Genomic DNA, 51,049 nt, shown 5'->3' with positions numbered 1-51,049 from the left:
GTGGAAAGCCTTTGGCCATTCGCGTGGACAATGGCCCTGAATACGTCAGTGGTCGATTGCAGACTTGGGCCGAGAACGCCGGGATCGGCCTAATCTACATCCAACCCGGAAAGCCGCAGCAGAACGCCTATGTCGAACGCTACAATAGGACAGTCCGGACAGAATGGCTGGGGCGGTATCACTTCAACAGCATCGAGGAGGTGCAAGACCACGCCACTCACTGGCTCTGGACATACAACAACGAAAGACCAAACATGGGGATCGGTGGCGTGACGCAGATACAGAAATTGAAAGCAGCTTAGATTCTACTGACGCGCCCCTCTAAAAATGGGGGGATTACCCCTAGTGTGCCCATATTTGAGAGATTTTGCACTTAGGCGAGCGGACGAGGGGCGTCGCTTTAGTTTTTGGTCTTGGGATCGCTTGGGGACACGGCCAGTATGGACACTTTGTCTCGATGTACCTCGGACAAGGTCGCCCGTTTGGTGGCAGGGAATCTAGACGAAGCTGTCGTTGCAATCATGAAATTGGATGAATGGGGCTGTGACAGGCGAAGCGAAGGTTGTCTGGCGCAGGCGTCGTGGTGCGGTCTGGGCAAATTTAATTACTGTCATCATTGACAATTTATCTTCCTGCATTATTTGTCATTTGTGACAATTTAGGAAAGCCAATGCCACGTCCAAGCTTGAAAGACCAAAGATCAGAACAGATTCTGGATGCCTACCTCACGTGTGTTGCGCAGTTTGGTCTTGAGGGCGCCACTCAAGAGAGAGTTGCGGCTCAGGCGGGGGTCAAGCGGCCGCTGTTGCGTCACTACCTTGGTAACCGCGATCAAATGATCTCGGCTCTTTGTGCGCATGTGGTGCAGGTCTTTGATGGCATGAGTGATGAGGCGGCTCTCGGGCTGGCCTATGCTGGGTCGGGCAAAGATATCGTGGAGCTTTTGTTTCAGGAAGAAGCCGACCATGACCCGCGTTTGTTGCTTGCGTGGCAGGCCCTATCGGTTGCTGTCGGTGATCAGCCCGACAAGCGCGACGCTCTTTTAAACAGTCTTGAGAGATTTTTGGGAGTGTTGACGGGGACTTTGCAACGGCTGTTTCCAAAGGCCTCCAGCGCGAAGGCGCGCGCCGTGGCCCAAGGGGTCACGTCAATACTCGTCAATCTGGATTCCCTGTCCATGCTGGCGCCCCCGCAATCCTGGCGCGATGAACTGCGAGACGGGGCTTTGCTCCTGCTGACATCAATGGAGGCCCAATAAATGAACCGACAGCGGATATTGAACCACATCGCTTTTCCGGTGCTCGTCGTTGCGGCGGCTCTGGGGATTTATTGGGTATGGGGCTTGTTGTTCCTTTGGTGGCTCGTGCCGGCGGTGCGCAGCGGTCAGGCGCATTTCGTTTTCGAAGTGGATCGGGACGAAGATCCCGTTCTGTTCTGGGCTGTCGTGTTCCTTTGGGCCTTGTTTGGCGCCATGATGGTGGCCGCAAGCCTATTTCCGCAATACGCTGTCTGGTTGGTCTGAGGAGGCTGCAATGACCCGAATGTATCACAAACTTCCCGTTGATGCTTACACATCCAAAGATTGGTTTGATCGTGAGCAGAGGCTCATTTTTTCAAGGTCATGGCGCTATGCAGGTCTTGTAGAGGATGTGCCTGAACCCGGTCATTATGTCTCGGTGCAAGCGGGGTTGAACAACATCTTTATCGTGATGGGGCGCGATTTCCGCCTGCGCGCGTTTCACAACATTTGCCGCCACCGCGGGACACAGTTGATCCGCGCAGTGGGTAAAACTCAAAAAGCGCTGACCTGTCCTTACCATGACTGGACCTATGACCTGGAGGGCAATTTGGTTTCAGTGCCGGACGAGGCAAGGGAGTATCCTGAAGGGATCGACAAAAGTTGCCTTGGGCTCAAGCCAGCTGCGGTGGACGTTTGGCGGGGCATGTTGTTTGTCCATCCGGACCCCAATCCGCCCTCTTTGGCGGCATTCTTGGGGGACGTAGATCCCTTCCTCGGTCCCCACAAACCTGAAGAGTTGGTGGAGTTTGACGAGGCGCGCCGAACCTATGAGATCAAGGCGAACTGGAAAATCGTCGTTGAGAATTACATCGATGTTTATCACCTCAGCCATTTGCACTCCAACACACTGCATATGTACGATCACGCCAAGGCCGAATTTGGCTGGAAAGGGCCGCACTACCATTTTTGGGAGCCACCTTCAGAGGCCTATGGCAAATCTCTGGAAAGCAACCTGCCAACGCCGCGGGTGATACCTGAGCCGCACCGTGGTGCTTGGGTGCCTATGTTGTTCCCTGGTCTTGGGCTCGGAGCCAGCGAGGACAGTTGGAATGTTTTTGTCATTACGCCCTTGGCGCCGGATCTGACGAGGATTGAAAACCGCACAAAGCTCGCCAATGTGTCTAGCTGGGAATACAGCAAACAATCCTGGAGCAGCGCGGGGTTTTGGAAGTCCTTTGGCGGCCCGAAATACAGCGGTGATGATGCCGCCGGCGAGGACGATCCGATGGCCTCCGGCGATTTCACGACCGAGGACATCTATGCCTGCGAACAGCAACAAAAATCGCTCTCCAGCCCGTACCTTGAGATAGGTCCAGCGAGCACCGGTGAAAGCCCAATCACCAAGCACCAGAAAGCCATTCTTGACTTTATGGTGGCGCAAGAGGAACGCGCGTCATGAAAGCTGCTTTGGCGCGGCGGTCGGGCTTGCTTCAAGGCAAACCTCTGACGCTCCGCGAACTGATGTTGGCATTTTGGCCGCAAATCACCGTGACTTGGGTGATGACATTCCTTGAGGTCGCATTGTTTGCGGTTGTTCCGCTTTTGATCGGCTTTGCCATCGATGGCCTGATGCAAGGCGACTACGCGGCCTTTTACCAACTGGGCTTCGTGTTCCTGGCCCTGATCATCATCGCAACTTTGCGCCGGCTGTATGACACGCGCGCTTATGGCATCATGCGGGTTGAGCTGGGCAAGGCCTTGGTGACGAGGTCGGCCAAGATGCCCGTGTCACGCCTGAACGCGCGGCTCACCATGGGACGGGAACTGGTGGATTTTCTGGAAAAGGAAGCGCCCGAAAGCGTGACATCTATTGTTCGCGCCACAGCAGCGATCGCCATTCTTGCGAGTTTTCACGCCAATCTCGCGTTGGCCGCGCTTGCCTCGTTGATCATCACGGCCCTTCTTTATGCCTTTGTTCATCAGAGGTTTTTCAAACTCAATCGCGCCCTGAATGCCCAATCCGAAAAGCAGGTCGGCGTCCTTGAAAGCAGATCATTGCCTCGACTGGGAGCCCATTTGCTTGCGTTGCGAAAATCCGAGGTTCGGATCTCGGATACGGAAGGCATCATTTATGGGCTGATTTTCGTCGCTCTTTTGGGGTTGCAGATGTTCAACCTGTGGTTCGCGACGCAGGGATTGGGAGCATCGGCCGGACAGGTTTTTTCGATTGTCACCTATAGTTGGGATTTCGTCGAAAGCGCGCTTGTGCTGCCGCTTACCCTACAAACCTTTTCCCGGCTTTCAGAAATAACCGGGCGCATCAACCAAACGGAGGCCCCAATATGAAACGCATAACAGCAACAGCCATCGGATTGGTTTTGGCAGCGGGCCTTGCCTATGCCACACCAACGGGCAAAGCCGAAGATCTGGTCGATCGCTATCACACGGCCACAACAGAGGCCGGCATTTCCGCCAATTGGCGGGATTGGCATCCTGATGCGTCCCATCAGGTGCATGTTCTGACCGGCCTCGCGGGGCAGGATTTTTCCTTTAGCTATGCCATATCGGAATGGGAAACTTTGCCAGACTGGCAAAATAATCCTGAAGTAGTGGAGGCGATGGAGGGTTATTCTGAGGTGGGTCGTTCTGAGCGCCAGCAAACACTTGAGACCCAAGAGGGCATGGCCGTGATCACCACCACGGTCAAAGTCCAATACGATTGGGACGGCTACAAAGGCACGATGACCGAAACCGACCGGTTCGAAATCACAACTCTTGCGGGGCGGTCGGTCATCCGTCGCCTAACCTCAACATACGACTATCGCTAGGGCATCACATGATCCTGTTTTTACTTTCCAATATCGCGTTTCTGGCCTCTTTCGTCTGGTTGATGCTGGGTGCAACCAGTTTGACCGTCTGGGGGATTTGGATTTTTGCGTGGGTTGCAGCGGATTATGCCGTTATGTGGCTCACAGGGTATGAACCGCCTGCGTGGATGTGGGGCGCGACCATCACCGCCCTTGGCGTGATCTGGGTCGTTTTGAACTCCACAGAATTGGGACTTTGATATGGCCCGACAGTTTTATCCACTGGTGGTTTCGGATGTTGAGCCCATCATTTCTGGTCGCGCAACCAGCGTTTCCTTTGCTGTGCCGGAATATTTGCGCGAAACCTTCCGATGGCTTGCCGGACAACACCTGACGGTGCGGGTGATCCTCAATGGGGAGGAACACCGAAGGTGCTATACGATTTCCAACCCGCCGGAGGAGGCCCTTCGGATCACAGTGAAACGCGTTGCCGGCGGCTTGGTGTCGAACCACTTTGCCGATCACCTGAGCGCTGGCGACACGTTGGAAATTATGCCGCCGTTTGGGGGATTTACTCTGATGCCGGGCGCAACCGCGCGGCGCACGCACTATTTCTTTGGCGCCGGCAGCGGGATCACCCCGCTTTATGCGATGGTCTGCTCGCTTCTTGTCAATGAACCTTACTCAGTGGCGCATCTGGTGTTGGGCAACGCGAGGGAAAAAGAGATTATTTTCCGTAACGAGCTTGACGCCTTGCAAGCGGCCTATCCCGATCGCTTGACCGTCCGGCACACGCTGTCGTCACAATCCATGTGGAGCGGGTTTTCACCTTGGCGCAGAGGGCGGGTTGACGAGGCTGCGATTCAGGCTGCGATCGCTCAAACGCCGCCTGTGGCTCAAGATGCCCAGTATTGGATCTGCGGCCCTGGTGGCATGAATGCTGATGTCGCGCGGGCGCTCGCCAATATGGATGTTCCTAAAGACCGCATTCATATGGAAAGTTTTGGTGGCGAAAGGGCGGCCGATGATGGCGTTACGGGTGTGGCGGCAACGGCTCAAGTGCGGCTGGATGGGAAAACAACCGAGGTGGCCGTTGGCGCGGATCAAACTGTGCTTGAGGCTGTTTTGGCAGCCGGACTTTCACCGTCCTTCAGTTGCCAATCCGGCGTGTGCGGTGCTTGTCGCGCGAAATTGACGTCAGGCGATGTTCACATGCGCGCGCATATGGCTTTGGAGGACAAAGAAGTCTTGTCCGGCGAGATTTTGACCTGCCAATCCGTTGCGACGAGCAAGCACTTGAAGGTGAATTTTCCGGAGTAGCGGGGAGTTTTTTGCTATTGAGCCTTGTGAAAATTAGGTTGTTTTCGGGCGGAGATCCGAACTGACGCGAAATGGCGAAAGGCCACATCCCGCCCCGACACCCCAAACAGGGCTAGTAGGAGGTTAGAAAAGCTGAACTTCGCCTGCGTGGTCTTTTTGATTGCCAGCGCGGCGACGGGCGGAGGCTTGGGCGGTTTCTTCGAGCACAATTTTGGCGTCATTCATGAAGCGACGTTGAATGCGGCCGCCGACCGGCCAGAAACGGATGTTGCGGCCGCGTTGACCGCCGAGGCAGCAATCAATCAGGTCAAACCCTTCGTTGCGTACGAACCACATGGCAAATTCTGCATTCTTGGCTCCAACATCGATGCGGCTGTCAAACATTTTAGAGCCGCCCAACAATTTCACCTTCATCCGGTCGCGGCTGGCACCGGACTGGATCAAGCCGTTCACGAGCAATTCCATTGCATGAACCCCCTCCTTCACGGCCCCGCGTGAGTTGGGATCGTTGCCGGGCAACAAGAAATGGTTCATGCCCCCGATTCCGGCGACCTCGTCCCACATACAGGCCGCAACACAGCTGCCGAGCATGGTGGTGATCACCAAATCCGGGTCGGCAGAAACCTGGACGTCCCCTTGAAGGAGAGCTTGTGTGCGGAAGCCGACGACGGCGTGGGAAGTATTCTGGCTCATGTTGGCTTTCGTCTTTTTGGTTGGTGGGGTGCCGGGAATGACCCGCATCCCACCATTGTTTTGGTCCGGGCGCCCGGGCCTCAGAAGTCAGCCCAGGCGTCGGCGTCATTGACCGCTTGTGCAGGGCGGTATGTGGAAGCATCTTCCTGTACGGTCGGCTTGATTTCCGCGACAGGGGCTTGGGCTTTGGGGCGCGTTTCCTCAGTGACCTGTACCGGTAGAGTTGTTTCGTCCGCTTCCTCTGCGATGTCGTCTTCCCACGTTTGCAAGACCTCTGCATCGGCTCCTTCGGTCAAGGTAAAAACCTGAAGCGTGGTGCTTAGGCGACGCGCCTCGTCCGAGAGGCTGCGGCTGGCCGCGGAGCTTTCCTCAATCATGGCGGCGTTGCGCTGGGTTACTCGATCCAGGTCACGAACGCTTTCTTTGATTTCGGCGAGGTTGTCGGCTTGTGCGCGCGAACTCGTTGCGATTTGGGACACCAAATCAGAGGCATGATTGATGCCGTCAATGATGTCATGCAAAGCGCCGCCGGCTTCGTTCACGAGTCGGCTGCCGCTGGTGACTTGTTCGCCGGACCGAGTGATCAGGTCCTTGATTTCATTGGCGCTGGAAGAGGCGCGTTGAGCCAGTGCACGAACTTCGGAGGCCACCACTGCGAACCCGCGGCCTGCTTCGCCGGCGCGGGCGGCTTCTACACCCGCATTGAGCGCCAACAGGTTGGTCTGGAAGGCGATGTCGTCGATGACACCAATGATCGCTGTGATCTGGTTGGAGGAGGTTTCGATGTTTTTCATTGCCTGAACGGTTTGTTCCACCACATCGCCACCGGATTGAGCTTGCTCGCGGTTTTCCAGAATGCGTTTCTTGGCGTCCGCAGCATTGGCGGCGGTTTGTTCGACAGACCCAAAGAGCGTTTCTATGGCCGCGGCGGACTCTTCCAGGGTCACGGCTTGTGCCTCGGAGCGTTTGGATTGATCGATGACGACTTCCGCGATTTCTTCAGAGCTGTTGCGCACGCTTTCCGCAGTACGGGTGGCAGTTGACAGGATTTGCCGCAGGTTGAGGACTACTTTATTAAAATCATTGATGATTTCGATGCCTTCAATGCCTGCTTCGAATTGTTGAATATCAATGGAGCGATCGACGCGCCCGTCCGCAAGATCAGCGAGACCCTGTCCCAGTTGATGCACAAGATCGCGGCGTTTGACGTCTTCTTCCTCGCGCATTTCGCGCAGTTTCTCTTCTTCGTCGAGCTGATCTCGGAAAAAGGCAAGGCGCTGAGCCATTTGACCGATTTCATCGCCACGGTTCACGCAGGGAATTTCGGCCTCATAGTCGTGCTCAGCAATCCGGTCCATTGCAGTACCTACGGCCAGCACGGGTTTGGAGATGGTTCGTCCGATCATCCACAAAAGTACAATCATGGCCACCAATCCCGCTGTGGCGCTTTTGAGAGAACTTAGGGCTTGATCCTTGCGGACGTCTGAAATTGCGGGGGCGATGTCGCGCAGGAGCGTCACCGAACCCAGATATTCGCCATTTTCCACAGCCACAATTGGGGTCTTGAAAACGAACAGATGATCAACTACCCGACCACCGTCTTGCGCGGCAGCAAGCATGTCACGTTGGGACATAGAAAGGCTATGAACCGCAGAGCCGGCGGTGCCGGATTTTGCTGTGGCTTCCGCAACAACACCTTCGGTGACGTGCTTGATGCTGACCGCAAGAATGTCTGAGTGTTTTGCAACAGTTTCCGACAGAACGGACTGAACCTCGAAGAACTCCGAAGCTTGAAGGGACTGCGACGCCTTAGCCGAGATGATTTCCGCCACAAGTTCAGCGGTTTGTGTTTGCCTCTCTTCGAGGATTTGAAGCCTCTGTAGATACTGAGGGTAACATGCCGATCCAATCGCCAAAACCACGGCGAAAATGATAGCGGAGGCCACTTTGGCCTGTATCCCCATTTGGGAGAAACGTTCGCGGATTATTGAAATGGCGGACATAGCAGTTTCCGTTTGTCTTGCTGCCCTGACGGATCAGTGTGAGCGCAGGGGCGTGAGGAGTGTTCGGCTCTTTGGTATCGAATGCGGGTTAAACGATGGTGTCGTTTACCTCAGAAGGCGTTGATTTTCTGTTGAATTTGAGAAGCTTTGGAGGAGAGTTCCGCAAGGCCCTTGTCGGTCCCGTCATGGAATGCCTGAAGTCGGTCGATGATGCCGTCGAGGCCGCTGTCCACGTCGCGCATACGGCCGCTTTCGACCTTGCAAAGCAGCTTCACTACGTCCAGCCCGTTGATCCGGCGGCGCAGAGAGCGACAAATGTCCGGAATTGGTTTGCCTGTATGGGAGATTTCCCGAATGCACTGGGTAGTCACGGCATTCAAGTGATCCTGTTGGCGTCGCAGTGCAACGCATTGCTCTCCGTCGTTGAGGAACTGCTCTTCACGCGCGATGCTTTGGTCCAGTAGGCGGCCACATTGTTCATTGGCGCGGGCGTGAGACACTGCAAAGAACATATCGTGCAGGGCGCCGCTGTTTTGTGCATGCAGGCGGCCGAGTAACTCATACATTTCCTGCGCCATGGCATCGTAATTTTGGGAAATTGTGCCCAGCGCGGCACCGGCGCCTTCGAGGCGCCCAGCAAGAATGCGCAAGTTGACAGGTTCACCGCGAACGCGTTTGAAACCTCCCTCGATCCCTTCTGCGAGTTCTCGCATTTCTTCGACCAGTTGAAGGATTTCATCCATGATCCGGAAGCTGGTTTCAAATTGAGGGTCGCAGTCGCCGCGGGCTTTGAATTCGCTGTTCAGGGCGTCGGACCCGAGATGCAGAAGGTCAGTATATCCCATGCTTTGAATTTGACTGATAAACCATGCGGCGCTCTCTTCGGGGGACGCGCCGCCGGCTTCAGTGTTGAGCATCTCGGAATATATGTCCTTCACCTTTTCAAAAAGCGACGAGGAGGGACGGATGCGTGCGGACATGAAACCATTGTCGGTGATCGTGTGGGTGGCCAACGACCAATAGGCATCGCCGGCCGCAGTCTGGTTTTTGACATAGAGGTAGACGGCTTGCCCTGATTTCAGGCTGTCCCAAAGCAGATGAAAAATGCCGCGCGGCGTATCGGGATGCCGAACGACTTTGTGGGGCGACCCGATCAGGTGGTCGACGTCAAACCCCGAAAGATCGGCGAAGTCCTTGCTGACAAATGTCAGCATGCTGCGTGGGTCGGTGGCCGTAGTCAAAACCGCTTCGCGCGGCAATGTCACGTCCTGAGAGTTTGTGGCAGGGGAAATTTGAGTGATCGCGTTCATGGCAGCCTCCGGCGGCGCGTGGTCAAAACAGGTTTACGTCGCCCGCCACCGGCGGTGTTGCAGCGTCGACGTGCGTTGCGTTGGTTAGGCGGGTTTTCAGGTAGTCCAAGCGAACGGCCGCGCAGAGATCACGGGTGTCCAGCGTAGGTCCGGTGCCGATCATGTCCGACATTTTGCGCAACAGCGCGGCGATGTCGTCCAGATGCTGGAACAGGGCGTCTATCTTCTGGAGGTCACGAATTTTCGATTGATCTGCCTTGCTAAGATCAAGCTCGCTTGTCAGTGCGTCGAGTGCATGTGCTACGGCGGCCATCTCTGAGATGTCCTCTGCAACGGTGGTCAGTAAATCGGCGGTCGTTCGTGTTGTCATTGGTATTCCGTGAAGGCGCTGGTCAAAGCGCACCCACGACTTTCTCGATGCAGGCCTTGAGTTGGGCTGTCTGAAAGGGCTTCTTGATGAAGTTGTTCATGCCTAGCTTGACGCCGGCGTTGATGGTTTCAGGATCAGCACGTCCGGTAACGAGAATGAATCCGGTGCGGGCGATCGGTTTGTGGGAGCGGATCGCATGGAGCAATTGCAATCCGTCCATCTCCGGCATGTTGTAATCTGACAGCACAAGATGCACGGGCTTTGCTGCGAGGCTGCGCCATGCGGATTGACCGTTGTTTTCCGTTCGGTAATTGACGATTCCGAGTTCATCAAGCGCCTGTGTGATCAGGCCGCGGCTGGTGGACATGTCGTCAACCACGAGAATATGCAGTTTGTCTTTCAGACTCATTTTGGGGTCCCCATATTTAGGAGGTGCCTTTCACGGCAGTTGTTTTGTTGTCGGGGTTTTTTCGGAACACGCTGCGTCCGGCGATTTGGAAAAGGTGGCTATTGTCGGGATCAATGCCCTCGGAATGTCCGATGTAGAGCACACCGGTTTCGGTCAATGCTTCGCCAAAGCGGCGCCAAAGACTGCTTTGTGTAGGCAGATCGAAGTAGATCGCCACGTTGCGGCAAATGATGACGTCAAACTTGCCGCCAAAAGGCCATTCTGCATGCAGGTTCAACTGACGGAACGCGATGAGGTCGCGGGCCTGCTGATTTACGGACAGCTGATCAGGGGTGCCGGGCAGCGGGTCGAAATAGGTTTGAACCTGCTCACCGGGCAAGTTGTCTGCGTCGCTTTTTGGGTAGTGCCCGGTTTCGGCACGTTCGAGGATGTCCAAATCAATGTCGGAAGCAAGGATTTTGATATCCAGTTGTCGCGCTTCGGGGCAGAGATCCAACACCGAGAAAGCAATACCATAGGCTTCTTCACCGCTGGAACAACCGGCGGACCAAATCCGCACACGCCCGCCACGACGGGCATTTTCGATCAGGGGCGGCAACGTATCTGAGGCAAGGTGTTCGAAGTGGTGGTGCTCGCGGTAGAAGCGGGTCATGTTGGTGGTGTAGGCGTTGATAAAGTGGCTGACTTCATCATCTGCCGTGCCGCGTTCTAGGCGGGTGCAATACTCTGAGATTGAGCCGATTCCCGTGGCGCTTAGCCGTTTGGCAAGGCGTGCCGCCACCATAGCGCGCTTGTGCGGCTGCAAGTCGATGCCTGTCATGGAGCGCACAAGGCCGGCGATGCGGACAAAATCCGCGTCGCTGATGGTCACTTCGTCCAATATTTGCCCCGGATTGTGCATCATGCCGCAGCCATGTTTTCCTGTGGCATGATTTGATGCACGTCGATCGCCCGCACAATCGTGTCTTCTTGCATGTAGACACCTTTGATGAACGCCGCAGTCTTGGCTGAGGAGACATCTGGAGTGGGCTGCATGTCTGCCGGATTTACCGTCAGAATGTTGGACACGGCATCAACGAGAAAACCGACGCTTTTCTTGTCGATGTGGGCGATGATGATCACCGAGCGGCTTTCGGGAACGGTTTTGCCCAATCCCAGACGCATCGATAGATCCATCACAGGCAGAACCGCACCTCGCAGATTCATCATGCCAACCACATATTCGGGCGCGTGTGGCAAGGTCGTGGTACTGGTCCAGCCGCGGATTTCCAGAACGTGCCCGATGTCGAGGCAAAAAGCTTGTTCACCAATGGTGAAAGAGACAATTTCGACGCGGTCTGCGGTTTGTTCTTCGGGTGTTTGCTCGGTCATATCAGGCTACCTCTGCATGTTCTTGACCCGTGAGCAGGCTCAGTTGGCTTTGGCCTGCGGTGGGGATCATTTGATCGGTGTCGACGATCAGGGCAATTTTGCCGTTGCCCAAAATGGTCGCGGCGGCAATTCCGGGGATGGATTGATAATTCTGTTCCAGCCCTTTGATCACGACCTCACGTTGTTCGATGATGGTATCAACAGCGAGTGCGGAGCGGCGGCCGCTTTCCCCTTCGATCAGCAGGAGCGCCTGATTTTCTAGGGTGCTGAGTTTGGTCCGGAATCCGAGGGCCTCGCCAAGGTCTACGATCGGGAGAATTTCGCCATTCATGGACAGGCCACGGTCGCCGTCGCAGAAGTCGTGGACATTGGCCTGACCTGGCTGGAGGGTTTCGCGCAGCGCGACGGTCGGCACCACAAGGCTCTCGCCTTCGATGGTGACAAGCATACCCTCCATGACCGCAAGTGTGAGTGGCAGTGAGATCGTGATGGTGGTGCCTTTACCCGGGTCAGACTGAAGGTTGATGCGGCCGCCAAGGGCTTGAATCTCGCTGCGGACGACATCCAGACCGACACCGCGGCCAGAGAGTTCGGACACGGTATCCGCGGTGGAAAAACCCGGCCGGAACAAGAGATTGTCGACGTCGGAGTCGGTCAGGTCGTCTTCGGCGCGCACCAGTCCGCGGGCTTCGGCTATGGCGCGCACTTTTTCGCGGTTGATGCCTGCGCCGTCGTCCGTGAGAGAGATCACCACGCGACCAGATCTGTGCGCGGCCTCCAGCTTGATTGTTCCTTGCGCGGGTTTGCCCGCCTGGATCCGGTCTTCCGCGGTTTCGAGGCCATGATCGACCGAATTCCGGATCATGTGTGTAAGAGGTTCAACAAGCCGCTCGGTGACGGTCTTGTCGACCTCGGTGCTGTCGCCGACCACCAGCATACGGGCGTCCTTGCCTGCGGTTCGTGAGCTTTCCCGCATGATGCGCGACATGCGCTGAAAGAGACCGCGCACCGGTTGCGCGCGAATGGCCATGACGCTTTCCTGTAGAACGCCAGACAGGGTTTTTAGCTGTCCAATAGCTTCGCTAACTGAGCTGTTGGCGGAGACGGGAAGCTCGTTCATGGATTGACGCAACATGGCCTCGCTGATGACCAGTTCGCCAACGAGGTTGATCAAACGATCCACGCGATCGAGATCGACGCGGATTGTGCTGTTGCGCGGCTCAGACTTTTTTCCGGTGTCCGGTTTGACCTCCGCAGGTTTCCCACCTTTTGAGGGCTTGGAGGTCGGAATTGGCGTTGTGGGGGTGTCGCCGGCGGTTCCGCCGTCTGGTTCGTCGGGCAGTCCAGCCAAGGCGGGCAACTCGGCCAAAGGTGTGTCGTCTTCATGCAGAAAGGTCGTTGCAATTTCCAGCACGCATTGGCTTTCGACGAATTCAAAAACTTCGCGTATGTCATCTTCTTCGACGCCTGCGGCGGGCAGAAGATTCAGGTGCCACGTCAACGCCGAAAAATGATCCCCAACTTCGTTCAGGGGTAAGACTTCGGTGGTGTCGACACGGGCCGTCAATGTGCCCAATTCGGAAAGCGCGCGAAACAACAGCGCGGGGTCATGACCACGAGAGTAAAGGCCGGGGTCGGCGGAGAACTCGATGGCGAAAGCTGGGGTGCCTGAAGTGTCCTCGGCAGGTGCAGAAAGATCAAAATTCAGATCAGGCAGTGGGATGCTGGCGCCGTCTTCTCCGCCAATATCCAGTGTCAGCGGTACGAAGTCGGCAACATCAACTTCAGCAGAATCTGAAGTGGTGCCACCTTCGGGCGCAGAGACCTGATGCAAATCCGCAAGAATGGATGCACCGGCATGTTCGGCAATTTCAAGGTCGTCGCGTGCTGCGTCGACCAGATCACTAAGGTGATCAAAGGCCGAAAACATCAGTGCAATGAGACCATGATCTGCCTCGATCCTTTCCGACCGAAGGTCTTCGAGCACGTTTTCGAACGCATGGGCAAAATTGATCAGCCGATCCAATCCGAAAGCGCCGCCACCGCCCTTGATCGAATGCACGGAGCGGAACATTGCGTTGATGGTTTCAGCGTCACCATTGCCGTTCTGGAGGTCATCCAGACCTGAGGATAGAACCTCCATCAGGTCATCGCATTCCTCAAAGAACATGTCACGAAGATCGGACATACCGGGGTTCCTTTCAGACAACCAGGCGGTTGATCACCGCCACGAGTTTTTCGGCATCAAAGGGCTTCACAATCCAGCCGGTCGCTCCGGCATCCCGAGCCCGCTGTTTCAGGGCGTCGCCGTTTTCGGTCGTGAGCACCAGAATGGGCAAAGAGGCGTTTTCAGGGTTGGAACGCACCCCTTCTATCAGGCCGAAGCCGTCAAGGCGGGGCATGTTGATGTCGGTGATCACCAGATCTGGCGCGGAGTCTGGCAGAATTTCCAATCCCTCTACGCCGTCTTCTGCCAGATCGACATCCATGCCTGCCTCGCTCAGGGCGGTTTCGAGCATTGCCCGCATGGTGCGGGAATCATCGATGGCCAAAATCTTTGTCATTCTTCGGATACCTCTTGAAAGGGCGCGGTGTTTTGCAGACCAAGGCAGGTCACTCCGGCTGCAAATTTCTCGGACATTGAGTGAATGGTGAAAGCGTTGCCCGTGTCGGTCCATTCTGCATGGGCCGCAAGCAACAGCTCGACCCCCGCGCCGCCCAGAAAGTCACAGGCGTTGGCGTTCAGTGAGACGGCCATGCCCCGGTGGGCCTCGATCTGCGTGCGCAAAGCTGTCGCGTGGGCATGGTCTAGGGTTTTGGGCAGGTCAATTTGGCCTGCATCTGTCATTTGATCGGAGGGGCACATTTTGAGTTGGGTCGCTTGCAATTTAATGGCTTGTTTTGCGGACCCTAGGATCTCTCTCTTAATACGGGGTTACTGCTGCTCGGCGCCGGCGCTCATACTTGTTTAGATACTGAATTATTTTGAGAATTCGTCGGTTGGGGATCTTTGAATTGATGAGGAGTGAGAGGGAGGCGCACACCAGCCCGCGCAAATTTATTCCGCCAACTCTGGCTTGACGGGATTCGTAATTCAGTTTTTGCGTAGGACATGCCCGAAGGCCCGTGACGATGAGGCTGAAGTGGCCACGTCTCAGAGGGAAGTAATTGGCGCACTTCCTTGGGCGACATGCAACGTGCCGCCCGCTAGGTCGTCACAATGACAAAGGGCGCGGTGTTGTCTCTGGCTTTAGGCGCTGTCAGGTCGCGCAACTTGAAAGGTCTGCCGGAAAGGGCAGCTTGCTGGAAAGCGTAGGTTGCTCGAGGGATTTACCTTTCAGCCGGAACTTTGCGGGGTTGTTGGGCCATGTGTTGCAAAACCTTGGAAAATACATCCACTCCCTGCGCCCCGGAAGTGGCCTGTTGTGCATCAAAAATCATTGTCGGCACTCCAGAGACGCCACGCGACGTCCAGAAAGTTTCCTTTTCGCGTACGGTGTCGGCATAGCGGCCGTCAGCCAGAACCGCGCGGGCTTCTCCTGGGTTCAGATCAAGTGCTCCGGCGACGTCGATCAGAACGTCAACATCGCTCACATCGCGGCCTTGCGAAAAATATGCGTCAAACAGCGCGAGTTTGAGGTCTTGTGCCTTGCCGGATTCACCAGCCCAATGGATCAATTGGTGCGCTGCGAACGTGTTGTAGATGCGGCTGTCGTCCGACCAGTTGAATGCAAAGTCGAGTTCCTCGCCCAAATCCGAAAGGCGCTTGCGAGCCTGCGCGGATTGGTCCGCGGTTGAGCCGTATTTGCGCATAATATGCTCGCGGATGTTTTCACCCTCAGACACCATGTCGGGGTTTAGCTCAAATGGGTGCCAATAGGTTTCGACTGCGATGCCGGTTGCCTCTGACGCTTTGAGAAGTTGGCGGTAGCCGATGATGCACCACGGACAGACAACATCAGAGACAATATCAACGCGGATGGGCTCAGTGGTCATGGTGCGGGCTCCTGTGTTTGCGGCCTCAAGATGGGGCGCTGTGCGTGGCGGTGCAAGTCACGGTGCCGCGAGGTTACTTAGGGCAATGCGCCCAGCCACAACCAGACCGTGGCCACCGAAAGCGCGGTGCCAATCAGCACGGTGGAGGCTGCGACGCGCATTGCGCGGCCATACATATTTGCAAAAAGATAGGCGTTGATCCCAGGTGCCATAGATGCGGTGACAATGGCAGAGCGCATATTGTCGACGGAAATTGCAGACCATGAGCCAAACGCGAAGACAAGCGCAGGATGTAGGCCAAGTGAGACCGCACAGCAAAACAGGATTGTGCGCATGTCGCCTTCGGGGCGGTAGCGGTAGAGTACGCCGCCCATGCCAAAAAGCGCTGCGGGCAGGGCGGAGGAGGCCAAAAGATTGACTGCGTGCGTCACATAGCCGGGCACCGGGACATTGCCGAGATTGACGATAAACCCCAATCCGATCCCGAGGATCAGAGCGTTGGAAAACATCGCTTTGAGAACAGTGGGCACGATCTTGGCTTTGGAGGTGTGGCGGGCGCGCATGACTTCCATGACGGCGATGCCAAGCCCATAACAGAAAGGCGCGTGGATCGAAATGATAGCGTAGTTGCCGGTGAGGCTGTCGGCGCCATAGGCGCGCTCCATGATGGCGAGGCCCAGCAGGAGCGAGTTGGAGAAAAGGCAGACAAATCCGATTGCGGTGGCGTCTTCCCAATCGCGGCCAAAGAGGTATTTCGCGCCGAGCATACCGGTGAGGAAACACAGAAAGGCGGCGGCGTAGTAACTGCCCAAGAGGCCAATGTTGTATTCCGCCGCGAGGTCGAGGTTACTGATGGCGCGGAAGAGCAGGACAGGCACCGCGAAGTTGGTCGCGTAGCGCATCAATCCATCGACGTTGGATTGTGTGAACCAGCCCCGCCAAGAGGCGAAATAGCCAAAGCCGATGATAATAAAGACCGGCAGAATCACAGAGATCAGCGTTTGCATTTGTCGCGCTTTCGCACCTCTGGCTGCGAATTGGTGAGGCTCAGAGGTCGTAGGTGATTTTCATCCCGTCAAAGGCGGGCGTGATATGCTCGGGCGTTTCGGCCTCAAGCGTTTCGTAGTCCAGATCGATGTGCATGTTGGTCAAAACCGCGCGCTCAGGTTTGAGGCGGTCGATCCAGTCCAGTGTTTTGTCCAAATGTGCGTGGGTTGGATGTGGCGAGCGGCGCAGGGCGTCGACGATGAAACACTTCATGCCGGCCAGCTTGGGCCAAGCGTCGTCGTAGATGTCGACCACATCGGGCATATAGACCACGTCGTTCACGCGGAACGCCAATGCGTCGATGCTGCCGTGATCCACTTTGATCGGTGTGAAGCAAATGTCGCCGCCTGGACCGGAGATCACAAAATCGCGTGTCTCGTCAATGGTCAGCATCTCGAGTATCGGCGGGTATGGGCTGTCTTTGGGTTGCACAAAGGCATAGCCGAAGCGGCTCATCAGATCGTTTTGCGTCGGCCCATCCGCCCAGACCGGAATGCGGGCGCGCATGTTGAAAACGATCATTCGCAAGTCGTCAATGCCGTGGATGTGGTCGGCGTGGTTGTGGGTGTAGACCACCGCGTCGAGCCGTCCTGTGCCTTCGCCTAAAAGCTGGTCGCGCATGTCTGGCGAGGTGTCCACAAGAACGGTTGTGGTGCCATCGTCGGTGGTGCGCTCGATCAGCATCGAGCAGCGGCGGCGGCGGTTTTTCGGGTTTTCGGGGTCGCAGTCACCCCAATGGCCGCCAAGTCGGGGAACGCCGCCGGAGCTGCCGCAGCCAAGGATCGTGAAGGTCAGCTTTGCGCTCATGCGGCGGCTGCCTTCAGTTGGGCTTTGGTAAACAGCCGGTCAAAGTTGGCCTGCGTTTGCGCGGCGAAATCGACATAATCCATGCCAAAGACTTCGGCGCCCACGCGGGCGGTTTTTTCGACATAGGAAGGCTCATTGCGTTTGCCGCGATAGGGCGGGGGGGCGAGGTAAGGCGCGTCGGTTTCCACAAGCACGCGATCCACCGGCGCGGCGGCAAAGATGTCGCGGACTTCTTGGCTGCGCGGGAAGGCGGCGATGCCGGACATTGAGAGATAAAAACCTAGATCAAGCATCTTGCGCGCCAGTTCGGGACCCGAGCTGTAACAGTGCATGACGCAGGAATATGCGCCCTTGTTGAACTCGTCCGTCAGGATCGCGGTCATGTCTTCGTCGGCATCGCGGCTGTGAATGATCAGCGGCAGGCCGGTTTCGCGGGCTGCTTCACAATGGATGCGCAGCGAGGTCTGTTGGATGTTTTTGCTTTCGGCGGTGTAGTGGTAGTCCAGTCCGGTTTCGCCAATGCCGACAAATTTGGGGTGCTGCGCCAATGCGACCAGTTGGTCCACAGTCGCGAGTGGTTCTTCAGCCGCGCTCATCGGATGGGTGCCGGCGGCGTAGAACACCGGATCATAAGCCTCGGCTATGGCGCGCACGGTGGGTTCGTTTTTCAGACGCGTGCAGATCGTGACCATGCGGGTGACGCCGACGTCCGCGGCGCGGGCGATGAAGTCGTCAAGCTGGCCGTCAAAGTCGGGGAAGTCGAGGTGACAATGGCTGTCGGTAATCTGCGGGTAGTCGGTCATAGAGGCCCTCAGTGCGCCTTTCAGGCGCTGGCGGTTTTCTGAATCTTGAAAACCGTATCAAGCACCAAGGCGGCAGGGTCAAGGTTGACCGCCTTACCATGTCGTGTGCGGTCTGTGATTTCCTGTGCAAGATCCGCCCAGGCGCGCGCTTTGTGGGCGTTCGGGGCAAGTCGCATCAGGAGGTCGGCTTCCCCTGGAACAATCTCGGAAGTCGGCGGCTGGCCCAAAGCGCCTGTGCGGGCGATGCGGGAGACAAAGACATCCAGAAGCGTGAGCAGCAAGTCGAATTGTTGATCGGCACCACGTGCCGCTGCGGCGTCTGCGAGTTTGAGCGCGCGTTGCCGGTCAAACTGCGGCATTGATGCAAAGAGCGCAGCGAGCTCCTGATAGATGGCGAGGCCGCCAAGCTGGGTGACTCGCATGGCTTCGCCCACTGAACCCGCGGAGAGTTCTGCCAGAGCAGGCGTATCATCGGCTGCATGGCCTGCTTGTGCCATTGCGGCGTGCATATCGTCTGGTGACAGGGGCGAGAAGCGGAGTTCCCGACAGCGAGACCGGATCGTTGGCAACAGTCGGCTGGGTTGGTGCGAGATCAACATCAATGTGGTGCGCTCGGGCGGTTCTTCGAGCATTTTCAGAAGGGCGTTGGCGGCGTTGACGTTCATTTCGTCCGCACTGTCTACGATGACGACACGGCGGCCGCCGTCAGCGGCAGACATGTGCAGAAATGACGCCATCTCGCGGACTTCGTTGACGCGGATGTCAGCGGCGAATTTGCCGTCCTGACGGGATTTTTCGCGCGCACTGTCGGTGCTGCCGGCAAAGCCGCGGCGCAGTAGGAACAGGCCGGGTTCAGAGAGAGCATGAATGCGATGGCAGACGGGGTGGTCGGGGTCGACTGACAGCGACGAGTAGGGCTGCGGTTCGCCAAACAGGCCGCCATCATCCTCGGGGGGCATAGTCAGTAGAAATCGCGCGATGCGCCAAGCCATTGTTGCCTTGCCCACACCTTGTGGACCGGTCAGCAACCAACCGTGGTGCAAACGACCGGAGTTCACAGCGGTGAGAAAGCTCTCTTCGGCTTGGGTTTGCCCAAAAATCTGAAGGGTTTCGCGAGGGTGCGGCGCACCAGGAACGCGATCCGGTTCTGGCGTGACATCCTCGCTCACGACAGATGTGCCTTGACTGTTGAGGTGACGCGCTGGGCAACTTCTTCCAGCGTACCTTTGCCGTCGATTACTTGAAAGCGGTCCGAATACTCGTTGGCAAGCGCCAGAAAGCCCGCGCGCATTTGGTCCTGTAGCGCCTGTCCGAAATCTTCGAAACGCTCCTCGGCCGTCTGGCGGGATTTAGCGCGGGTCAGCCCCTCGGTGGGGTCCATATCAATCAGAATGGTCAGGTCCGGTTCACGCCCGATCATCAGTTCGTGCAGCTGGTCCACAACCCCTCGCAGGTCGCCACGCGACAAGCCCTGATACATTCGGGTGCTGTCCGCAAAACGGTCACAGATCACCACTTTGCCCGCTGCCAAAGCTGGTAGGATGGTGCGCTCAAGGTGATCCCGCCGCGCCGCCGTAAAGAGCAAGATCTCTGTTTCAGCCGACCAGCGATCGGGCTCGCCCTCAAGGACCAATGCGCGAATTTCCTCGGCGCCCTTTGACCCTCCAGGTTCGCGGGTCAACACAACCTCATAGCCTTCTGCCATCAGATGATCGGCAAGCATGCGTGCCTGTGTCGATTTGCCAGAGCCGTCGATGCCCTCAAACGTGATGAAACGACCGCCGGTCACAGAATTTGAAGTCACTGGGTTGCCACGCTTTCAGAGGCGGAAAACTGGGTGAAAAGGGTGCTCATTGCGGTGCTGATGCGGACCCCAAAGCCGCCTTCAGCGACATCGGCTTCTGCCACCAGCGGGAAGCGCATTTCCGGCAGGTCTTCCGGCTTTAGTAAAAGTTCGGCGATCTGCGTTCCCTTGGCGATCGGGGCCTGAATTGGGCCGTTGTAGATCACCTCGCCTTCAACTTTGCCTCGGGCGAGCACTGGCAAAAGGATGTTGATGTCGCCGGCTGGCACCAGACCAACACGCTGGTCTTTGCCCATCCAAACGTCTGCTTCGGCAACGCGTTGTCCTTGGCGGGCAATAGCGGTTTCCGAGAATTGGCGGAACGCCCAACTTACAATTTGTTCCGAGACCTCGGCGCGTTCGCGTTCACTGCCCAAACCACTTATAGCAAAGATCACACGGCGATTGCCTTGCTTGGCAGAGCCGACCAAGCCATAGCCAGCTTCGGATGTGTGGCCGGTTTTGAGACCGTCCGCACCGATGTCCAGACGGAGCAAGGGGTTGCGGTTGCGGGTATTGGAAGGCGCGCGACCGTCAAAGGCAAACTCGGTTTCCGAAAACATCGGATAGAACTCGGGAAAGTCAGTGATCAGATGGTTCGCTAGAAGGGCAAGATCCCGCATCGACATGCGGTGGCCGGGCATCGGCCAGCCGTTGGAATTTGCGAACGTCGAGTTGGTCATGCCGAGCTGTCGTGCGCGGCGTGTCATCAACCGCGCGAACCCCGCCTCGGTGCCGTCGGGGCTCAGGGTTTCGGCAATCACCGCGCAGGCATCGTTGCCGGACAGCACGATGATGCCACGCAGCAGGTCAGCGACAGTGACGCGGTCTGTGGTGTCCAGAAACATGGTGGATCCGCCATAGCTCATGGCGAATTCAGAAACAGGCAGTTTTTCCTGCATTGTCAGACGGCCATCGCGTACGGCCTCAAATGCCATAAACAAGGTCATCAGCTTGGACATCGACGCCGGTGGGATCGCTTCGTCGGCATTTTTCGCCAGCAGCACGGTGCCGGTGGTCTGGTCCATCACAAATGCCGCCTTGGCGCTGGTTTCAAACGCGTGCGCTTGTGTGACAGAGAGAAGAAAAGTCAGGCCAAGAGCAAACAGGTGGGGCAAGGGCAGGCGCATAAGCACTCTCCGTTAGTTGGTCACAGCATAGGCGTCGGTAAAGCCGGTGCCGTGGACTTTCTTGGTCATGGACTTGAGGCCGGATTTGCTGGTGGCGGGGCCGACAATGACTCTCCAGAAGGTTTTCGAGCCAGATGTGGTTTTCTTGATCAACGGGGAAAGACCGGCCGTTTCCATTTGTTTGGCGGCGTTCTTGGCGTTGGCCTCGACCGAGAAGATTCCGATCTGAACATATGGCTTGGCAAGCGAAGACGTGGCGGGCGTAGGGGCAACTTCGGATTGCGCCGCAGGGGGCGCGGCAGGAGCCGGAGTATCACTTGCCTCAGCAGCGGCGATGGCTGCTGTCGCGGCGGCGATGGGTTCCAGAGGGGCTTCTTCCACTTCGGCCACATCAGCAACCGCGTCGGCGTCACTTGGATCTGGATCCGGCGCGACTTCTTCGCGACGCAAGGCAGTCACATTAAGTTCCACGGGTTGGCCCGCGAGCATACCAAGTGCCTCTGCCGCGTCAGACGAAATCTGGATTCGCGGACCGGGAATTTCGCGTTCGCGGCGGAAAAGGGCGCCGATGACAAACTTGCCGTTGGATTGATTGCGGATGATCACCCGTTCCGGATCTCCGACATCAGGGTGCGCAGCCCAGACGCCGCCCAAAGAAGGGCGACCGTCCCAGAGGCCGGCCTCGGAGACCGAAAACACCTCAGGTGCTTCAACATCGCGCTCGACCAGTTTGGTTGTGCTGTTGGTGTTCGCGGCAGAGGCGGCAGTGTCGGTAGACGTGCCGTTGCCGAACGAAATTCCCTCGCCTTCAGCGCAGGCGGTCAAGGTCAGGGCGAGCGCCAGCGCCGCCGTGCCTGATGTCAACGCGCTACGTGCGTTGGTCTTTTGTTTATGGTGCGCCATGAAGTGCCTCTCGCCTGCAATCGCATTCTGCTCAGTTTTTCGTTTTAGCCGCAGTTGGTGCCGCAGATGCGGTGCTGTCAGCGGACGTTTGCGCGAAGTTTAGCCGTATGCGCAGTTTATGGAAAGTGCGCGTATCAGTGTGAGCGGATTTTTGAGGGAAAACGGGTTGCGTCGGATTTGTGACGCGATTAGGGATGTCTCGTCGGAGGAGTGGCAGAGTGGTTGAATGCACCGGTCTTGAAAACCGACGAGGGTTAACGCCCTCCGTGGGTTCGAATCCCACCTCCTCCGCCACAAACCAATCGCAAACCCGAGACGAGGCCCCAGCGTGGGCCTTTTTTCTTTTTGGTTCAAAGGGGTTTAGCGAAGCCATCCGACTTTCGGAGACTGGCCGCTGGTCCGAAATCGGTCTCCGAACGCCCCGCGTCTCTTTCCATCCGCCCTTCACCCAAATCGAGACGCATTCAAAACTGTTCGCCTTTTCAATAACTTGCTGAAAATGGATTGCGCCGTAGTTGAGGCACGTCAGACCGCTACCAAAGCGGACAGAGACACCCGAAGGCGGCGTGGTAGTGCGGGCTGGTGCGTAAAGAAGCGAGCCAACCGAGAGGTGACTATTGGCGGCAGGCACTATAGATTGACCTTGCTAAGCTTGTCATAAAATAAATGTCAGGTGCATTCATTTGAGCCAAAGTGGAGAAGAAACCTATGCCAAGTATCCGCTTAGGTGGTTATGAAAGCGCTCCTGATTTCTTGGCTAAGGCTCGCCGCGAATTGAAGCGTTTCAAAAATGCGGATGCACAGCAAGATCGGGCTGATCACGCGCTCAACGTCGCCGTAACGCTCCACCATTTGGGAGATTGGACGTATCGCCATGGAATGCAACTTGGTCTGGCGATGGGTGATCGCCGCAACTTCTTGGGCAATGCTAGAAATGCAAATGTCTCGGTAAAGCTTTTACACAAGATTGCCGACACGACGAAACACCATACTTTAGACAACCTGAATGTGTTGAAAATCGAAGTTGACGAGCTTGGTGACGGCCGCATCACGCATCATCAAGATTTTGTCGGCATCAATGTCCAGCCTCCGAGAACAGATCTACCGGGCGGTCGTCCGTTAAACGTACGCACTGTCATCGATGACGATGAAATCGTCGGGTATGAAACTGTTTACGAAGGTACAGTTGTTTCAAATGGCGGTGTTGGTCAATTCTTCGACCCTATCTGTGAAAACGCGATATCATTTTGGAGTGCTGTAATCCAAACTTTGGATAATGGTCAGCTACCAGACTGGATGCGGCCGGCCCAAGACTGATTGTTGTCTCGGAGCCGCCAATATCGTTCGGGTCACGGCTGACCTAATGCCCTAGAACGCCCGCTCGACTTGCTCACCCCAAGCCTCTCCAGCGAGAAAACACAGATCGTACAAGCTGACCGCCGAGGCCGCCCGCCCACAGGTCAACCGCTTCAGAACCTCGGGTGCCAGATAGGCCAACCGCAACTGGCGGCTGACGTGCCGTTCCGCCAAACCAACAGCCTCGGCCAGTTCCTGGATAGTGGCGAACTCACCGGCATCCATGCGCCGCCGCCATCCCCATGCGCGGCCGATAGCGCGCAGGACATGTGGATCCTGCGTCTGGTCCTCGCTCGGCAGATAGTTGGCGGGCGGCAGGATTTTCGGCCGACCGTTCTTCTTGCGCACCTTCAACGGGATCAGCACGCGGATCGTGTCATTAGGCTTGGTCATTCCGCCGCCTCCATCTGGCGCGGTGTGGCCATTTCGCGGATCACGCCTGCGATCCCTTCGCGCCTGATATCGACCTCAAGCCCCGCGGCGGTGACGGTAACGCGCCGCACCAGAAGCTGGAGGTGCGGGCCTGCTCTGCTGGGAAGAGTTGCGACCAGAGTGCCTTGAACTCGTGAAGGTCTGCGATGGCGTCGGCTTCCGAAACTGCGCCCTGTGCCTTTTTCAAGGCCACGAGCACCTGCGATACCACCTCCGGCGTCTGTAGAATGCGCCGAACCTCGCTCACGACCGCATCCTCGACCATTCCTGCCGCCAGCCGCATCGGGGCGGTCTCTTCGCCGGTCTCGCGGTTCCGGATCACGTCCATCGACACATAGTAGCGATAAAGCTTCGCGCCTTTCTTCGTGCTGGTGGGCGTCATGGCAGCGCCGGTGTCGCTGAAGATCAGCCCTTTCAGGAGTGCGGGTGTCCGTAATCTGCTGTTGTTGGCCCGTTTGCGCGGACTTTCCTTGAGGATTGCGTGGACTTGATCCCAAAGCGCCTCGTTGATGATGGCGTCATGCTCGCCGGGATAGGCTTGGCCCTTGTGGACGGCCTCACCGCGATAAACACGGTTGTTCAGGAGCCGGTAGAGGTAGCCTTTGTCGATCAGCGTTCCCTGCTTGTTGCGGAAGCCGTCGCGGCGAAGTTCGCGGGCCAATACCGGGGCGGAGCCAAGTTCGACAAACCGTTCAAAGATGCGTCGGACCGATGCGGCCTCGGCGTCGTTCACCAGCAGCTTGCGATCCTGCACTTCGTAGCCGAGCGGCACATAGCCCCCCATCCAGATCCCGCGCTTGCGCGATGCTGCCACCTTATCGCGGATGCGCTCACCGATGACCTCACGTTCGAACTGGGCGAAGCTGAGCAGGATGTTCAGTGTGAGCCGCCCCATCGAGGTTGTGGTGTTGAACGACTGCGTGACCGACACGAAGGTGACGCCATTGCGGTCGAAAACCTCGACCAGCTTGGAGAAATCCATCAGCGAGCGCGACAGCCGGTCGATTTTGTAAACGACCACGACATCGATCAGACCATCGTCGATGTCGGCTAGCAATTGCTTCAGGCCGGGGCGTTCAAGGTTGCCGCCAGAAAACCCACCATCGTCATAGCGGTCGCGGGTGGCCACCCATCCCTCGGACTTCTGACTGGCGATATAGGCCTCGCAGGCCTCTCGCTGGGCGTCGAGGGTATTGAACTCCATGTCGAGCCCTTCTTCCGTCGACTTACGGGTGTAGATCGCGCAGCGCAGGCGACGGTTTGGGCGGGCGTTAATGTCCATCATGCTTCCTCCTGCTTGCGTTCACGCAGCCCGAAAAAGCGATAGCCATTCCAGCGCGTTCCGGTGATGGCGCGGGCCACCGCCGAGAGTGATTTGTATTTGCTGCCCTGCCAGTCGAAGCCGTCCTTCAGCACTGTGACCGTATGCTCGGCGCCGTCCCATTCGCGGATGAGTTTGGTGCCTGTGACGGGATTTCGGGGATCCGCGATCCGGTGCTTGCGCCGCGCATGTCCCTCGACCTCATCAGCCAGCAGATCCAGCATGCGGCGTGTTTCCCTATCGGGGCCGCCGTAGGTCAGCTCCTGGATCCGATATGCGATCCGAAGTTCAAGGAATGCCCGGCTGTTGTTCGGCGCCGAGGTGCCGATGAGTTTTTCCCATTCAGTTTTGAGTTCCTTGACCGACATCGCCTTCAGGGCGGCCAGGCGCGACAGCACCGTCTGGTCCAGGTTTGGATCGCTTCCTGGTAATGCTGGGGTTATCTTATTGTGATGTTTCATCAATTCCTCCGATGCGGATACGTTTTGCACGACGACCACCGCTCTTTCGGGGCGAGAAGTCCACGAAACTGTCTCCGTTCTCAGAAGATAAATCGCTGGACTGTTCGGCGGTAAGCCGAACCACAGCTGCAGCGAGGATGCGGCCAATTTCTTCGAGGCGCGCGTCCGCTGACATGCGCTCAGGACATAGGGGATTGGGACCCGAAATCGGGCCTGATGTGTTTTTGGGCATGGCGACTTTTCGCGATTGAGATGATGCCCAAAAGGTATCTCAAAACATCAAAAATACAAGTAAATCAATATTTTACGGACAGGGTCGACGTGCGCGTAGAGCCACGTATTTCTGCGTAGTGAATATGCGAGTACGCGGAACGCTGATCGTCATTGCTGGGCCGAATCACCCCGTGCGACCATCCATGAATTTGTCGAACGTATCGACGGTCTGCTCTTCTTCCAGCTCGGCCATCTCCCAGCGGGATGGTGCGCGGTCAGGATATAGCAGCAGCGAGATCGTCATTTGGTCGTTGCTGGGGGAGAACACCGTCATTTCATGGACGGGCTCAGACCCCAACCAGACACCTGCGGGTTGGAGGTGACCATGGCGACCAGTATCCCAGTCCACGTCCTGCGCGGCCAAGGAGGCGGCTGGCAGTTCAGTTACTGTTTGGCGTGCCCGGTAAAAGATACCGGATTTCAGCAACGGCTCGCTGGACCATGCCCAGTCGATGAAGCCTTCTTTGCCAACCACGATCATCGCCCGCTTGTCGGTGATGGTCATCCATTTCAGGATCGCTGCCGTCAGTGACACGGCGTAGCGGTCGGCCAAATCAGTCATCAGATCGATATCAATGGCCCGGCCTTTGATCTGCTCACGAAAATCATCCAGCGGCATCAAAAGGTAGGAGGCGAAGGTATTGGCCTCCGCCTCGATACCGTTCCGGACCTCATCCCAATCAGCCATATTGCGGTTGGTGCATTTGAGGCCGTTTGGATTGGTCTGCCGGTGCAGCAGGTAGTGGCCCAGCTCATGGGCCAACGTGAAATTCCGCCGTCCTGCCGAATGGATTGTGTCGTTGTAAATGATGCCCCACTCGCCGGAACCATCAGGGTTCGGCATGAGCATGCCTTCGACGCCCTTGGAGAGGTCCAGGCCGCCGACCATAGTTATCGGTGCATCTGGAAATACCTGTCGAGAGACATCCTGCGCCAGCGCTGCCACATCGATTGGAAACCGCGGTAGCCCATGGGCTGCCTGATGCAGCGACAGGATTTGGGTTAGGCGAATTGCCCAACCCTGTGGCGTCGTGGGCAGACTCAATCCTTCTTTCCCCACGCATCAATCATCTGATTGATTTTCGCTTGGTCATCCGGGTCGAGCTTGCTGAATTTGCGGAAGAAGGCCTCCTTCAGTACTGCGTCTCCGGGCTCCTCACTTTCATCTAGCAGATAATCGGTTGTGACCTCGAGGGCCCGAGCAATTCGGGTCAATTTTTCGCCCGACGGTTTTCGTGCATCGCGGTTTTCCAATTCCCAAATGTAGCTCTTGCTCGAGTCGGTCAATTCCGCGAGCTTGTCGAGGGAGTATCCCTTCTCCTGGCGGTGGCGCTTGATCTTGGCGCCGAGGGACGTGGTCATCGTATCATCCTTGTTTTCCTTCGTTGCAGGAAGCTTGTTCGGTATGCCGAACAAAATCGTGCCGCGCAAGTAGACGAGGCGGTTTGTTCGGTGTAGATCGAACGTTATCGTATCGCTTTGCGCCGATTCCCTCCTCCTCCTGGCCAGAAAGGGCTCCTATGACTGCTATCGCCTCCTTCCTTCGCAAGACCCCCGTCACACGGTTGCATGACTATTTTACCGGCTCCGGGTTCACATCCCTTCCACCGGTCGATTGGACCAAGCCCGAGGCGGAGCTCGTCGAGCCGCTGATCAAAGCTGTCGACGACATGGACGACCGTGAAAAACAACGCGTTGTCATGAATGCCAGTCAGGTCGCTGCTCTCGCGGACGAACCGGGCCAGAATGCGCTGCAGAATGTCGTCATCAACCGGCAGGTGTTCGACACGCTGGAGGGGGCTAATAATCGTTCGCTGTGGGTGTTTTTGAATGAACCAGACCAGTTTCGTAAGGCTGAAGAGGTCCGCTACAATGATGAACGGCGCCGTGGCCGATCATGGAGTGGCTTTGAAGTAGAAAAGGACCGTGTGGTCCGCCGGGATGCTGTATCGGTAGCTGACTTCACAAAGGCAATCCGCGAGCGTTTCGACACGCCGCATGTTCATGTCGATGTTTTCGACCGGCACCGCGTCATCCTCGATGATCAGGAATGCGATCTCGTGCAGGTCGCTGTCTATCGCGAAGGGCGGCCGGAGGACATGCTTGGGTTCGACGCGAACAGCACATTGTCCCGCCGCATCGTGAAGCCGGTTTTTGAGGCTGCGCTGACTTACGAGGCGGATACCGGCGTCATAGAGGTGGTGGCCAATACAGTTGCAGACCGGAGGGATCTCACTGCCTACATGGCGCGGGACCTGCTTGGGATCGACTTCGAAGAAAAGCATATACCGCTGCGGGAATACGATCTTGGGGTGCTGTTGAAGCCCTTTGACTTCCCGACTGACGTTGATGACGGCATCGCGGACGTCACCGTGAAAGAATTGCGTCTTATGGAGGTTGGCCAGCCTAACGAACGGATCATCCTCGAATCCATGTCGGGTGCCGACCGCACGGTGTGGGAAATGGCAGAAGAGAGAATTGGGCTCGACATTGGCAGTTCGGGGCATGTCCTGTCCGTTGCATCTGAAGCGCCTGAATGGATCGTCACGCGCGCGCGGTTCACAATCAAGTTTCAGCCCGGCCCGAGCGGCGGGCGGGGCAAATCGTTGACGCTGACGGTGACGATGCCACATGGCTGCAACTTGAAGGACATGACCCCGCATGAGCGCCTGATCGGCGACAAGTATCTGCGCCGTTGGGGCATTCTGACCGACAGCTCCGACATCGGTGACCTCATTGACTAAGCGGGCGGTCGATATGCTGCTGCAGGTCGTTGAAACCCGCACGGCCAAGGTGCAGGCATCGGTCCTGCGGCAAGGTTCACCTCGGGCGACGGATCAGTTGCTCGAGGCCAAGTTGATGGTCGCGTCCGGACATATCCCGGTCGTCACCGCTATGGATGACTATGAAGACGAGCCCATCCCTGCAGAGTGGTGCGCCGAGCGCAGGCAGTATGGATACAACAACAGCATCGGTCGGTGGGTTGCGGTCGATGCCAAGGAGATCGCAGCTCTTGCAGTTGATTACCCGCTGCTCTTCGCGAAGATGTTGGTAGATTTCGAGCGCGCTGCCCCGGCGCGCCCGATCTCGTTGATCGACAGTGTCGCCTGGGACATTGGCACCATCCAGCTCAAGGGCGCGAAATCCTCCGTGCCGGTCTGGTTTGCGCGACGGCTTTCAGATCCTGCGGTGTGGAAAAAGGTTGGTGCTCTGCTGGAACGCAGGCCGCCTGACGAGGTTCGCGTCATCCTGACGTCCACACCGGGCGATCGCCTTCCTATTGCTGGGAGTAAGAAGGACATCGTCATCAGCGTGACCGATGTGGCCAAAGCATCTGGAAAGCTGGCCATCTCACCGCAGGCCGTTGGCGCAAGGGTCTTCCCGGGTGAGGCGCAGCATCGGTTCCCGATCGATCATTCGGATGATTGCGGGATCGTCTGGTATCGGGGCGAAACTCTCACCTTCCGCGGGGACAAGCAGCGTCGGTTCTTGGAAATTCTGTTTTCGGCCTATTGGTCAAAGTCACAAGTTCTGCGTCTTGCCACTGTTTTGGAAGAGGCTGGCTATGGTGGTCAGGTTAACACCCTGAAAAAGGCTTTTGGCCGCGGCATCGACAAATGGCGTTTCGTCAAGGTCGAGAACGGAAACTGCTGAATCGATCCCTGATCCTGCCCCTCGTGTTTCGATGAAAAGGCCGTCCTTCGGGGCGGCTTTTTTCATTTTAAGGCATCTAACTTCGCTGCCTCCCAGTTTGCCTCCCGGTTGCCTCCACGGTGCCTCCCAGCCCCTCGGTCATGGTGGTCCCGCAAGTGTTCGCAAAAACCACAAGGAGGTTCACATGGCGCTAATCATTCGCGATTGGGCTGCCTCGTGGAAGGAAGCAAGTGCGGTATTGCTGCGGTATTTCAATCCTGTCGGAGCGGATGCTTCGGGCCGCATCGGTGAAGATCCCAATGGCATTCCGAACAATCTCGTTCCGTACATCTCGCAGGTCGCAGTTGGGCGTTTGAAGCACCTGAATGTTTTTGGCACGGATTATAAGACTCGAGATGGAACTGGAGAGCGCGATTACATCCATGTCGAAGATCTGGCGCGGGCCCATTTGGCCGCTATTCAGTTTTCTGGAACCTCCAAGGGGTGCGAGGCCATAAATGTTGGCACGGGCCAGGGCGCCACGGTGCTTGAGATGGTGAAAGCGTTTGAGCATGCCTCCGGGCGCGCGGTGCCCTATAAGATTGGGCCGCGCCGCGATGGCGATGTGGCGCGCAGCCTGGCGGCGGTTGACAAAGCCGAGCGCCTTCTCGGGTGGAAAGCCAACCTGGACGTTGCCGACATGTGCAGGACCACCTGGAACTGGCAATCCACCAATCCCAATGGCTATGCGCAAGATTGACTGAGGGGCAGTGTTCGTTCCCAGAGCCGTTTGACTCGGATGATTTGCAAACTCATTCCTGCATCAATGATTACAATAACTTAGGGGGTGGATAGGGTTGGCCACCAGACCCATTCCCTCCGCCACTTTGGCTTCAAAAAGTCTTTGCGCCCACCCCCAAAAGCTCACCCAAAACCCTGCATACGCAAGGTACTTGGATTTCGGGGGCGATAGCACCATTTTCGAAATGGTCCGACTTCCTGGAATGGACAGTTGTTCCCTCAGTGGTCGGTTCGAACGCACCTGTCCTTTTTGTCGATTTGCACCAACCGCCGGCAGTTCGTCAAGCTTCTGAAACCATGACTGTCAGTGAGCCAAATTTGGAGTTTGCGGCTAGCAATCGTTTGCTTGTCGTCGTTGGCGCGGGGGCTCGCTTGCGGCTACGGTGTCCCGCAAAAGCTGCGTTTCTTGCTGGATAAACCTCAATCTGCGTATTTGCTGCGCCGTGAGGAACTTTGCAGTTTGGGCCCACCACCTTGGCATTGCGCACACTTTGAAGCGCAAGGGAATGATCTGCGTCGATGATCCCGATGGGAACATCTGACTAGGCTACGATTAAATCCGGCGCAGCGGGAGAGGATTGCGTTGCCTTGAGCGTAGGAAAACTACCTGAAAACTGTGCTTTGGGTAAGGGTGACGCTCTGTTTGAATCGCCTAAAAAATGACCGGCATGATCGATCCCACTGAACAGATCATGCGAATTTCTTCCTGTGCTTCGAATGGCTTTGTTTCACGATGGGGTGACTCATTGAAGGCGTTTCAAGATGGCATCTTGTCTGGGAATAGATGCAACGGCTCCCACGGTTTCCACCGAGAGTGAAGCAGCGGCGCATGCAAATCTTGCTGCCTGATGCGGGTCCGAGGATCGTGCGAATTCTGCAAGGAAGGCGCCGTCAAACGTATCGCCGGCACCGGTGGCGTCTCGTAGATTGGCCGGGAAGGCTCTTATAAATTTCTGGTCGCTTGCGTCCGCAACAATCGCGCCGTGCTCTCCGAGGGTAAGGACAACCATCTCGACGCCTCTTTCCAAAAACCAACTGCAGATTTTGCCAGCATCATCGATGCCGAATAAAGCTTCTGCGTCTTCGATGCTTGGAAAGACAACATCGACAAGCGGTAGAATTTTTTCCAGCGCGCCGAGGGCGTCGTCTGCGGACCACAGGTTGAGGCGCAAATTGGTGTCAAACGCCACACGCGCGCCCGCCGCGCGGGCCAGTTCGGCCGCACGGATTGAGGCGGCGCAGGATGTTTCCGAAATCGCCTGCGTGATGCCGCTCAGGTGAAGGACCCCGACGTTCTCAAACATATCCTGAGACAGGTCGGAGGGGGTGATGTGGCTTGCGGCCGATCCGGCGCGACGATAGGAAAACCGGTGCCCATCCTGACCATATTCTATGAAATACAAACCGGTCGGCGCAGTATCGGTCCTCTTGACGCGCGATGCATCAATTCCTTCATCAGCATAGAGCTGCAAGATGTGATCCCCGAAACCGTCTCTTCCCAGATGCGTAAGTATACCGGCTTTGGCGCCAGCACGATTGGCGGCCACTGCCGTGTTGGAGACATCTCCGCCAATGCCGGGACGAATGGTATTGGTTTCTATCCACGAGAATTCGAACATCGGCTCGCCAAAGCAAAGAACGTCCAGTGCAATAGGGGTTTCACGGGTCATTATTTTGGTCCTGTTGATGATGAGACAAGGCAAGCCCCGCAGCAGAAAAATGGGCTTGCATGGCTTCGGCTGCGGCCTTTGAATCTCCTCGGAAAATTGCAGATTGAATGGCCCGGTGATCCCTGAGAATCCGTGTCTGGTCCGCATCTGATGACTGTGCCAGGCGCCCGACGGTTATCGAATGTTTGATGATTTCACGGAGTGGTTTGACAATGTAGACATAAAGCGGATTTCCGGTTGCCTCAGCGATGGCAAGGTGGAACCGATAATCCAGATCTGCAAACGCTTGGGGGGCACCCACCTCCCTTTCCATTTGGTCGCATAACGAAATCAGTTGGTCCGCTTGTGCTTCGGTCCTGTTTTCGGCCGCCAGGGCAGCGGTGCTGGTTTCGATGCCTTGACGTACCTCCAACACTTTGCTCACCGAGAACTGCGATGTCGCCAATCCATGGCTGAAAGTGTTCGTCAGCACGTCGGGATTGATCTCCTTGACCTGCGCCTTGCGGCCGTTCGAAATCATGATGTGACCTGCTCCGGCAAGATGCGCTAAGGCGCCGCGTACAACGACCCGGCTGACGTCCGCGCGAGAGCATAGGTCCGCTTCGGATGGAAGTTCGTCACCTGGTCGTAATCCTTGGTCAGAGACCATTTTCAAAATGCCATCAGCCACACGCGCATAGAGCGGGCGGCGATCTAGCGCTTCGAAGTCGTCGACCATAGTGATCCTCTCGGCTACGCAAAGCCATAGATTGCATACCTATATACCTATAATACAGGTTGACTAAAACCGGCAAGTGGCAAAACAGATAGTCGCGGTTGGTTAGGGCGGGCTAAACCCATAAAGGCGCGCGGGGTTGGACACGAAAATTTTCTGGATGTTTTCGCTTGATCCAGCCCAATCCATGACCAGATCCAGTAAATGAACGTCGTCAGGGTACGTAGCCCGTGATGTCGCCATGTTGTGGGGCCAGTTGGTCCCCCAAATGATCCTGTCTGGCGCGTGCTTGATCAGGTGTTTGGACAGCGCGGCCAGATCGTCGTAGCCAGGCGGTCCAATTATCGAGGTTTCATAGCATCCTGACAATTTAACGTAGCAATTTCCTCGATCTATCAGGCGCAAGAGCGCCTGAAATTCGGCGCTGTCCGGCGCCACGGGTTTTAGAAACTTTCCCGTATGGTCGATGACATAGTTTCCCTGGACTTGCTCCAGCGTGCGAATATGATTCAGAAGTTCCCGGCCGTCGAACTGCACAATAAGCGACCAACCAAAAGAATGAACACAGGCGTTGATCGCAAGCAGATCGTCCATTCCAACGGCGCCTTGCTGAATGTCCATAATCCGTGCTCCTCGAACTCCGCGAGAGGTCATTTCATCCAGTTCTTTGTCGCTGATGTCCGTGTTGACCGCAGCTATGCCGCGCGCAGCTTCACCAAAATGGTCGAGTCCTTCTAGAATGCAGCGATTGTCCATTTGGTAGGCGTTGCCTTGCACGATCACGACTCTCTCAAGCCCAAGCCATGACTGGACAGATTCGTAGTGCGCAATCAACGCATCCTCGGGCGCGGCGGGTCCGTTAGGCTGGGATTGAAACTTTGAGCTGTCAAACAGGTGGATATGGCAATCGGTGGCGAGGGCTGGCAATGCGGTCTGGGGCGGTCGGCCGGTAAGGGTCCTGAACATTTGTGGCCTCCGGCGGGTCGTTAAGTGGTGCCATATTTGGCAAGAGTTTCCCGGTTTATTGAGATGCCAAGACTAGTGCGGCGGCAGAAATCACGGCAGCTGGTGGCCGGGCCTTCGCAATGCAAGGCGATATGACTAGCGAGGATGATGTTGCAGCCTTGGTTGCAAAGACCGTCGAAACCTTTGGCGGAGTCGACATGCTGCTTCACGTAACTGGTGGCATTCTTGCCCGCGTACCGATGGCAGAGATGACGCTGGATCATTTGCGCGCCGTAATGGATGTGAATCTGACTTCTTTTGTGCTGGCTGTGCGTGAATGCCTGCCGCACATGTCGGAAGGCTCCTCTATTGTAGGTCTCGCTTCACAGGCAGGTCGTGATGGGGGTGGCTCGGGAGCTTCTGCTTATGGCGCATCAAAAGGGGCGCTCATGACTTTGACACGTGGTCTGGCCAAGGAGTTGGGTCCGAAAATTCGGGTCAATTCGCTGTGCCCGGGCATGATCGATACGGACTTCCACAACATTTTCACCAAGCCTGAGGTGAGAAAACATGTCGCTGGTATCACGCCGCTCAAGCGCGAAGGCACGTCCGAAGATGTTGCTAAGTTGGCGGTTTTCCTCGCGTCGGATGAGGCTGCATTCATCACTGGAGCCAACGTAGATATCAACGGCGGAATGCTGTTCTCATAACAATTCGCTTGCCCCTTTGGACAAGGTAACGCCGAGGGGCGAGCGACAATTTAAGCGCGCAAGGAAGATCGGATGGAACCGCATGGTAAGCACCTGATTGCAGGTGAATGGATCGGCACAGATACGCAATTTTTGTCCGATCCGGTGCAGGGGGCCGCAAGTTCATTTTCAGTTGGAACGGTCGCGTTGGTCGATCAAGCCGTGACAGCCGCTGAAGACGCCTTTTGGTCATTTGGTTACAGCAGTCAAGACGATCGCGCCCGATTCTTGAATGCTATTGCGGATGAAATCGAAGCGCGTGCAGATGACATAACCGCGATAGGCAGCTCCGAAACCGGGTTGCCGGAGGGGCGACTACAAGGGGAGCGCGGGCGCACTGTTGGTCAACTTCGTCTGTTCGCTTCACACATTCTGGACGGTGCTTACCTAGATCGGCAACACGATCGGGCGTTGCCTGATCGCACACCTTTGCCGCGACCTGACATTCAGCTTACCAAACGCCCTGTAGGTCCGGTGGCTGTATTCGGCGCTTCAAACTTCCCTCTGGCTTTCTCAACTGCCGGCGGCGACACAGCATCGGCATTTGCTGCGGGGTGCCCAGTTGTCGTGCGCGGGCATTCTTCCCACCCAGGTACAGGCGAAATCATCGCCGAAGCGGTTCATGCGGCGGTAAAGTCTTGCGAGCTGCATCCTGGGGTTTTCTCCTTGATCCAGGGCGGTGACTTCGATGTTGGGCAGGCGTTGGTGCAGCATCCGCTGATCAAGGCTGTTGGATTCACGGGGTCTTTCCGGGGCGGGCGTGCGCTGTTCGACCTGTGCGCACAGCGTAGCGAACCTATCCCATTTTTAGGAGAGCTTGGATCGATCAATCCGATGTTTCTGATGCCCGCCGCTGTTGCCGCGCGCGGACCCGAAATCGCGAAAGGCTGGGCAGCCTCATTGACGATGGGAGCAGGTCAGTTTTGCACCAATCCGGGAGTCGTAGTTCTGATTGACGGTCCAGAGGTCGATTCGTTCGAGGCGACAGTAATCGATGCCCTGAAAGATCATGGTTCACAAACCATGCTGACTAAAGACATTGCCTCTGCGTATGCCAAAGGGCGCTCAATTGTCGCCGGTGTGGATGGGGTCAGAGAATTGCTGGCAGCGAAAGAAAGTGACGATCGATCCGTCACACCCAGTGTTTTTGCCACCACTGGCGAAAACTGGTTAAGCAACGACGCCCTAACGGAAGAAGTGTTTGGTCCTCTCGGAATCGTTGTTCGCGTCAAAAACATGACGCAATTGCAGGAGGTCGCGCTAGGGCTTGAGGGGCAGCTGACTTGCACTGTTCTTTGTGACGTCGAGGATAGTGCAGAAACCAAGGCGCTTCTCCCAATTCTGGAGCGAAAGGCCGGCCGACTTCTGGCGAATGGCTTTCCGACAGGTGTCGAAGTCTGTGATGCCATGATGCACGGCGGACCCTATCCTGCTTCAACGACTTTCGGGGCGACGTCGGTAGGTACGATGGCTATCCAGCGTTGGTTACGATTGGTTAGTTACCAAAACCTTCAGGACTTTATTGCCTAAAGGCACCGATGCCGTGGACATTGCGAGCTGGTTGTCAGGCGTGTGGCCAAAGGACACTGATTGGTGGTGGGCTTGGTGGCTTCTTGGCACGCTGCCATGAAACGTTCCAACTCTTTTTGAGAAACCGATTTGGACCATTGTTTGCATCTGCAATTCGCCGAAGGCGGATCAAACAGTTGTGCCGTTGCTCGAATTGGGCTTACGGCACCGCAATATTCCCTATCCGAGATGAATTCGCCCTCTCGCCCTTTCGGACATCGCGCATTGGGACCGCCGTGCAGTTCAAATTTTCCGTCCCGATTGGGGATTGAACGTGCATTTTTTGACGCCGGCGGTGTGGAAGACGCAAATTCCGGATTGATCTGCACTTGCCCTAGCCGCTTGCGGATAGGATACATCATTATGTTTCGGGGAAATCTGTCATATACAACAATGATGTAAGCAAAGCGCTTCGGTAGTTTGTTCACATTCTGTGCCCACGATGCGCAAGACGTCGGGGTGTTATTACGCAAAGCGGTCTGCAACTTGGAATGGGCCGTTCGCAAAGCCATGAAAGGTCGCACCGGCCGGACGTGGGGCCAAAAGGAGGAAATAATGGGATTACACAAATTTGCATTGGCAGCCAGTGCCGCGCTTTTTGCGGCAGGTGCGCAGGCTGAGGGGCTAAAGGTCGGTATGATCACTACGCTTTCGGGCGGGGGCGCCGGACTGGGTATTGATGTGCGTGACGGCTTTATGTTGGCTGTGGAACAATCTGGCCGGAGCGATCTGGAAGTCGTGATCGAGGACGATCAACGCAAGCCTGATGTGGCCGTTCAACTTGCCGACAAAATGATTCAGTCGGAAAAGGTGGATGTATTGACGGGGATCATCTGGTCCAACCTTGCTATGGCTGTTGTGCCCGCCTCTGTGGCACAGGGGAAATTCTATCTGTCTCCCAATGCAGGCCCATCGCCTTTGGCGGGCAAAGGTTGTCACGAGAATTACTTCAATGTGGCGTGGCAGAATGACAATCTGCATGAAGCTGCGGGTGCTTATGCGAATTCTGCGGATCTAAAGAACTCGTTCATTCTTGCGCCGAACTATCCGGCGGGCAAAGACGCATTGACGGGATACAAGCGCTTTTATGAAGGAGAGTTGGCTGGCGAGATTTATACCAAGCTCGGCCAGACGGACTACGCCAGCGAGATCGCACAAATCCGTGCCTCCGGTGCGGATAGCGTTTATTTCTTCCTGCCCGGCGGGATGGGAATTTCCTTTTTGAAGCAATATGCGGATAGCGGTGTCGATCTGCCAGTGGTCGGGCCGGCGTTTAGCTTTGACCAGGGCATTTTGCAGGCTGTAGGCGCGGCCGCACTGGGCGTCAAAAACACCTCTCAGTGGTCTAAGGATATCGACAACGCCACCAACACGGCATTTGTGGAGAGCTTTGAAGCCAAATACGGTCGTCTGCCGTCGCTTTATGCAAGTCAGGGCTTTGACACCGCGAACCTGCTGATTTCGGCAATGGGTAAAGCGGATGTGGCGGATCAGGACGCCTTCCGCTCCGCGCTTCAGGCTGCCGAGTTTGACAGCACACGCGGAGACTTTGCTTTCGGGCCCAACAACCACCCGATCCAGGACATCTATGTTCGTGAGGTGGTGCAGGAAGGCGATGTGTTCACCAACAAGATCGTTTCGGTGGGCTTGAAAAACCACAGCGACGCTTATGCGGCTGACTGCAAGATGTAACTGACGCGCCCCGCCCACCCATGGACGGTGGGGCGGGGCACACCGAACAGGCGGGGGAACAATGTCCTGGATCCTTCTCATCGAGCAGACTCTGAATGGGCTACAGTTCGGGGTGATGTTGTTTCTTATGGCGGCGGGTCTGACCCTGATTTTTGGGGTTATGGGCCTGATCAACCTCGCACATGGGTCTCTTTACATGGTGGGGGCCTTTGCAGCTGCTGCCGTGGCGGCGGCAACTGGGTCGTTTGTGCTGGCGTTGGTGGCAAGTCTTGTGGCGGCGGCATTTGCCGGCGTTTTGATCGAAGTGCTGGTTATTCGGCGGCTTTATGACCGAGACCATTTGGATCAGGTTTTGGCGACGTTTGCTCTTATACTGATTTTTTCCGAAGGGACACGATGGGCATTCGGGTCGTTTCCATTGTTTTTGGACCGGCCCGAGTATCTGGCCGGTACGGTAACTTTGCCGTTCGGGATAGAATATTCAAAATACCGCTTATCGCTGATTGGGATCGGATTGTTGGTCGCCGCAGGACTGTTTTGGATGATCATGCGGACGCGGATCGGCATACGAATTCGGGCGGGTGAAAACGATCGGGAGATGATCGGGGCCCTCGGGGTGGATATTTCGCTGCTCTATACGCTGATTTTTGCGCTAGGTGCCGCGTTGGCGGGGTTTGCCGGTGCGCTGATTGGGGCCATACAGTCGGTTCAGGTCGGCATGGGGGAGCCTGTGTTGATCCTGGCTTTTGTTGTCATTGTGATCGGTGGAATCGGATCTATCAAAGGCGCGTTAATAGGTGCTGTTCTGGTTGGGTTGACCGACACATTGGGACGGTTTCTGTTGCCGCAGATTTTTGGGCTTGTGATGACGCCATCGGCGGCGACTTCGGTCGGGTCGTCATTGGCATCGATGTCCATCTATATACTTATGGCTGGCGTTTTACTTGTCCGGCCCAAGGGCCTCTTTGGAGGGGCGTGACATGACAAAAGAAACTCTTTTGAACGCCGTTTTGTTGTGTCTTCTGCTGGCAGTGCCGTTGATTGCTTGGGTCTCTGATGAGCCGTTCATCATCACGCTCACAACGCGTGCAGTGATTTTTGCAATCGCCGGCATCGGCTTGAATTTCGCTTTGGGCTTTGGCGGGTTGGTGAGCCTTGGACATGCGGTCTTCTTCGGAATAGGCGGCTATGTCATGGGCATTCTGGCATACCACGCCCAGACATATACGCCCTTAATGGAATGGCCGTTTGCGGTTGAGGGCACCAAATCAATGTTGATTGTCTGGCCGGTTGCCGTTGTCGTTAGCGGCTTGGCTGCTCTGGCCATTGGGGCTTTGAGCCTGCGCACGACCGGGGTCTATTTCATCATGATCACTCTCGCATTTGGTCAGATGCTTTATTACTTCACCATCTCCTGGTCGACCTATGGTGGCGAGGATGGTCTGTCGATCTATGTTCGAAATACGTTCCCGGGTTTGAACACGATGGACCCAATCCAGTTCTTTGCAATTTGCTATGTGCTTTTGCTCATTGTGTTGATTGGCGTGCATTGCGCTGCGCGCTCGTCATTTGGTCTGATGCTGCGCGCGGCGAAACAGAACGAGGAACGGGTGCAGGCCGTTGGGCAGGGGCCTTACCGGCTGTACTTGATTGCTTTTACCATATCCGGTGCCATCACTGGTTTGGCTGGTGCTCTTTTTGCTGACCTGAACCGTTTTGTGAGCCCAACTATGTTGAGTTGGCACACATCCGGAGAGATCATGGTGTTCGTTATCCTTGGAGGGGTCGGCCGTGTGTTCGGACCAGTGGCTGGGGCTGCATTGTTTATTCTTCTTGAGCACAGCCTTGGCGGCCTGAGCGAGTATTGGCACATCTATCTGGGCGCAATTTTGCTGGGAGTCGTGTTGTTTGCGCGTGGTGGTCTTTATGGGCTGCTTGCCGGTCGGGAGGTCGCGCATGATTGATTCCATTCTGGAAACCCGGGGATTAACCAAGAGGTTCGGCGGGCTGGTTGCAAGCAAAGCCATCAGTCTGGACCTGCGACAGGGTGAAATTCACGCTCTGATCGGGCCGAATGGGGCAGGGAAGTCTACCTTAATCAAACAGATCGCTGGTGGGCTTCAGCCCGACGAAGGAAGTGTACATTTTGACGGGAAGGACGTCAGCAAGTTGTCGACAGCGGCGAGGGCGCGACTTGGCATGGGGCGTACCTTTCAGATCTCGTCGTTGGCGATGGAGTACACTGTCCTGCAGAATGTGGTGCTTGGTGCATTGGGCCACCGCGGCAATGTTTTTTGGTTTTTCAACAATGTGATGAAAGACGCCGAATTGCTGGAGACGGCAGACGCTGCCTTGACCAAGGTTGGGCTGGAGGACTTTCGCAACTTCAGGGCATCGGATTTGTCTCATGGACAACGTCGCCAGTTGGAAGTCGCTGTTGCACTGACGCTGGATCCCAAAGCGTTTCTTATGGATGAACCGATGGCCGGATTAGGCGCGGAGGGGTCGCAGCAACTGATCGGGTTTCTTGACACTTTGCGTCACCAGGCGCCAATTCTGTTGATTGAACACGACATGGATGCGGTTTTCTCCCTCGCGGATCGTGTGAGTGTGCTCGTGTACGGAGAGATCATTGCCACAGGCACAGTCGACGACATCCGAACCAATTCGGACGTGCGCAACGCCTATTTGGGCGAGGAGGGCGCAGCATGAGCCTGTTAAAACTGTCGGATGTGTCCGCGTTTTATGGCGCGTCGCAAGCGCTGTTTGATGTGCATCTTGAAGTCGAGGATGGCGAAGTCCTTGCGCTGATGGGGCGAAATGGGATGGGGAAATCGACAACGATCAAGGTCATTTGCCGTCTTTTGAAAAACCGTGGAGGCAGCGTGCAGTTTAGGGGCGAGGATATTGCGCGTTTGCCCTCACACAAGGTCGCACGCATGGGGATCGGATTGGTTCCGGAAGGGCGGCGGTGTTTCGCGGATCTTACGGTGCATGAAAACCTGATTGCCGCTGCGCGGGCAGGCGAATGGGATTTTGCTGCAGTTGCGCGGCTATTTCCTCGGTTGGCAGAGCGGCGCACGCAGGAGGCTGGCACCTTGTCTGGCGGGGAGCAGCAAATGCTGGCAATTGGTCGCGCCTTAATGACCAATCCCAGACTTTTGGTGCTGGATGAAGCCACCGAAGGTCTTGCGCCGGTAGTGCGGCAGGAAATTTGGGCGGCGCTCGCGCAATTGAAGGCCAAAACAGGACTGGCCATCATAGTCGTGGACAAATCTCTGAAGGAGCTTGCCGGTATCGCAGACAAAGGCGTCATTCTTGAAAAAGGAACGACGGTTTGGTCTGGAGCGTTTGCAACACTCAGCCCTGATGTCACCGACAGATACCTGGGTGTTTAGCCAAAGGTCTTGGGCCATCGGCGAGCGCTTGTCCCGTCAACGTTTACAATGATCTCGATTTATGAGACGCGGTGGTCCCGAGCAATGTCGAGCCCTCCCCCCGATTGAGTGTTGTCTGATAGCCAGGTCGCGCCGCATCGGAGAGGCTCCTTTGTCAGCTAGAGCTGGCTTGCCAGGTCTTGGAGAGTGGGATCATCAGGGATGTGCCCAAATGCCTCTTCTAGGACTGATTTGGCCGCATCTTCCCCCTCAGATGCGTAAGCGATCCGTACCAGAACAACCCACGCGGGCGAGTTTTGTGGATCCAGCGTGACCACTTCGCGGAAAGATTGTACTGCAGCTCGCAGGTTGCGCGAAAACAGGGCAAGCCCGCCCATTTGCAAATGGGCTTCGGGGAAATCCATTTGGTTCGAGAACATCTCGCCTACTTCGCTGTAGGCAAGCCGAATGTCGGATTGGTTAAGAAACCTGCCGGACCGCGGCACCAACTGAAGGAAGGCGCGGGCTGCTGAGACACGGACATTTCTACGCGGATCCTGCATGCCGGTGGACAGAGCATCAATCGCATCGGGTAGCGGCAAGTGCCGTGCCGCATGCATCGCGCCCGAGCGCACGACCGGATCGCTGCTTGTCAGGTAAGGGGCCAACGTTTCCGCAGAAACATCCTCGGTGCCGTCAAACAGCCACAGGATGGTTGCCTGAACAAGACCCGGATGATCTAGCATTTCAGGCAGCGGCTGCGGTTGATTGCGGGCATTGGCAAGGTCCAGCGCGTAGCCTGGATCTCGGTCACTTGCGCCAGGGTGCCATTGGGTAATGACTTCCGCGGCCCAGGCCGGTGTTTCTTCGCTGTGGCAGTCCGTGCAGGCATCAGGCCCGCTGGTTTGCGCGAACAGATCTGGACGAGGGATGCGAAAGCTGTGATCGCGGCGGTCGTCATTGCCCATATACCGGCGCTGAGGCATGTGACAGCTGACGCACCTTGCTCCCTCGCTGCCTTCTTCATGGAAGTGGTGCTCGGCGCTGTCGTAGTCGGCCAGTTTCAAAGTCGGAAAATCTCCGTTGCCCACAGTGGAATGGCATTGCGTGCAGGTTTCCGTTTCATCAAGCAACAACTGGGCGCTGTGGCTGTCGTGGCAATTGACGCAGGTTACGCCTTCCTCGTGCATTTTGGACTGTCGAAATGAGCCATAAACGTACACTTCGTCCAGGATGTGACCGTCTGGTTCGTACAAGCCAGGGCGCAGGAGCGCGAGGCTGTATGCGTCGTGGAAACTGGTGCCGGGAAGCGGGTTCCCGTTTCCAAATGCCTCGCGCCGAGAGTGACAGGTTGCACATTGTTCCATGACTTCCTGAGGGTCGGTAAGGGCAGCGGAAAACCCGTACTGGTCCAGAGGAATGGTATAAGTCGGCATTTCGCCTTCTTGTTGACGGAGGTGGGCCTCACCTGGCCCATGGCATGCTTCGCATCCTACACCAATTTCGGATTGCACAGAGGTATAGCTGCGGGTCTGAAAGTCATAGTTTTTTTCAAACTCTGTGGCGTGGCATTCCGCACAGCGGGCGTTCCAATTTTTGTAAGGGCCACTCCAGTGATATCCGTCGTCTGGTGGCAGATCCTGTTCGGGATACAAGTGGAACCAGTTTTTTTTGTCCACGTCCCAAGCCACATCAAAGCTTTGGAGGCGCCCGGGTTCGGTTTCGAAAATCAAGTGCTCAAGCGGATGCGTACCGCCAACGGAGTGCACCGTGTAGGCGGTTTGAGTTCCGTCTTTTTCCGTGACGTCGACAACATAGTCGTCGCCATCTCGGAAGAACCGCGCGGTCATGCCGTCGTGGGTGAACTCCTCGCCTTCAAATGCGCCTTGCAACATATCTGGCCCTGGTAGCCGCCAAGCTTCTCCGTGGTGGGAAGTAGCCCATGCGTCATACGCGTCCTGATGGCAGGATTCGCAGGTCTGGCTACCGACATAGGCAGGAATTTGTGCGGTTGCCGGAACCGCGAGAAACAGGAGGCAAATGATGTAGCGAAGCAATGGTATGACCTTGATCAAGCTGACGGGGGGTTCAATGGCGGAAGCGCTGGAGCGCGCGCGCGGGTGAGGCCCGAGTGGCGAAAAGGGGATGTGGATCGACGGATGATGGACTGAAGCGCATTCCAATGCGAGGATTCCTTTGAAATTCCGTCAGGACCGTGCTGCGCACGACCCAAAGCAAAGAGATGTTCTGTGATGGACGCTTTGGTTGGTTGATTCAAAGGCTTGAGTGTCAGCCACAGATCCAATGCTTGACGGGTCTCCCCGAGGCGTCGTGCGGATATTGCGCGGAGCAGCCGTTTACGTACGTCACGTTCGGTCAGCTTAGGCACGCTGCTCCGCCTACGGATCACAAATCTTAGAATAACGAGTCCGATCAGCAACAAAATTGCCAGCAAGCCGGCCAACTCCAGCAGGTTTTGCGACGAGGGGATGATTGCAGGGGATGGTCCGGAGGCGGATACCTGCACTCCGGCGATTTCTGCGGTTTCTATCTCACCGCTTTGGATATTGTACCACCGCACCGAGATCGGCGGCAGGGATGCGTCTACGGCACCTTCCGCAATATAAGTAGTAGTTTCAGTGCGGGTGCCGGACAGTTGGCCGCGGTCGTCGGTTTCAGAAATTTCAGGTGTGGCAGGGTAGGCTCGCAGGCCGACGATATCGTGCTCTGGTGTCAGCGCGGTCAGCAAAAATGGCGCGAGGCCCGAGACAGAGGCAGAAACGGTTCGAGAGAAGCTGTCTCCGGGGGCAAGTGACTCGGTCGATCCTTCAACGGATTGCTCCAGAGTCAAAGAGTTTGCTGCGATAAATGGAGACAAATTCTCGGTACCAGGTGGCGCAAGCCCAATCAGATTCACGGCAGGCACAGGCAAATCAAGGATGATGTCTTCACCGCCCGGATCGGCATAGGCCACACGCACCGATGATTGCGGCAGATCGTAGGATCCGGGAGCCATCGGAGCAATCAGATAGCGGCGGGAAATACCGGACCAGGTTTGACCATCAATCGTCCGGCTCGTGGGTGAGGTGCTTCGTTCTGGCAAACGAACAAACAGGCCGGTTGAATCGTAGCTTGGCCACTCCGGCGGGCGGGCCATCCAGGTAGGCACCAAAACAGTCACGCGGAGCGTTACCGCCTGTCCGGGCAGGGTTTCATCGCTTTGCAGGTCGACTTCGATCAAGGGTTCTTGTGCGGCGGCAAAGCTGGCGAAACAAACAAAAATCAGCGTTAGAAGAAATCTCATTCCTACCTCCTAGCGGTTTCCAGAAGGAAGCGTTGGCGCAAGAAATCCCCGGTGCGGGTGTCAACGGTATTCATCCATTGCTCAGCGCTCAGCGGGGCGGATTGTTCTGTTGGTTGCTTCGAAACAGTGGTGTCCTGACCGCGCCCGGATTCGTTGTCATAAACCACGTCGTCGGCGCCAATGCCTGCTTCTTCTCCAGTGTCTGAAGTGGCTCGTAGTTCTTCGATGAAGGCCACGATTTCACGCGACACGGGCAAGTTTGCGTTGGCGCCTGGGTGTGTCGGATCAATCTCGAGAGCGCGTTCAAAACTCTGCACGCTGTCGCGGTATTTTCGCGATTTTAGGTGCGCCATTCCAGCGGCAAAAGCGGCGTCCGCGCTGTCAATCCTCGCAAGTAGCTCTGCGGCGGTCTCGTACTGGCCGCTCTTGTACAACGCGATTCCACGCAGGTACGGATCGGCAAAGGTTTCGGCCGCTTCGGAGTAATCTTTATGTTGATAGAGCAGCCAGCCTTGTTGGTCCGGCGTAAAAAACCAGTCCCGCCACCCAGCTTGGGCTGGCGCCCCCTGAAACATCAACGCAAAGCCGGCAATGACGGCCCAGCGCATTGAGGTGCCGCGCCGGAACCAAAGCAAAAGCAACAGAGCCGCGGGCCAAGCCAGCCAATTGCCCCGGTCTTTCCAAGGTTGACTGCCTTCTTCTGTCAAGGCCTGGCGGTAGGCAGATGCAAGCGTGCGTTCTATTTGTCTGATGTCACTGTCGTCGGCGCTAACGATGAGGCTCTGTGTGCCCTTAGGCGTGTTAGGTGCGATTTTTGACGCAAACAAAAAGGCCGTGGAGTTGATTAGCGACAAGCTCGATGCCTCAGCAGCGGGGAGTGCATCTAATACATATAGAATGCCGCCGGGAGTGTCTTCGCGGGCGAGAATATCGTTTGCCAGAGCCTCAGCAGCGTTGAGGTCAAACCCTTCTCGCGGCATGATGGAAGGCTCCAAACCTTCGAGATACGGGCGCAGGACTTTGGCGTCTTCGGTCATTGGCAACACGGAGTGCGCGGTGCCTGAGAATGCAATAAGCGCAGTTCGTGCGCCGGACCGGAGTTCGGCAAGATCGAGGATTTTGTGTTTTGCTCTTTCAAGACGAGAAGGCGCAATGTCCGGATTATCCATTGACGGCGTCACTTGAAGAACCACCGCCAGAGGCGCGGTTTGCGCAGTGAATGGAGATGGTTCGACGGACCATGTAGGGCCCGAGGTCCCGAGGATCAACAAAGCCAGCAGCCCGCTACTCAGGTCAATTGGAAGCAGTCGAAAGCGGCGGTTCTGTCCGACGGAAAGTGCTTTGGCGAGATGAGGTGCAATAGGGCCGGATGCGGTTGAACTGCCGGTATGCCGCGTGCGGATAAACCACCACATGGCCGCCAGCGGCACCAACGCGAGTAAGATCCAAGGGCGCAGAAAGTGAAAAGCTGCCAGAGAACTCATGCGGTGATCCTCCGCCGAAATACGCCATGTGCCATGACCAAAAGACCCAAGCTTACTGCCAATCCGAGGCAGAGGTAACTCAAATCCTGCCGCGGACGCCAAGAAAGGGTTTCAGTTTCGCGCGGCACCAGGTCGTCGATGCGGGTATAGATTTCTTCGAGGCTTTCAGTGTCGCCGGCGAAAAAATCTTGCCCACCAGTTCGTTTTGCAATGTCTGCAAGAACGGTCTGATCAAGGCGGTCTTCTCCTGTAGCGTCAGGGTCGCCGACGCCTATGGCGTAAATCTCGACCGATTTTTGCGCAGCAATATCGGCTGCGTTGATCGGGCTCATGCGGCTCGCGGTGTCGTTGCCGTCAGAAAGCAGGATCAAAAGCCGCTGATCGATATCTGAGGCTTCAAACGTGCGGATTGCCAAGCCAAGAGCGTCACCCAAGGCAGTGTGTGGGCCCGCCATGCCGACCTCAGTTTGTTCGAGAAGGGCTAAGACCGTGTCCAGATCTTCGGTGAGGGGGGCCTGGACAAAGGCTTGCGAGCCAAAGACAATCAGAGCCATCCGGTCGCCCTGACGGCGTTCGACAAATCCTGCAACAACGCCGCGAACGGCCTCTAGCCGTTGAATGCGGGTCTTGTCGGGACCTGGGAAATCGCGCGCATCCATTGAGCCGGAAATATCGATTGCCAAAACAACGTCCCTTTTGGCGCGGGTGATTTCCTGCGGATCGCCCAGTCGTACCGGCGTTGCCAGAGCCAACACAGTCAAGCACCAAATAGCGATGGCTGCCCCCATGTGGATGCGCGGGCGTGCCAGAACCGTTGCACCTTGGCGAATTTCACTGCCGGTGGCCCTGGCCAAACTGCGGAAAAACGGAAGGCGCAAAGCATCTGAACGTTGCCGGTATGGTGGGACAAGCCAATAAATCAAAAGTGGCAGTGGCAATAGAATTAGTACCCAAGGGGTATTGAGTGTGTACATCAGCCCGACCTACCTTTTGTGGTGCCGGACCCAATGACGTGCCGTCGCATTGAGGCCCGGTATGGATTTGGGTGGGTTGCGGGAATAACCGGCGGTTTCAAATTGCGGGTCGATGTGGCCAGCGCCTGTGGTTTCAAGGGCTTCGCGCCATGCAGCGCCGTACAGGTTTGCTACATTTTTGCGGGGATATGCGGCCAAAGCCGCCCGCTTGAGGATGTCGGAAACGGCGCTTGGGTCATCCCCGGCTTTTTCGAGGGCGCGCAGCGCTTCGCGACGATAAGCATTTGCGCGACGGTGCTGAAAAAAACGGTACCCCGCAATCAACAGCAACAGCGCTGCAATCGCGGCCAGAGCTGCCCAGCCCCAAGTTTCGGGCGCCATGTTGACAGGTTGCGGGTCTCCAACTTCTTGCATTTTCGCCAGGAGGTCAGGCAGGTTTGTGGGGCGTGGTGGAGTGAGTGTTTCGCTCATGGCGCAATCCCCATGAGGCGCTGCATCTGCTCCAGGGTGGGCTCAGCAGTCGTCAAGGGCAGCACCGACAGGCGCATTTTGGTCTGCCAATCGAGGATTCGTTGCACTCGGCCTCGCGAAAAATCGAGTAGGCGGCCTCTTTGAATGGTGTCAGAAAGATCAAATTCTGCTTGTAGTGTGCCGTCGGTGGCGACAAGCGGAGCGCCTTTTGGCAGATCATGCGCCGATGGGTCGGTGACAAGCCCCAACACAATGTCATTGCGACGCGACATTCCGGACAAGAGAAGGCGCGTGGTTTCATCCACCTCGTCAAAATCCGAGATAAAGATAATCAGGTGATTGCGCGGCGCGATTTTCTGAATGGAGCGCAGAATATCGTTGATGGCCATCGGTGCGTCGTTCGGTGCCTCTGCGTGCAAAAGAGAATTTGCGCGTGAGATCGCGGTGAGAAACTGCATCAACGTTTGGCGGCTGCGTTTGGGGCGAAATTCGGCGATATGGCTGTCGCCGAATACAATGCCACCGATCTGGTCGCCTTGATCGAGAACCCGAAACGCAGTCAGGGCAGCACATTCTGCAGCGGTGACGGATTTCATGTTCAGGACCGTGCCAAAAAACATCGACATTCGTTGATCCAGCACGATGAGGGTGGGGCGGTCGCGCTCTTCGGTGAAGACGCGAACATGGGGTGAGCCGGTGCGGGCGGTGACTTTCCAGTCGATCGAGCGCACATCGTCAGAGGGCAAATAATCCCTCAGTTCTTCGAAATCGAGCCCGCGCCCACGGATGCGCGATGTGTGACGACCATTCAGGGCCGAGCGCACCGGTTGCTTGGGTAGAAAGTTCAAGGCGCGCGCGCGCCCTTCGAGCGCGCGCAGCCGGTCAAGCGTGACCTGAACACGCGGATCTTCGGCTCCAGTTTCGAGAGGAGAGACAAGGCCGGTCCGGATTTTTGCGTTCAAATCCCGCATGACACACCTTAGGCGATGGCTACTTGGCTGAGGATTTCGCGCACGACATCGTCGGGTGATGTTCCTTCGCCCTGCGCTTCGTAGGTAAGAGCGAGGCGGTGTCGCAATACGTCAGGAGCGACTGCGCGGATGTCTTCGGGATCAACATAGTCGCGCCCATTCATCCACGCGTGCGTGCGTGCGCATTTGTCTAACGCGAGAGACGCGCGCGGGCTTGCGCCAATCTCGATCCAGCGCTTCAGGTCGTCCGAGAAATCATCAGGGGTGCGGGTCGCTTGCACGAGTGTCGCCATATAAATGTCGATCGCATCTGAGGTATGGATATTGCCGATCTCGCGTCGGGCCTCAAAAATTGCCGATTGCGGGATGGCTTCTTCGGTTTCGCCGGTGGTGCTTGAATTGTCTTCTCCGCGCACCAACCGAATGACTTTCACCTCGTCCTCCAGAGGCGGGTGCGTGATGACGACGTGCATCAAGAACCGGTCCATCTGTGCCTCAGGCAACGGATAGGTGCCTTCCTGTTCGACAGGGTTCTGCGTCGCCATAACAATGAAAAGCGGCGGCATCTTGTGCGTGGTGCCTGCGACCGTGACCTGTCGTTCTTCCATCGCCTCCAGCAAGGCGGACTGAACTTTTGCCGGCGCGCGGTTTATCTCGTCAGCAAGAACGACGTTTGCGAAAATCGGTCCCGGCTGAAATTTGAATTCCGACCCTTCCGGCGTTTGCAGATAGATGTCTGTGCCGGTCACGTCTGCCGGAAGCAGGTCAGGGGTGAATTGAATGCGGCTGAAATCGCATTCAAGATTTTTTGCCATCGCCTTTACGGCACGCGTCTTGGCAAGACCCGGCAATCCTTCGATTAGCAGGTTGCCGTTGGCTAGCAGGCCAATGAGCAGGCGGTCGATGACATCGCGCTGCCCAATGATACTTTGGCCCATGCGCTCGCGTAGTTGATTTACCTGATCCAATGCTGACATCGGAGGCTCCTTGAGTTCAACGGGTGACTTCAGCCAACGGTTCGCCATGGGCGCCCGAGGGCAGTTTTGTGCCGAGGTAGGTGGCAATGGTTGCGGCCACGTCTACGGTTTCAACGCGACGGGTCACACGGCTCGGATCGACACCCGGGCCGGCGATGACAATGGGAACATGAGTATCATAGGACCAAGGTGAGCCATGCGCGCTGGCAACGGTCAGACCATCAAAGTCGGCGATAAACCAATGCGGTTCAAAGACGATATAGATGTCACCAGAGCGCTCGGCGTGGAAGTTGGCCCGAATGGCTTTGGTGACGTAGTCGTTATCCAGTTTATCGGTCCGCAGGCGCCAGCTTGGAATGGCGCGGGCCACGCCTGGAAGGGAGGCAAGTTCTTTGGACAACTCGTCCGCGACCGCCGCCAGATCCAACCCTTCTGCGGCGATAGACAGGCGATCTAGGTAAACATACGGGTTGGAAAAGTTCCGCACCAATCCCCGAGAGTTGCCGAGTTTCGCCCGTAGGCGAACGGTCCCTGGCAGCGTATCTGTCCTTTCGAAATCAAACGTGTCTGCAACGATTCCGTGCTCTGCCAGATAGGCCGGATGATCCGGCGCGCCGTGATCTGCGGAGAGCACGACAAGTGTTTGATCCAGTCCGACGGTTTCGTCCACATAAGCAAGAAAGTCGGCGAGGGTGTCGTCAAGGCGACGCAGGTTGTCTTCTGCCTCCAGAGAAGAAGGGCCAAAGAGGTGTCCGACGTAATCGGTGGAGCTGAAGCTGACCGCAAGGTAGTCTGTCACATCATCCTGACCGATGCTTTCCGCAGCGATCAGCGTTTTTGCAAAATCGGCGGTGAGGGCATCCCCAGCAGGGCTGAGCGTTAGCAAAGTGGAGTAATAGGTTCCATCTGCGGGGCCGAAATCATGCGGGAAAACCCGTCCGTACCCCGGAAAGTCGGTTTCCCAAGGCTGGTCATCGTGTTCGCCAAACAGATAGGTCTCGCGCTCGTCGCGCAGGGTCCACCAACTGTTGGCATAGGCATCGACTTTGCCGCTGTTGTTCCATTCCGAAACCCAGTCCGGATAGTCGTTTCGATAGAAGGTCGAGGTGACAAATCGGCCTTCGGACTTGGAAAACCAATAGGCTTGACCGCTGTGTCCCGCCATAGCGATTGCGCCGCGATCCTTGACGGAAACACCAAAAATCTTGGCTTGGTCTCCCTCGAACATCTTAATTTCATCGGCGATTGTTGTGACTTGAATATTGCGGGGAGAGCGTCCGTCTGTGGTCGCCGCGCGCTGAGTGGGGTCAATTTCGTTGGCACCGTCAATGCCGACCGCGCCCACGAGAGGAAAATCCGCGTCCTGCACGTTGTAGAATTGCGCGTTTGTTGCGCGGTCAAACCACAAGTTCGCCACCATCCCGTGAATTGCAGGATCTGCCCCGGTTGAGAGCGTCGTGTGGCCAACAACAGTTTCGTTGTTGGCATGGCGGTGATGGGCGTTCACATAGCTCACTCCGGCGGACCGCAGACGATTGAACCCGTCGTCGCCAAAGCCGGAGCTGAAGCGATCCATGAGATCGCCGCGCAACTGGTCGACGGTGATTTGGAGGACAAGACGGGGGGCGTTTTCAGCGGCCGCTGAATTGCCAGTAAACGCGATGACACAGCCAAGGGCGGCCAAAAACGGCTTATACATACTCACACCAATTTTCGGAAGGTTGTGGTCGCGACCCCTTTTTTGGGGTCGCGAAGTTTTTTGCAGGTATCAGTCGCCCACGGTGTTGGTCATTTTGTCCATGACCTGCTCGAGGGAGAAGCT

General features: G+C 56.6%; 52 protein-coding genes, 1 tRNA gene and 1 pseudogene. 20 read left to right on the top strand and 34 right to left on the bottom strand.

The annotated features are described in order from the left end of the window. The 8 genes from BM069_RS19180 to BM069_RS19145 all read left to right on the top strand — a co-directional run. Window positions 1–302, top strand: a 302-nt coding sequence (locus tag BM069_RS19180) for an integrase core domain-containing protein (protein WP_139216252.1), incomplete at its 5' end; no start/stop codon positions are given. Window positions 303–670: 368 nt separating this feature from the next. Beyond that, window positions 671–1,258: a TetR/AcrR family transcriptional regulator gene (locus tag BM069_RS19175; RefSeq protein ID WP_093326117.1), complete on the top strand. Its 588-nt coding sequence runs from the start codon at window positions 671–673 to the stop codon at window positions 1,256–1,258. Next, entirely contained in the window at window positions 1,259–1,522 is a 264-nt protein-coding gene (locus tag BM069_RS19170) for a hypothetical protein (RefSeq protein ID WP_093326115.1), read from the top strand. Window positions 1,523–1,532: 10 nt separating this feature from the next. Next, window positions 1,533–2,699 carry an aromatic ring-hydroxylating oxygenase subunit alpha gene (locus tag BM069_RS19165; protein ID WP_093326113.1) on the top strand — a complete coding sequence of 389 codons (1,167 nt, stop codon included), beginning with the start codon at window positions 1,533–1,535 and terminating at the stop codon, window positions 2,697–2,699. Further along, on the top strand, window positions 2,696–3,586 hold the full coding sequence (locus BM069_RS19160) for an ABC transporter six-transmembrane domain-containing protein (RefSeq protein WP_244503672.1): 891 nt from the start codon (window positions 2,696–2,698) through the stop codon (window positions 3,584–3,586). Before BM069_RS19165 ends, BM069_RS19160 begins: the two co-directional genes overlap by 4 nt. Continuing rightward, window positions 3,583–4,068, top strand: a complete 486-nt coding sequence (locus tag BM069_RS19155; protein ID WP_093326112.1) for a hypothetical protein — start codon at window positions 3,583–3,585, stop codon at window positions 4,066–4,068. The genes BM069_RS19160 and BM069_RS19155 overlap by 4 nt, the downstream gene beginning before the upstream one ends. An 8-nt stretch (window positions 4,069–4,076) precedes the next feature. Further along, entirely contained in the window at window positions 4,077–4,307 is a 231-nt protein-coding gene (locus BM069_RS19150; protein WP_093326110.1) for a hypothetical protein, read from the top strand. Window position 4,308: 1 nt separating this feature from the next. Next, window positions 4,309–5,367, top strand: a complete 1,059-nt coding sequence (locus tag BM069_RS19145; RefSeq protein ID WP_093326109.1) for a ferredoxin--NADP reductase — start codon at window positions 4,309–4,311, stop codon at window positions 5,365–5,367. Window positions 5,368–5,490: 123 nt separating this feature from the next. Here BM069_RS19145 and BM069_RS19140 read toward each other — a convergent pair whose 3' ends face one another. The 18 genes from BM069_RS19140 to BM069_RS19055 form a co-directional block, all read right to left on the bottom strand. Next, window positions 5,491–6,060 carry a chemotaxis protein CheD gene (locus BM069_RS19140; protein WP_170846796.1) on the bottom strand — a complete coding sequence of 190 codons (570 nt, stop codon included), beginning with the start codon at window positions 6,058–6,060 and terminating at the stop codon, window positions 5,491–5,493. A gap of 80 nt (window positions 6,061–6,140) precedes the next feature. Beyond that, window positions 6,141–8,063: a methyl-accepting chemotaxis protein gene (locus BM069_RS19135; protein WP_093326106.1), complete on the bottom strand. Its 1,923-nt coding sequence runs from the start codon at window positions 8,061–8,063 to the stop codon at window positions 6,141–6,143. A gap of 110 nt (window positions 8,064–8,173) precedes the next feature. Beyond that, entirely contained in the window at window positions 8,174–9,373 is a 1,200-nt protein-coding gene (locus tag BM069_RS19130) for a PAS domain-containing protein (RefSeq protein ID WP_093326105.1), read from the bottom strand. Window positions 9,374–9,395: 22 nt separating this feature from the next. Further along, window positions 9,396–9,743 carry a hypothetical protein gene (locus BM069_RS19125; RefSeq protein WP_093326103.1) on the bottom strand — a complete coding sequence of 116 codons (348 nt, stop codon included), beginning with the start codon at window positions 9,741–9,743 and terminating at the stop codon, window positions 9,396–9,398. 22 nt (window positions 9,744–9,765) lie between these two features. Continuing rightward, a complete protein-coding gene (locus tag BM069_RS19120) occupies window positions 9,766–10,152 on the bottom strand; it encodes a response regulator (protein WP_093326102.1) in 387 nt (128 codons plus the stop codon). 16 nt (window positions 10,153–10,168) lie between these two features. Continuing rightward, window positions 10,169–11,056, bottom strand: coding sequence for a CheR family methyltransferase (locus BM069_RS19115; RefSeq protein WP_093326100.1), 888 nt, complete (start codon window positions 11,054–11,056; stop codon window positions 10,169–10,171). Further along, window positions 11,053–11,523, bottom strand: a complete 471-nt coding sequence (locus BM069_RS19110; protein WP_093326099.1) for a chemotaxis protein CheW — start codon at window positions 11,521–11,523, stop codon at window positions 11,053–11,055. Before BM069_RS19110 ends, BM069_RS19115 begins: the two co-directional genes overlap by 4 nt. 1 nt (window position 11,524) lies before the next feature. Beyond that, window positions 11,525–13,711 carry a chemotaxis protein CheA gene (locus tag BM069_RS19105; RefSeq protein WP_093326097.1) on the bottom strand — a complete coding sequence of 729 codons (2,187 nt, stop codon included), beginning with the start codon at window positions 13,709–13,711 and terminating at the stop codon, window positions 11,525–11,527. A 13-nt stretch (window positions 13,712–13,724) separates the two neighbouring features. Beyond that, a complete protein-coding gene (locus BM069_RS19100) occupies window positions 13,725–14,087 on the bottom strand; it encodes a response regulator (RefSeq protein WP_093326096.1) in 363 nt (120 codons plus the stop codon). Beyond that, window positions 14,084–14,371, bottom strand: coding sequence for an STAS domain-containing protein (locus tag BM069_RS19095; RefSeq protein ID WP_093326094.1), 288 nt, complete (start codon window positions 14,369–14,371; stop codon window positions 14,084–14,086). The genes BM069_RS19100 and BM069_RS19095 overlap by 4 nt, the downstream gene beginning before the upstream one ends. Window positions 14,372–14,853: 482 nt before the next feature. After that, entirely contained in the window at window positions 14,854–15,519 is a 666-nt protein-coding gene (locus BM069_RS19090) for a DsbA family oxidoreductase (protein ID WP_093326093.1), read from the bottom strand. Between the two features lie 77 nt (window positions 15,520–15,596). After that, window positions 15,597–16,526 (bottom strand): AEC family transporter, encoded by a 930-nt coding sequence (locus tag BM069_RS19085; protein WP_093326091.1) that lies wholly within the window; start codon window positions 16,524–16,526, stop codon window positions 15,597–15,599. Window positions 16,527–16,566: 40 nt separating this feature from the next. Further along, a complete protein-coding gene (locus BM069_RS19080) occupies window positions 16,567–17,373 on the bottom strand; it encodes an MBL fold metallo-hydrolase (RefSeq protein ID WP_093326090.1) in 807 nt (268 codons plus the stop codon). Beyond that, the gene (locus tag BM069_RS19075) at window positions 17,370–18,176 is read right to left on the bottom strand and encodes a TatD family hydrolase (RefSeq protein WP_093326088.1); all 807 of its coding nucleotides are present in this window, start codon (window positions 18,174–18,176) and stop codon (window positions 17,370–17,372) included. The genes BM069_RS19080 and BM069_RS19075 overlap by 4 nt, the downstream gene beginning before the upstream one ends. A 20-nt stretch (window positions 18,177–18,196) precedes the next feature. Further along, window positions 18,197–19,345 carry a DNA polymerase III subunit delta' gene (locus BM069_RS19070; RefSeq protein ID WP_093326087.1) on the bottom strand — a complete coding sequence of 383 codons (1,149 nt, stop codon included), beginning with the start codon at window positions 19,343–19,345 and terminating at the stop codon, window positions 18,197–18,199. Then, window positions 19,342–19,980 (bottom strand): dTMP kinase, encoded by a 639-nt coding sequence (tmk, locus tag BM069_RS19065; protein WP_093326086.1) that lies wholly within the window; start codon window positions 19,978–19,980, stop codon window positions 19,342–19,344. Before tmk ends, BM069_RS19070 begins: the two co-directional genes overlap by 4 nt. Continuing rightward, window positions 19,977–21,149 (bottom strand): D-alanyl-D-alanine carboxypeptidase family protein, encoded by a 1,173-nt coding sequence (locus BM069_RS19060; RefSeq protein ID WP_093326084.1) that lies wholly within the window; start codon window positions 21,147–21,149, stop codon window positions 19,977–19,979. Before BM069_RS19060 ends, tmk begins: the two co-directional genes overlap by 4 nt. 12 nt (window positions 21,150–21,161) lie before the next feature. Next, window positions 21,162–22,052, bottom strand: coding sequence for an SPOR domain-containing protein (locus BM069_RS19055; protein ID WP_093326083.1), 891 nt, complete (start codon window positions 22,050–22,052; stop codon window positions 21,162–21,164). A gap of 204 nt (window positions 22,053–22,256) precedes the next feature. Between BM069_RS19055 and BM069_RS19050 the strand changes: the two genes are divergently transcribed. Beyond that, window positions 22,257–22,346: transfer RNA gene (locus tag BM069_RS19050), tRNA-Ser, on the top strand. Window positions 22,347–22,760: 414 nt separating this feature from the next. Then, a complete protein-coding gene (locus BM069_RS19045) occupies window positions 22,761–23,369 on the top strand; it encodes a hypothetical protein (protein WP_093326081.1) in 609 nt (202 codons plus the stop codon). A gap of 51 nt (window positions 23,370–23,420) precedes the next feature. Here BM069_RS19045 and BM069_RS19040 read toward each other — a convergent pair whose 3' ends face one another. The 5 genes from BM069_RS19040 to BM069_RS19020 form a co-directional block, all read right to left on the bottom strand. After that, on the bottom strand, window positions 23,421–23,801 hold the full coding sequence (locus BM069_RS19040; RefSeq protein WP_093326080.1) for a hypothetical protein: 381 nt from the start codon (window positions 23,799–23,801) through the stop codon (window positions 23,421–23,423). A gap of 40 nt (window positions 23,802–23,841) precedes the next feature. Then, window positions 23,842–25,125: a recombinase family protein gene (locus BM069_RS19035; RefSeq protein WP_342028879.1), complete on the bottom strand. Its 1,284-nt coding sequence runs from the start codon at window positions 25,123–25,125 to the stop codon at window positions 23,842–23,844. Beyond that, window positions 25,122–25,622, bottom strand: coding sequence for a DUF2924 domain-containing protein (locus BM069_RS19030; protein ID WP_093326078.1), 501 nt, complete (start codon window positions 25,620–25,622; stop codon window positions 25,122–25,124). Before BM069_RS19030 ends, BM069_RS19035 begins: the two co-directional genes overlap by 4 nt. A 397-nt stretch (window positions 25,623–26,019) precedes the next feature. Next, window positions 26,020–26,940 carry an ImmA/IrrE family metallo-endopeptidase gene (locus BM069_RS19025; RefSeq protein WP_093326077.1) on the bottom strand — a complete coding sequence of 307 codons (921 nt, stop codon included), beginning with the start codon at window positions 26,938–26,940 and terminating at the stop codon, window positions 26,020–26,022. Beyond that, window positions 26,937–27,257, bottom strand: a complete 321-nt coding sequence (locus BM069_RS19020) for a helix-turn-helix domain-containing protein (RefSeq protein ID WP_093326075.1) — start codon at window positions 27,255–27,257, stop codon at window positions 26,937–26,939. The genes BM069_RS19025 and BM069_RS19020 overlap by 4 nt, the downstream gene beginning before the upstream one ends. 158 nt (window positions 27,258–27,415) lie before the next feature. On the opposite strand from BM069_RS19020, the gene BM069_RS19015 reads away from it, so the two are divergent. The 3 genes from BM069_RS19015 to BM069_RS19005 all read left to right on the top strand — a co-directional run bounded on the left by BM069_RS19015 (window position 27,416) and on the right by BM069_RS19005 (window position 30,288). After that, window positions 27,416–28,639 carry a hypothetical protein gene (locus BM069_RS19015; RefSeq protein ID WP_093326073.1) on the top strand — a complete coding sequence of 408 codons (1,224 nt, stop codon included), beginning with the start codon at window positions 27,416–27,418 and terminating at the stop codon, window positions 28,637–28,639. A 13-nt stretch (window positions 28,640–28,652) separates the two neighbouring features. Further along, window positions 28,653–29,549 carry a hypothetical protein gene (locus BM069_RS19010; RefSeq protein ID WP_093326072.1) on the top strand — a complete coding sequence of 299 codons (897 nt, stop codon included), beginning with the start codon at window positions 28,653–28,655 and terminating at the stop codon, window positions 29,547–29,549. Between the two features lie 184 nt (window positions 29,550–29,733). Next, window positions 29,734–30,288: an NAD-dependent epimerase/dehydratase family protein gene (locus tag BM069_RS19005; protein ID WP_244503671.1), complete on the top strand. Its 555-nt coding sequence runs from the start codon at window positions 29,734–29,736 to the stop codon at window positions 30,286–30,288. Window positions 30,289–31,072: 784 nt separating this feature from the next. Here BM069_RS19005 and BM069_RS19000 read toward each other — a convergent pair. The 3 genes from BM069_RS19000 to BM069_RS18990 all read right to left on the bottom strand — a co-directional run bounded on the left by BM069_RS19000 (window position 31,073) and on the right by BM069_RS18990 (window position 33,680). Then, on the bottom strand, window positions 31,073–31,999 hold the full coding sequence (locus BM069_RS19000) for a sugar kinase (RefSeq protein WP_244503670.1): 927 nt from the start codon (window positions 31,997–31,999) through the stop codon (window positions 31,073–31,075). Next, entirely contained in the window at window positions 31,989–32,717 is a 729-nt protein-coding gene (locus tag BM069_RS18995) for a FadR/GntR family transcriptional regulator (RefSeq protein ID WP_093326070.1), read from the bottom strand. Before BM069_RS18995 ends, BM069_RS19000 begins: the two co-directional genes overlap by 11 nt. A 102-nt stretch (window positions 32,718–32,819) precedes the next feature. Then, on the bottom strand, window positions 32,820–33,680 hold the full coding sequence (locus BM069_RS18990) for an amidohydrolase family protein (RefSeq protein ID WP_093326069.1): 861 nt from the start codon (window positions 33,678–33,680) through the stop codon (window positions 32,820–32,822). Between the two features lie 83 nt (window positions 33,681–33,763). Here BM069_RS18990 and BM069_RS18985 point away from each other — a divergent pair. The 7 genes and pseudogenes from BM069_RS18985 to BM069_RS18955 form a co-directional block, all read left to right on the top strand. Next, a pseudogene (locus BM069_RS18985) lies at window positions 33,764–34,369 on the top strand (SDR family NAD(P)-dependent oxidoreductase); the annotation flags it as partial. A gap of 72 nt (window positions 34,370–34,441) precedes the next feature. Beyond that, window positions 34,442–35,938 (top strand): aldehyde dehydrogenase (NADP(+)), encoded by a 1,497-nt coding sequence (locus BM069_RS18980; RefSeq protein WP_093326066.1) that lies wholly within the window; start codon window positions 34,442–34,444, stop codon window positions 35,936–35,938. A gap of 594 nt (window positions 35,939–36,532) precedes the next feature. Continuing rightward, window positions 36,533–37,669: an ABC transporter substrate-binding protein gene (locus BM069_RS18975; protein WP_093326065.1), complete on the top strand. Its 1,137-nt coding sequence runs from the start codon at window positions 36,533–36,535 to the stop codon at window positions 37,667–37,669. Window positions 37,670–37,730: 61 nt separating this feature from the next. After that, a complete protein-coding gene (locus BM069_RS18970; RefSeq protein ID WP_093326063.1) occupies window positions 37,731–38,648 on the top strand; it encodes a branched-chain amino acid ABC transporter permease in 918 nt (305 codons plus the stop codon). A 1-nt stretch (window position 38,649) separates the two neighbouring features. Further along, complete coding sequence (locus BM069_RS18965) at window positions 38,650–39,633, top strand: branched-chain amino acid ABC transporter permease (RefSeq protein ID WP_093326062.1); 984 nt, start codon at window positions 38,650–38,652, stop codon at window positions 39,631–39,633. Next, window positions 39,626–40,381: an ABC transporter ATP-binding protein gene (locus tag BM069_RS18960; protein WP_093326060.1), complete on the top strand. Its 756-nt coding sequence runs from the start codon at window positions 39,626–39,628 to the stop codon at window positions 40,379–40,381. Before BM069_RS18965 ends, BM069_RS18960 begins: the two co-directional genes overlap by 8 nt. Next, window positions 40,378–41,067, top strand: a complete 690-nt coding sequence (locus BM069_RS18955) for an ABC transporter ATP-binding protein (RefSeq protein WP_093326059.1) — start codon at window positions 40,378–40,380, stop codon at window positions 41,065–41,067. Before BM069_RS18960 ends, BM069_RS18955 begins: the two co-directional genes overlap by 4 nt. A 158-nt stretch (window positions 41,068–41,225) precedes the next feature. On the opposite strand, the gene BM069_RS18950 is transcribed toward BM069_RS18955, so the two are convergent. The 8 genes from BM069_RS18950 to BM069_RS18915 all read right to left on the bottom strand — a co-directional run bounded on the left by BM069_RS18950 (window position 41,226) and on the right by BM069_RS18915 (window position 50,926). After that, window positions 41,226–43,103, bottom strand: coding sequence for a multiheme c-type cytochrome (locus BM069_RS18950; RefSeq protein WP_244503669.1), 1,878 nt, complete (start codon window positions 43,101–43,103; stop codon window positions 41,226–41,228). Between the two features lie 14 nt (window positions 43,104–43,117). Further along, the gene (locus BM069_RS18945) at window positions 43,118–44,350 is read right to left on the bottom strand and encodes a BatD family protein (protein ID WP_093326057.1); all 1,233 of its coding nucleotides are present in this window, start codon (window positions 44,348–44,350) and stop codon (window positions 43,118–43,120) included. A 2-nt stretch (window positions 44,351–44,352) separates the two neighbouring features. Next, window positions 44,353–45,834 carry a VWA domain-containing protein gene (locus BM069_RS18940; protein ID WP_093326056.1) on the bottom strand — a complete coding sequence of 494 codons (1,482 nt, stop codon included), beginning with the start codon at window positions 45,832–45,834 and terminating at the stop codon, window positions 44,353–44,355. Beyond that, window positions 45,831–46,589 carry a VWA domain-containing protein gene (locus BM069_RS18935; RefSeq protein WP_244503668.1) on the bottom strand — a complete coding sequence of 253 codons (759 nt, stop codon included), beginning with the start codon at window positions 46,587–46,589 and terminating at the stop codon, window positions 45,831–45,833. Before BM069_RS18935 ends, BM069_RS18940 begins: the two co-directional genes overlap by 4 nt. A gap of 228 nt (window positions 46,590–46,817) precedes the next feature. Beyond that, the gene (locus BM069_RS18930; protein ID WP_093326053.1) at window positions 46,818–47,279 is read right to left on the bottom strand and encodes a DUF4381 domain-containing protein; all 462 of its coding nucleotides are present in this window, start codon (window positions 47,277–47,279) and stop codon (window positions 46,818–46,820) included. Continuing rightward, window positions 47,276–48,250, bottom strand: coding sequence for a DUF58 domain-containing protein (locus BM069_RS18925; protein ID WP_093326051.1), 975 nt, complete (start codon window positions 48,248–48,250; stop codon window positions 47,276–47,278). The genes BM069_RS18930 and BM069_RS18925 overlap by 4 nt, the downstream gene beginning before the upstream one ends. An 8-nt stretch (window positions 48,251–48,258) precedes the next feature. Continuing rightward, window positions 48,259–49,227, bottom strand: a complete 969-nt coding sequence (locus BM069_RS18920; protein WP_093326050.1) for an AAA family ATPase — start codon at window positions 49,225–49,227, stop codon at window positions 48,259–48,261. Between the two features lie 16 nt (window positions 49,228–49,243). Continuing rightward, a complete protein-coding gene (locus BM069_RS18915) occupies window positions 49,244–50,926 on the bottom strand; it encodes an alkaline phosphatase family protein (protein ID WP_093326048.1) in 1,683 nt (560 codons plus the stop codon). Window positions 50,927–51,049: the final 123 nt, after the last annotated feature.

It is taken from the genome of Shimia haliotis (assembly GCF_900114415.1).
In the GTDB taxonomy this organism is placed as follows: Bacteria; Pseudomonadota; Alphaproteobacteria; order Rhodobacterales; family Rhodobacteraceae; genus Shimia; species Shimia haliotis.
The sequence above is the reverse complement of the archived record's forward strand: the minus strand, read 5'-3'. Positions and strand labels throughout refer to the sequence as shown.

What these genes read in the sequence shown, in the direction of transcription:
- BM069_RS19145 (WP_093326109.1), top strand. Translation starts at nt 4,309, where the DNA reads ATGGCCCGACAGTTTTATCCACTGGTGGTTTCGGATGTTGAGCCCATC.
- BM069_RS18930 (WP_093326053.1), bottom strand. Translation starts at nt 47,279, where the DNA reads ATGAGCGAAACACTCACTCCACCACGCCCCACAAACCTGCCTGACCTC.
- BM069_RS18980 (WP_093326066.1), top strand. Translation starts at nt 34,442, where the DNA reads ATGGAACCGCATGGTAAGCACCTGATTGCAGGTGAATGGATCGGCACA.
- BM069_RS18960 (WP_093326060.1), top strand. Translation starts at nt 39,626, where the DNA reads ATGATTGATTCCATTCTGGAAACCCGGGGATTAACCAAGAGGTTCGGC.
- BM069_RS18965 (WP_093326062.1), top strand. Translation starts at nt 38,650, where the DNA reads ATGACAAAAGAAACTCTTTTGAACGCCGTTTTGTTGTGTCTTCTGCTG.
- BM069_RS19105 (WP_093326097.1), bottom strand. Translation starts at nt 13,711, where the DNA reads ATGTCCGATCTTCGTGACATGTTCTTTGAGGAATGCGATGACCTGATG.
- BM069_RS19095 (WP_093326094.1), bottom strand. Translation starts at nt 14,371, where the DNA reads ATGACAGATGCAGGCCAAATTGACCTGCCCAAAACCCTAGACCATGCC.
- BM069_RS19060 (WP_093326084.1), bottom strand. Translation starts at nt 21,149, where the DNA reads ATGCGCCTGCCCTTGCCCCACCTGTTTGCTCTTGGCCTGACTTTTCTT.
- BM069_RS19010 (WP_093326072.1), top strand. Translation starts at nt 28,653, where the DNA reads ATGCTGCTGCAGGTCGTTGAAACCCGCACGGCCAAGGTGCAGGCATCG.
- BM069_RS19015 (WP_093326073.1), top strand. Translation starts at nt 27,416, where the DNA reads ATGACTGCTATCGCCTCCTTCCTTCGCAAGACCCCCGTCACACGGTTG.
- BM069_RS19005 (WP_244503671.1), top strand. Translation starts at nt 29,734, where the DNA reads ATGGCGCTAATCATTCGCGATTGGGCTGCCTCGTGGAAGGAAGCAAGT.
- BM069_RS18915 (WP_093326048.1), bottom strand. Translation starts at nt 50,926, where the DNA reads ATGTATAAGCCGTTTTTGGCCGCCCTTGGCTGTGTCATCGCGTTTACT.
- BM069_RS19030 (WP_093326078.1), bottom strand. Translation starts at nt 25,622, where the DNA reads ATGAAACATCACAATAAGATAACCCCAGCATTACCAGGAAGCGATCCA.
- BM069_RS19045 (WP_093326081.1), top strand. Translation starts at nt 22,761, where the DNA reads ATGCCAAGTATCCGCTTAGGTGGTTATGAAAGCGCTCCTGATTTCTTG.
- BM069_RS19160 (WP_244503672.1), top strand. Translation starts at nt 2,696, where the DNA reads ATGAAAGCTGCTTTGGCGCGGCGGTCGGGCTTGCTTCAAGGCAAACCT.
- BM069_RS19110 (WP_093326099.1), bottom strand. Translation starts at nt 11,523, where the DNA reads ATGACCGAGCAAACACCCGAAGAACAAACCGCAGACCGCGTCGAAATT.
- BM069_RS18990 (WP_093326069.1), bottom strand. Translation starts at nt 33,680, where the DNA reads ATGTTCAGGACCCTTACCGGCCGACCGCCCCAGACCGCATTGCCAGCC.
- BM069_RS18955 (WP_093326059.1), top strand. Translation starts at nt 40,378, where the DNA reads ATGAGCCTGTTAAAACTGTCGGATGTGTCCGCGTTTTATGGCGCGTCG.
- BM069_RS19085 (WP_093326091.1), bottom strand. Translation starts at nt 16,526, where the DNA reads ATGCAAACGCTGATCTCTGTGATTCTGCCGGTCTTTATTATCATCGGC.
- BM069_RS19120 (WP_093326102.1), bottom strand. Translation starts at nt 10,152, where the DNA reads ATGAGTCTGAAAGACAAACTGCATATTCTCGTGGTTGACGACATGTCC.
- BM069_RS19155 (WP_093326112.1), top strand. Translation starts at nt 3,583, where the DNA reads ATGAAACGCATAACAGCAACAGCCATCGGATTGGTTTTGGCAGCGGGC.
- BM069_RS18920 (WP_093326050.1), bottom strand. Translation starts at nt 49,227, where the DNA reads ATGTCAGCATTGGATCAGGTAAATCAACTACGCGAGCGCATGGGCCAA.
- BM069_RS19000 (WP_244503670.1), bottom strand. Translation starts at nt 31,999, where the DNA reads ATGACCCGTGAAACCCCTATTGCACTGGACGTTCTTTGCTTTGGCGAG.
- BM069_RS18970 (WP_093326063.1), top strand. Translation starts at nt 37,731, where the DNA reads ATGTCCTGGATCCTTCTCATCGAGCAGACTCTGAATGGGCTACAGTTC.
- BM069_RS18925 (WP_093326051.1), bottom strand. Translation starts at nt 48,250, where the DNA reads ATGCGGGATTTGAACGCAAAAATCCGGACCGGCCTTGTCTCTCCTCTC.
- BM069_RS19055 (WP_093326083.1), bottom strand. Translation starts at nt 22,052, where the DNA reads ATGGCGCACCATAAACAAAAGACCAACGCACGTAGCGCGTTGACATCA.
- BM069_RS19115 (WP_093326100.1), bottom strand. Translation starts at nt 11,056, where the DNA reads ATGATGCACAATCCGGGGCAAATATTGGACGAAGTGACCATCAGCGAC.
- BM069_RS19100 (WP_093326096.1), bottom strand. Translation starts at nt 14,087, where the DNA reads ATGACAAAGATTTTGGCCATCGATGATTCCCGCACCATGCGGGCAATG.
- BM069_RS19125 (WP_093326103.1), bottom strand. Translation starts at nt 9,743, where the DNA reads ATGACAACACGAACGACCGCCGATTTACTGACCACCGTTGCAGAGGAC.
- BM069_RS19020 (WP_093326075.1), bottom strand. Translation starts at nt 27,257, where the DNA reads ATGACCACGTCCCTCGGCGCCAAGATCAAGCGCCACCGCCAGGAGAAG.
- BM069_RS19040 (WP_093326080.1), bottom strand. Translation starts at nt 23,801, where the DNA reads ATGACCAAGCCTAATGACACGATCCGCGTGCTGATCCCGTTGAAGGTG.
- BM069_RS19150 (WP_093326110.1), top strand. Translation starts at nt 4,077, where the DNA reads ATGATCCTGTTTTTACTTTCCAATATCGCGTTTCTGGCCTCTTTCGTC.
- BM069_RS18945 (WP_093326057.1), bottom strand. Translation starts at nt 44,350, where the DNA reads ATGAGATTTCTTCTAACGCTGATTTTTGTTTGTTTCGCCAGCTTTGCC.
- BM069_RS19090 (WP_093326093.1), bottom strand. Translation starts at nt 15,519, where the DNA reads ATGACCACTGAGCCCATCCGCGTTGATATTGTCTCTGATGTTGTCTGT.
- BM069_RS19175 (WP_093326117.1), top strand. Translation starts at nt 671, where the DNA reads ATGCCACGTCCAAGCTTGAAAGACCAAAGATCAGAACAGATTCTGGAT.
- BM069_RS19075 (WP_093326088.1), bottom strand. Translation starts at nt 18,176, where the DNA reads ATGACCGACTACCCGCAGATTACCGACAGCCATTGTCACCTCGACTTC.
- BM069_RS19035 (WP_342028879.1), bottom strand. Translation starts at nt 25,125, where the DNA reads ATGATGGACATTAACGCCCGCCCAAACCGTCGCCTGCGCTGCGCGATC.
- BM069_RS19080 (WP_093326090.1), bottom strand. Translation starts at nt 17,373, where the DNA reads ATGAGCGCAAAGCTGACCTTCACGATCCTTGGCTGCGGCAGCTCCGGC.
- BM069_RS18995 (WP_093326070.1), bottom strand. Translation starts at nt 32,717, where the DNA reads ATGGTCGACGACTTCGAAGCGCTAGATCGCCGCCCGCTCTATGCGCGT.
- BM069_RS19165 (WP_093326113.1), top strand. Translation starts at nt 1,533, where the DNA reads ATGACCCGAATGTATCACAAACTTCCCGTTGATGCTTACACATCCAAA.
- BM069_RS19130 (WP_093326105.1), bottom strand. Translation starts at nt 9,373, where the DNA reads ATGAACGCGATCACTCAAATTTCCCCTGCCACAAACTCTCAGGACGTG.
- BM069_RS19135 (WP_093326106.1), bottom strand. Translation starts at nt 8,063, where the DNA reads ATGTCCGCCATTTCAATAATCCGCGAACGTTTCTCCCAAATGGGGATA.
- BM069_RS18940 (WP_093326056.1), bottom strand. Translation starts at nt 45,834, where the DNA reads ATGAGTTCTCTGGCAGCTTTTCACTTTCTGCGCCCTTGGATCTTACTC.
- BM069_RS19140 (WP_170846796.1), bottom strand. Translation starts at nt 6,060, where the DNA reads ATGAGCCAGAATACTTCCCACGCCGTCGTCGGCTTCCGCACACAAGCT.
- BM069_RS19170 (WP_093326115.1), top strand. Translation starts at nt 1,259, where the DNA reads ATGAACCGACAGCGGATATTGAACCACATCGCTTTTCCGGTGCTCGTC.
- BM069_RS18975 (WP_093326065.1), top strand. Translation starts at nt 36,533, where the DNA reads ATGGGATTACACAAATTTGCATTGGCAGCCAGTGCCGCGCTTTTTGCG.